The 57,671-nt window shown below is 42.7% G+C and carries 33 protein-coding genes, 1 other RNA gene and 4 pseudogenes (2 of these 38 running past the window's edge); 28 read left to right on the top strand and 10 right to left on the bottom strand.

The window, feature by feature from the left end; translation table 11 throughout:
* A protein-coding gene (locus tag P4S61_RS03210; RefSeq protein ID WP_337117757.1) for an aromatic amino acid transport family protein crosses the window boundary here: on the bottom strand, positions 1–322 show its start. Its footprint begins 878 nt before the window's first position; only the first 322 of its 1,200 coding nucleotides appear in the window; the start codon lies at positions 320–322; the stop codon falls past the left edge of the window.
* Between the two features lie 387 nt (positions 323–709).
* On the opposite strand from P4S61_RS03210, the gene P4S61_RS03205 reads away from it, so the two are divergent.
* Entirely contained in the window at positions 710–1,651 is a 942-nt protein-coding gene (locus tag P4S61_RS03205; protein WP_337117756.1) for a DMT family transporter, read from the top strand.
* On the opposite strand, the gene P4S61_RS03200 is transcribed toward P4S61_RS03205, so the two are convergent.
* Positions 1,652–2,530: a flagellar protein MotY gene (locus P4S61_RS03200; protein ID WP_145237165.1), complete on the bottom strand. Its 879-nt coding sequence runs from the start codon at positions 2,528–2,530 to the stop codon at positions 1,652–1,654.
* Positions 2,531–2,747: 217 nt separating this feature from the next.
* Here P4S61_RS03200 and rnt point away from each other — a divergent pair, with 217 nt between their 5' ends.
* The gene (gene rnt / locus P4S61_RS03195) at positions 2,748–3,443 is read left to right on the top strand and encodes a ribonuclease T (protein WP_337117754.1); all 696 of its coding nucleotides are present in this window, start codon (positions 2,748–2,750) and stop codon (positions 3,441–3,443) included.
* Here the strand turns inward: rnt and P4S61_RS03190 are convergent.
* Positions 3,427–5,051: pseudogene (locus P4S61_RS03190) on the bottom strand (DUF342 domain-containing protein). The gene rnt and the pseudogene P4S61_RS03190 sit on opposite strands and share 17 nt — an antisense overlap.
* A gap of 300 nt (positions 5,052–5,351) precedes the next feature.
* On the opposite strand from P4S61_RS03190, the gene ssrA reads away from it, so the two are divergent.
* Positions 5,352–5,707, top strand: a transfer-messenger RNA (tmRNA) gene (gene ssrA, locus P4S61_RS03185).
* Between the two features lie 228 nt (positions 5,708–5,935).
* Positions 5,936–6,688 carry a sulfite exporter TauE/SafE family protein gene (locus P4S61_RS03180; RefSeq protein ID WP_337117753.1) on the top strand — a complete coding sequence of 251 codons (753 nt, stop codon included), beginning with the start codon at positions 5,936–5,938 and terminating at the stop codon, positions 6,686–6,688.
* 127 nt (positions 6,689–6,815) lie between these two features.
* Here P4S61_RS03180 and P4S61_RS03175 read toward each other — a convergent pair whose 3' ends face one another.
* Both P4S61_RS03175 and P4S61_RS03170 read right to left on the bottom strand, forming a co-directional pair.
* A complete protein-coding gene (locus tag P4S61_RS03175) occupies positions 6,816–7,613 on the bottom strand; it encodes a hypothetical protein (protein WP_145242932.1) in 798 nt (265 codons plus the stop codon).
* An 18-nt stretch (positions 7,614–7,631) separates the two neighbouring features.
* The gene (locus P4S61_RS03170; RefSeq protein WP_337117752.1) at positions 7,632–8,144 is read right to left on the bottom strand and encodes a hypothetical protein; all 513 of its coding nucleotides are present in this window, start codon (positions 8,142–8,144) and stop codon (positions 7,632–7,634) included.
* A 136-nt stretch (positions 8,145–8,280) separates the two neighbouring features.
* Between P4S61_RS03170 and P4S61_RS03165 the strand changes: the two genes are divergently transcribed.
* From P4S61_RS03165 to P4S61_RS03115, 11 genes are all read left to right on the top strand, one after another.
* Positions 8,281–9,144, top strand: a complete 864-nt coding sequence (locus P4S61_RS03165) for a hypothetical protein (protein WP_337118932.1) — start codon at positions 8,281–8,283, stop codon at positions 9,142–9,144.
* A complete protein-coding gene (locus P4S61_RS03160) occupies positions 9,033–9,335 on the top strand; it encodes a phytanoyl-CoA dioxygenase family protein (RefSeq protein ID WP_337118876.1) in 303 nt (100 codons plus the stop codon). Before P4S61_RS03165 ends, P4S61_RS03160 begins: the two co-directional genes overlap by 112 nt.
* A 654-nt stretch (positions 9,336–9,989) precedes the next feature.
* Positions 9,990–10,559: an aspartyl/asparaginyl beta-hydroxylase domain-containing protein gene (locus P4S61_RS03155; RefSeq protein WP_337117751.1), complete on the top strand. Its 570-nt coding sequence runs from the start codon at positions 9,990–9,992 to the stop codon at positions 10,557–10,559.
* Positions 10,560–10,566: 7 nt separating this feature from the next.
* Positions 10,567–11,076 carry a GNAT family N-acetyltransferase gene (locus P4S61_RS03150; RefSeq protein WP_182758902.1) on the top strand — a complete coding sequence of 170 codons (510 nt, stop codon included), beginning with the start codon at positions 10,567–10,569 and terminating at the stop codon, positions 11,074–11,076.
* Between the two features lie 29 nt (positions 11,077–11,105).
* Positions 11,106–11,387 carry a DUF6916 family protein gene (locus tag P4S61_RS03145; protein ID WP_054205190.1) on the top strand — a complete coding sequence of 94 codons (282 nt, stop codon included), beginning with the start codon at positions 11,106–11,108 and terminating at the stop codon, positions 11,385–11,387.
* 58 nt (positions 11,388–11,445) lie between these two features.
* Positions 11,446–11,991, top strand: a complete 546-nt coding sequence (locus tag P4S61_RS03140; protein ID WP_145242941.1) for a phage tail protein — start codon at positions 11,446–11,448, stop codon at positions 11,989–11,991.
* Positions 11,992–12,005: 14 nt separating this feature from the next.
* The gene (locus P4S61_RS03135; protein ID WP_054205192.1) at positions 12,006–12,536 is read left to right on the top strand and encodes a phage tail protein; all 531 of its coding nucleotides are present in this window, start codon (positions 12,006–12,008) and stop codon (positions 12,534–12,536) included.
* Between the two features lie 12 nt (positions 12,537–12,548).
* Entirely contained in the window at positions 12,549–13,085 is a 537-nt protein-coding gene (locus tag P4S61_RS03130; protein WP_054205193.1) for a phage tail protein, read from the top strand.
* A gap of 121 nt (positions 13,086–13,206) precedes the next feature.
* A complete protein-coding gene (locus tag P4S61_RS03125) occupies positions 13,207–14,454 on the top strand; it encodes a S8 family peptidase (RefSeq protein ID WP_182758901.1) in 1,248 nt (415 codons plus the stop codon).
* Positions 14,444–15,592: a TIGR03032 family protein gene (locus P4S61_RS03120; protein WP_337117750.1), complete on the top strand. Its 1,149-nt coding sequence runs from the start codon at positions 14,444–14,446 to the stop codon at positions 15,590–15,592. Before P4S61_RS03125 ends, P4S61_RS03120 begins: the two co-directional genes overlap by 11 nt.
* A 5-nt stretch (positions 15,593–15,597) precedes the next feature.
* Complete coding sequence (locus P4S61_RS03115) at positions 15,598–35,016, top strand: tandem-95 repeat protein (protein WP_337117749.1); 19,419 nt, start codon at positions 15,598–15,600, stop codon at positions 35,014–35,016.
* A gap of 50 nt (positions 35,017–35,066) precedes the next feature.
* Here P4S61_RS03115 and P4S61_RS03110 read toward each other — a convergent pair whose 3' ends face one another.
* From P4S61_RS03110 to mnmC, 4 genes are all read right to left on the bottom strand, one after another.
* Positions 35,067–36,551 carry a methyl-accepting chemotaxis protein gene (locus tag P4S61_RS03110; RefSeq protein WP_145241515.1) on the bottom strand — a complete coding sequence of 495 codons (1,485 nt, stop codon included), beginning with the start codon at positions 36,549–36,551 and terminating at the stop codon, positions 35,067–35,069.
* Positions 36,548–37,399, bottom strand: a complete 852-nt coding sequence (locus P4S61_RS03105; RefSeq protein ID WP_145241513.1) for a transporter substrate-binding domain-containing protein — start codon at positions 37,397–37,399, stop codon at positions 36,548–36,550. Before P4S61_RS03105 ends, P4S61_RS03110 begins: the two co-directional genes overlap by 4 nt.
* A 109-nt stretch (positions 37,400–37,508) precedes the next feature.
* A complete protein-coding gene (locus P4S61_RS03100; protein ID WP_145241510.1) occupies positions 37,509–37,838 on the bottom strand; it encodes a hypothetical protein in 330 nt (109 codons plus the stop codon).
* Positions 37,839–38,133: 295 nt separating this feature from the next.
* Positions 38,134–40,158, bottom strand: coding sequence for a bifunctional tRNA (5-methylaminomethyl-2-thiouridine)(34)-methyltransferase MnmD/FAD-dependent 5-carboxymethylaminomethyl-2-thiouridine(34) oxidoreductase MnmC (gene mnmC / locus P4S61_RS03095; RefSeq protein ID WP_182759183.1), 2,025 nt, complete (start codon positions 40,156–40,158; stop codon positions 38,134–38,136).
* A gap of 177 nt (positions 40,159–40,335) precedes the next feature.
* On the opposite strand from mnmC, the gene fabB reads away from it, so the two are divergent.
* From fabB to purF, 11 genes and pseudogenes are all read left to right on the top strand, one after another.
* The gene (gene fabB, locus P4S61_RS03090; protein ID WP_145241506.1) at positions 40,336–41,547 is read left to right on the top strand and encodes a beta-ketoacyl-ACP synthase I; all 1,212 of its coding nucleotides are present in this window, start codon (positions 40,336–40,338) and stop codon (positions 41,545–41,547) included.
* Positions 41,548–41,656: 109 nt separating this feature from the next.
* Positions 41,657–42,775, top strand: coding sequence for a 4-phosphoerythronate dehydrogenase (locus P4S61_RS03085; RefSeq protein WP_145241504.1), 1,119 nt, complete (start codon positions 41,657–41,659; stop codon positions 42,773–42,775).
* A gap of 51 nt (positions 42,776–42,826) precedes the next feature.
* Positions 42,827–43,842, top strand: a pseudogene (locus tag P4S61_RS03080) (aspartate-semialdehyde dehydrogenase).
* A gap of 319 nt (positions 43,843–44,161) precedes the next feature.
* Positions 44,162–44,587, top strand: coding sequence for a FimV/HubP family polar landmark protein (locus tag P4S61_RS03075; RefSeq protein ID WP_337117748.1), 426 nt, complete (start codon positions 44,162–44,164; stop codon positions 44,585–44,587).
* Positions 44,524–48,987 (top strand): FimV/HubP family polar landmark protein, encoded by a 4,464-nt coding sequence (locus P4S61_RS03070; protein WP_337117747.1) that lies wholly within the window; start codon positions 44,524–44,526, stop codon positions 48,985–48,987. The genes P4S61_RS03075 and P4S61_RS03070 overlap by 64 nt, the downstream gene beginning before the upstream one ends.
* Positions 48,988–49,165: 178 nt before the next feature.
* Positions 49,166–49,960: a tRNA pseudouridine(38-40) synthase TruA gene (gene truA / locus P4S61_RS03065; RefSeq protein ID WP_149980769.1), complete on the top strand. Its 795-nt coding sequence runs from the start codon at positions 49,166–49,168 to the stop codon at positions 49,958–49,960.
* A gap of 160 nt (positions 49,961–50,120) precedes the next feature.
* Entirely contained in the window at positions 50,121–50,996 is an 876-nt protein-coding gene (gene accD, locus P4S61_RS03060; RefSeq protein WP_145241496.1) for an acetyl-CoA carboxylase, carboxyltransferase subunit beta, read from the top strand.
* A gap of 25 nt (positions 50,997–51,021) precedes the next feature.
* Positions 51,022–52,287, top strand: a complete 1,266-nt coding sequence (gene folC / locus P4S61_RS03055) for a bifunctional tetrahydrofolate synthase/dihydrofolate synthase (RefSeq protein ID WP_145241494.1) — start codon at positions 51,022–51,024, stop codon at positions 52,285–52,287.
* Positions 52,288–52,298: 11 nt separating this feature from the next.
* Positions 52,299–52,936, top strand: a pseudogene (locus tag P4S61_RS03050) (SPOR domain-containing protein).
* A 61-nt stretch (positions 52,937–52,997) separates the two neighbouring features.
* Positions 52,998–53,492 (top strand): CvpA family protein, encoded by a 495-nt coding sequence (locus P4S61_RS03045; protein ID WP_054206292.1) that lies wholly within the window; start codon positions 52,998–53,000, stop codon positions 53,490–53,492.
* Between the two features lie 18 nt (positions 53,493–53,510).
* On the top strand, positions 53,511–55,037 hold the full coding sequence (gene purF, locus P4S61_RS03040; RefSeq protein ID WP_145241490.1) for an amidophosphoribosyltransferase: 1,527 nt from the start codon (positions 53,511–53,513) through the stop codon (positions 55,035–55,037).
* A gap of 114 nt (positions 55,038–55,151) precedes the next feature.
* On the opposite strand, the gene P4S61_RS03035 is transcribed toward purF, so the two are convergent.
* Entirely contained in the window at positions 55,152–55,751 is a 600-nt protein-coding gene (locus P4S61_RS03035; protein ID WP_145241488.1) for a Yip1 family protein, read from the bottom strand.
* A 251-nt stretch (positions 55,752–56,002) separates the two neighbouring features.
* Here P4S61_RS03035 and miaE point away from each other — a divergent pair, with 251 nt between their 5' ends.
* Both miaE and P4S61_RS03020 read left to right on the top strand, forming a co-directional pair.
* Complete coding sequence (miaE, locus tag P4S61_RS03030) at positions 56,003–56,773, top strand: tRNA isopentenyl-2-thiomethyl-A-37 hydroxylase MiaE (protein ID WP_182732574.1); 771 nt, start codon at positions 56,003–56,005, stop codon at positions 56,771–56,773.
* 199 nt (positions 56,774–56,972) lie between these two features.
* Positions 56,973–57,671: pseudogene (locus tag P4S61_RS03020) on the top strand (EAL domain-containing protein); it runs 1,525 nt beyond the window's last position.

Here is a 57,671-nt window from a genome sequence, read left to right as displayed (position 1 = left end):
GTAGTTGCGCACCACCACCTGCAATGTAAGCTGAGCAAAGCGCATAGAATAAAAACATCACCGAAAAATTAGCCAGATATTGGCCGCGTTTACCTAACCATGATTTTGCTAACGTATTTAGCGTGGCATCGCGATCAGCATGTTGATGTAATTCGAGCATTAATAATGCGGTATAAGTCATTAACGCCCATATTGAAATAATTAATGCTAATGCGGTTGTAAAGCCAAGTCCCGCAGAAGCGATTGGTAGCGCCAACATCCCTGCGCCGATAGTGGTACCTGCAACAATTAACATGCTGCCTATTGTTTTATTTTTAAGCACTTTTTGCCCCTAAAACATCGTGAGAGGCAGGCAAGATATAACTAGTTGGCACAAACTTAAATAGTTTTGTTACAAATCAAAGAAATTAAATGTAACTTATGATTTACAAGCCATCATTGTGAAGTCAGTTTTTGGTATAAAAACCACTCTAGCAGTTGACTTATTAACCAGTTCTGCTATTTCTATAAATTCAATTTATTATTAAGAATACTATTTACATGCAACAAGTTAACCGAGCCCTAACCATGCGCCCATGGCTGAATCTATCAGTTGTGCGCCCATTGCTGCGCTGCGGTTAAGTTGTTTTTTACTAACCGCGATTTCAAAGCGGTTAGTGCTGTATCTCCTTCCTCTTTGTTATCGCCACTTTGCTAAAAGGATCCGCTTGTGAGCGTTAAAGCATCATATTTTTTAATGGTCTTAATTTGGTCAACAACGCCTTTGGGAATTGTTTGGAGCAGTGAGTCTGTTACACCAACGCTCGCGGTATTGTTACGGATGTCGATAGGATTAGTGCTGGCTGCATTAGTTGTGGCGATTGCTAATATTCGTGTCCCTTGGCACCGTCGTGCGTGTTTTTTGTATGGTTATTCGAGTATCGGCATATATGGTGGCATGCTGTTGAGTTATATGGCAGCTAAAACAGTTCCATCAGGGCTGATATCATTAATGTTTGGTCTGGCACCAATTTTATCTGGTTTATTAGCACAGCGATTACTCAACGAGCCAAAATTCAGCGTTGTTAAACTAATTGCGTTAGCATTTGCGCTATTGGGGTTATTTTTGGTAAGTGAAAAACACATGCAAGGCTCATTGATGCAAATGCAGGGTTTAGCTTACGTATTTATGGCTGTGTGCTTTTTTAGTTTAAGTGGGGTGATGATCAAGCGAATAAAAATTGCTATTCATCCAATGGCGACCACATTTGGTGCATTAGTATTTGTTACGCCCTTATTTTTTATTACTTGGTGGTTGTTCGATGGTGAGCTCAATACGAGTACGTGGACAGTAAAATCACTGTGGTCAATTGTGTATTTGGGCGTGTTTGGCTCATTGGTTGGTTCGCTTGCTTATTTTCATGTGTTACAAAAATTACCAGCTAGTACCGTGGCGCTAACCACCTTGATCACACCAAGCTTTGCGATTGGCTTAGGGGGCTGGTTAAATAATGAAGCAATTGATCAACAATTACTTATTGGCGCTGTCATTATATTACTGAGCTTAGCGGTGTTTCAGTTTGGTGATGGTTGGTTGAAAAAAGAGCCACGTTTAAAAAGCTTAACCCTTAACAACAGTCGTCATGTAGCTAAAAGGCATTACTTCTTTTAGCTACATTTTCTCAATTTGTATCACTAAGCGGCGGTTTTTATCGCGGCCCAAAATATTATCGTTAGTCGCTACGTGACGTTTTTCACCAAAGCCTTGCGTTTCAACTTTAGTTTCATCAATTCCTAGGCTCACCATATATTCTTTGATCGCTTGAGCTCGTTTTTTAGACAGCTCTAAGTTGTTCCAACGACCACCGTAGCTATCTGTGTATGAGTCAATCGAAATAGCCGCAATCGTCGTATCGTACTTTAAATACTCAGCAATTTTATCTAAACGTTGTTTTGATGATTTAGTAAGTTTACTGGTATTTGGTTGATAATTCATAATCGTGAAGGAAATATCTTCAAAGCTGTATGGCAGTAATTCATCGCGGCATTGTAAAAATGCCCAATAGGCTTGTTTAAAATTAATGTTCGATAAGCCAACGGCAATTTTATCGGCACTATTTTGCCAGTCTTGGTAATAAAAAGTAGGTTGGTAGCCTTTTTCAAGCTCGGTCAACATTTCCCATGCCGTTTTGTTACCCAGTTCGCCGTCAAATTTTCGTAGTAATTTCATGTCAGCAATATCACGTGCTGGTAAACCTGCTCGCCAGATTGGCGGGACTGCTTTTAAACCAGCAATACTGTAATTGTCAGGACGGACAACCATATCCAAGTTAAATAGCAGGTCTTTATTTTTGCTCGCGGTAGCGCTGAAAATAGCTTCGCCATAATATGGAACTTCATGATTTAATTGGCATTGTAAGCGAGTTGTTTTAACAACTTCCCATTGTGAGTTATCTGCCGTGGCTGTGTACTGGCGCATTGCAGCGCTGGCCGTATCTGAAAGGCATGCAGTTGCAATGCTTAGACTGATAAACAGCATTGAAAGCTTCATTACGGGATCTCCAACAATTTATTACGCCAATATCTTGGCAAAAGCTGCATTTACAGAGGCTAACAGTCATCAAGGTGTCGTTAGCTAGCTCTAGTTCTAGTTAAGTAAAGCAAGTTATATGCCTAAATGTAAGTGTTAATTTAATCTGTAAAGCGCTAGCCTAGCCACTATGATTTTTGACATAATAGCCAGCTTACTCTGGCAAACCAAGAATACTATGGCAAATACTGAACAAACTCTTTTCGCAAAACGCTTTCGTGGCTTTTTCCTGGTGGTTATTGATGTTGAAACTGCAGGCTTTAATAAAGTAACCGATGCACTGTTAGAAATTGCGGTGTCAGTATTAAAAATGGATGATGAAGGCCTACTCAGTATTGATCATACTGTGCATTTTCATGTTGAGCCATTTGAAGGCGCAAACATTGAACAAGCCGCTATTGATTTTAATGGTATTGATCCTTTCTCGCCATTACGTGGCGCAGTATCTGAAGAGGAAGCGATCAAAGAAATTTGTAAAGTGGTACGTAAAGCTCAAAAAGCTGCGGGTTGTCAACGTTCAGTCATAGTGGCTCATAATGCGGCGTTCGACCATGGTTTTTTAAATGCAGCAATAGAACGTAATAATATTAAGCGTACGCCATTTCATCCGTTTGTTAGTTTTGACACAACCTCATTAGCGGGTTTGGCACTTGGTCAAACGGTACTTGCTAAAGCATGTCGTGCAGCTGGCATTGAATTTGACAACAAACAGGCTCATTCAGCATTATATGACACCGAACGTACGGCAGAGCTATATTGTTTGATAGTTAATCGTTGGCAACAGCTGGGTGGCTGGCCTTTAGTTGCAGAAGTGCCGGAAGATGCAGAGCAAGCTGGTGACAACGAAGACTCAGCCGTTAAAACGACTGAGTAATTTTACCTTCGCTCATTTTAACTAAGTGGGGCGGATAAATACGCGAAAAGTGTTTTGAATCTTTTGCGATTTTTAGCTCCACACCGGATGCATTAACTCATTAATTTTTAAACGGCTAGTAGCTAAAAGCTGTGCTATTTTTTGTTTTACTAGGTGTTTTTTACGTTTGGTGTTGGCAATACGAATATTAATTTGTTGCTCGCTAGCACTAATTTTGTCTAAAAATAATTGTCGTTTTGCTGGTGCTGGAATTTTAACTGCTTTTTTACGTGCTTGCTTTAATGCTGCGGATTTAGTGGCTAACAGTTTTTCAAAATCGGCAATTTGCAATTGTTTTTGTCTCAAGTCATGCCAATACTGCGCGATGAAAACTCGGGTTTTTGTGCCCGATGGGGCACCTAGCTCTCCGGTTTCAATTCGCATGGCATCTAAAATATTGCCGCCAATAATTTTACCGCGCGGATTATTTGCTTTACCAACGCGGATCAACCGCCGAGCACTCAAGTCACAATGTAATGCTTGTCGTTCAATAAAGAGATCTTGTTCGCTATGAATGTGGCAATACTGGGCATAGCCAATTGAAATAGTCCGAGCGGCTTTAATTTTGCAAGTAAACGCTTCGTCATTTTCACGCTTACGACCAATTGCACCGAGCATAATTGTGACCGCACTGGCACTTTCGATCTGGCCTGATTCAACAAATCCCAATACCGTGATATCACCACTGGCACGCACGTGCATACCATCTTTTATATCGCCACTGATAATTACGCTGCCGTCAAAATCAACATGACCAGTGCCAATATCAACATTATCAAAACACAACACGTCATCAACGCGCATGCCACGAGGGAGGGCGACAGGCACACCTTTACAATCTGCAATCAGTACATTGGGATTAGTTGGATCGAGTTTAGTGCCTTCAAATGGTTGTAATGGTAGATCTTTACCTGGTATGGCGGGCAGCACATCACCAAATACCGTATAACCATCTTCCCCAGGAGTTGCAGCAACACGCTGCATTAGAGGAGTGCCCGGTTTTACAGTGATGATCGCGCCTAAATTGCGCATATCGACCTTACCACCTTCTTTTGCTTGTGGACTCAATACACGATCTTGTGCTGTAGCGCACAAACGTACAAATTTAGCGTCGCTGCCTTCTTTTGGTCTACGACCATGAGCAACAATCGCTCTATAGGAAACACCTGCAGGCTTGTCAAATTGCTGACCTAAAAAATTGTCCAGTGCACGAGTGCTAATGCCATGTAATACGCCAGCATCAACGAGTGCTTCGCGTGCCTTGTCAATCGACATTAAGGCCCCACCTTTAGCAGTGGTTAATGTGGTTTCAGCGACCATATTTTTTTCATCAACCTGAATGAATATCGACGCATCGAGTGCACGAGCAACAATTAAAGAATCATCCTGATAGTTTTTGCTCGGTGAGAATAACTTACCAATATTTGCACTGACTATATCGAAATCAGCGAACGGGGACTGTTCGATTAACTCAATAAGTTGCGCGCTAGTCACTGGGAAACCACTATTTTTAGGGTGCTCAAGCAGTGACACAAAACCCGTTACAGGGTTATGTATAAACAACGACATTTATCGATTTCCTATGTAATATGCCTGTTTTTATTATTTTTATTTAGATGCTTTAATTTACATGCTGCTCGACTAAACCGTTTTTGGGTATTTTCAAACTAACACGCTGCTGAGCATAACCCCTAAGCAATGTTAAGTAAATGTTATTTTATTGTTTGGTGCAATGAAGAGGATTAACATATATTTGCATATTTAATCAGCAACGCCATAGCAATATAAAATAAAGCATAAAAGGGCCTTGAGTATCAGCGCGTTACTCGGTTATACTGGCTGCACGCTCTGAATGAGTTTACTAATTCAGGGGCTGATTAGGATTCGACGGAATTCAAGAAGCCCAAGGTGCATGTCGAGGTGCGGTTTGCCTCGTTAAAAAGCCGCAATTTAAAGTAATCGCAAACGACGATAACTACTCTCTAGCAGCTTAGGCTGGCTAGCGCTCCTTCCATGTATTCTTGTGGACTGGATTTTGGAGTGTCACCCTAACACCTGATCGCGACGGAAACCCTGGCCGGGTTGAAGCGCTAAAACTAAGCGGCCTCGCCTTTACTTACCGTGTTTGTCCGGGACTTAAAGGTTAATTAAATGACAATACTAAACATGTAGTACCGACGGTCGAGGCTTTTCGGACGGGGGTTCAAATCCCCCCAGCTCCACCAATATCGGTTTTTAAATTCGTTGATTTAAAAACCCTAAAAAACCCACCAATTTGAGCAATCAGGTTGGTGGGTTTTTTTATGTTTAAGGCGAAGTGTTTTATTGTTTTAATAGCTCATCGCTTATTTTATTGAAATAAGCGCTTCATTTTACTGGTGCTTTAGGTACTCGCATCTTATTTTTACTCATGCTAACGTCGTTATTCTGTTTTACCTGCCAAGTGGTCTTAGATGGAATTTTTAGCTGGCGATTTATTAACGCCGCTCAGCGTAGCTGGGCTTATTATTTTGTCGGCTGTTACGTCGATGATTTCTGCGGCTTTTGGCGCGGGTGGTGGCTTGATGCTGTTGGTGGTAATGGCGTCGTTATTGCCTATGAGTATTGTAATTCCGGTGCATGGATTGGTGCAGCTGGGTTCAAATGCCAACAGGTTTATGCTGACCTTTAAACACCTTGATAAAAGTATGTTTGTGTTTTTTTCGCTTGGTGGGATTATTGGTGCGTTTGCTGCGTCGGCTATTGTGACACGTATTCCACTTGAGTTGATGAAAATTGTTGTGGCAGGATTTGTACTTTATTTATTGTGGGGCGTGACGCCGAAGTTACGTGAAACTTCTGCTTTATGGCGCAGTGCTGCTGGTGCTGTGACAACCTTTTTATCGATGTTTGTTGGGGCGAGTGGCCCGTTAGTGGGCAGTTGTTTGTATGTTAATAATTACGAGAAGTTAAAATATACTGCTACTTTCTCCGCTTGTATGAGTGTGCAGCATACCTTTAAAGCTATTTTGTATGGCTTTGTGGGCTTTTCGTTTTGGCAGTGGTTGCCTTTAGTTGCGGCAATGATCATCAGTGGTGGGCTTGGCACTTGGCTTGGTTTGCAGTTATTACAGCGTATTTCTGCCGATAAGTTTAAACGTATTTTTCGGGCTATTTTAACCTTACTTGCGCTGCAATTGGCATGGCAGGGCTTGCAAGCGTTCTAGCTAATAATTTGTTAAAGCGCTATAAACCTAGGTGTCATAGCGCTTTATAAATTCTAAGGAGTACAGGGACAAGGGCAGGCTTTTCTATTACACATCATTACAATGAGTGTTGCACTGATATTCTAAATCACACTGACTTTGGTAACGATGAATAGGCAATCACAGCGGCATCCCTGTGTGCTAGATCGGGGTGCTGTAACTTTTTACTGTATTCATCACAAAAGATGATTGCATCTCCTTTTGTTATCAATAAAGGGTCGTGAGTGAAGTTTAATAACAGCGATTGCCAGCGCTGTATTATTTCTTTTGGTGGGCTTGGCAGAACTTTTAATATTGCTTTTGATTGGGTAAATTGGCTGTTTATTGCGATGTTTAGCATGTCGTCGTTTGCAGCTCCTAGCCAGCTAGTACCGTTATCGCCAACACATAAAAGTGGCATATAAGGCGCAAGAGCTGGGCATACATCATTTCTATACACCTCAACTTTCCAATAGTTACGGGCTATTTTTACAAACTGAGTAAAATCTTTAATTGGGGTAAAGTTTGATGTCGCTAAAGGCAAAATCTCTACTCTGGGTTTATTGGCATTCACGGTGTCGTTAGAAACATCAATATACCAAGGGCCAATAATAAATGCGTTTTGAAAATACTCATCCCGCAGTGAACCCCATGCTTTTTGTAAAGGATTGCCCTGTGCAATAAGACCTTTTAATAAGCTAAGCCCTGGTTTGTTTGTGTGCGGCAGTTGTGCTTGTAGTAATGTAAATACCTCGTCTCTTATTTCTCTACAGCGGCCAATTGGATAAGGTTTTTCAGCAAAGTACGGCATAGTAGGTGCAAGTGTTAAATCGGCTATTAATCTTAGTTGAGCTAAGTCAGCACATAGTAAAGTAAGCTGCTCTGAGGAAAAGTTATTATCAAGCACGTATATTCCTTATCGTATTTATTGTAATTTTTTTAGTTGAGCTTGTGTGTAGGCGTCATCTCTAAGCCACCTTAACATGTTTGGATAACCGTTGGGGTGATCAGGTTGTTCGCACATAAACCATGAATACAACAGCGGATAGCCAAAGCCAGTATTATTGCTAAAAGCGGTTATTAAGCTAGCTGAACTGCCTTTATAACCGTGTTGATGAAATAAAACATCGGGTGCAATATTTAAGTAACAGGCTGCGGCCCATGACCATGCAATCGCGGTCATTTCTTCTGCGGCTTGGTGATCATGGTTTTTCATATCGCCGGTTAAACAGGTTCTGTTTGTCTCTGAGGTTACTGCAATATGCCCTGCTTCATGAAGGATGTCACCAGGGTAGAGGCATTTTTCTAAATCAAGTAGTAAAGTTCCCTGGGCTACTTTAATTCCCAGCAAAAAAGTCTTTTCGTTTAACGTTTGATACCTGTGCTTTATTCCAATATGAGTAACAAAGGCGAGAATTTTTTCAATCTCAGTGTTCATACCACTCCCTGTATTTAGCAATTACAATTGTTGCTTACAGTAATATAGCACTCTATTCTAACTAAGTTTAGTTAGCGTTAATAAATCATTTAAGGTGTTTTGCTTGTCTAAAATCAGGCAAGAAAAAGGAGTTATTATGCAAAATGAATTGATAGCAAAAGTGCCATCTCTGCACACAACAGCGCAGAGCATACTACCTTGTTATAAAGAAACTGGGCGCTTAGGTCTATTTCAATTAAAACGAATGTGGCACAAAGCGCAATTACAAAAACAAGGCTGTGCGGATAAAAAAATAATAGAAGGCGAATGGTCGCTTGATGTCATGATCATGGATACTTTAGGCTTAGGGCTCACACCGACGATAGAATTCATTTTTTCATCGGATAGTTTTTTAACGTTCGAAAACTGGGTAGAACAGCGTTATGGCATAGCTATTTCAAATACAGTTAAAAGTAAGTTAAATGAAAAGGTAGCAGCATTTTTTCAGCAAAAAGACCCAAAACAACAAAAAATATTACTAAATCAGCCTCGTCATTATGTTTTAACGTCACAGCAGTGGCAAAGCTGGGATGATAATGGTTACGTTATTATTCCTGAGTTGGTGGAAAAAACGCTATGTGAAAACGTTTGTAATATGATTTATGAACGTTTGAATATGGATAAACACAATCCTGCTTCATGGTACCGAAATCATGATCTTAAACAAGGAGTTATGGTACAAATTTTTAATGATATAACAATGCAAGCTATTCGGAAGCAGCCTCAGGTGCGGGATGTTTTTGAGCAACTGTGGGGTAAAAGTAATTTAACTGTAAGTACTGATAGGGTTGGTTTTAACCCGCCAGAGACATTGAGTTGGCAGTTTCCGGGCCAAATCTGCACTGGGATATTAATTTTAATAAACCGCTCACCTTTGCAACGCAAGGGTTACTGTACCTTACTGACGTTACCGCTGATCAAGGTGCGTTTAGTTGTGTTCCTGGTTTTCATAAAAAAATAGACGGCTGGCTTGCTAGCTTACCTAAAAACACCAATCCACATCATTTTAATTGCCAACAATGGCACAGTACGCCTTTGCCTGCAAAAGCGGGCAGTTTAATTGTTTGGCAACATACACTGCCGCATGGTAGTTGTCCAAATAGGACGAATAGTCCTCGAATTGTGCAATATATAAATATGAGCTCATTATAAAGCTAAGCAAATCAAGCCTGCAGTTATTTATAAGAATAAAAATGATGCCATGTAATAACGTGTAATGTTTTTTATAACACTCCTGTGCCATGCTCAAGATAATTTAAATTAAGCTGCATTTACTAAGCCTTTTATTTTTTTATGGTTTTTTATGATGTTTGATATAAGTCAAATAAATTAAAGCTATATAAAATAAATGAAAATTAAAGTTGTACCCTATAGCTTTTAAACTAAGCTCTTAACTGAATGTAGCATTAATTCCCTAATAGAATTTAGCACGATAATTGGATATCAAAGGAATATTTCAGTATGGAAGCACAAAGTTCACAGCTTACAAAGCGTTTACGGCGCGCAAAACCAATAATTTGTTATTTAAAGTCTTTACTTAAAATGCAATTAGAGTCATGTGCTAAAGCCGTTATAGTGAGTGAAAGTAGCTCAACATACCGCAACAATATACATACAGAAATCGATTTCACCCCCATCCTGTATACACTTTGTTTTAAGATTAAATACTTGCTCATTCATTCTCTTCGTTTGAGAACAAATAATGAATGATGACATACTTATTCCTGAAGTTGTTAATGCTGGTGAGAATATAGTCTCTCCAGTCATTTCGTTTGCCAAGCTTGAAATTTTTTATAATGTAAAAAGATGTCTGCCGATTTGCTTGTAGCAAAAAAATTAGAATGGGTTAGACATGTTAATACCCAGTGTTATCAGGGCGATTGGGATGTATTGCCTTTAAGAGTGCCTGTTGAACATGCTGATAAGCATGTGATTCTGCAATCTTTCGCAATTGAGTCTAGCTCAAGTTTTATTGATGGCGATCACCTTCAATATTTACCTTCTATTAGTGAGTTATTGTCACAATTTAAATGTAATATTTTATCTGCACGGCTTATGCGCCTTTCCCCCAACTCTTTGATTAAACCCCACCGAGACCTTGGATTGAGTATTGAGCTATCAGCCCAGGCACGTATTCATATTTCTTTAGAGACATCTGAACATGTTGAATTTTTAGTGGATGATTTAAAAGTTCCAATAAGTCAGAGCAGCTGTTGGTATATAAATGCCGATGCGGAACATTCTGTAATAAATACTGGTGATACACCAAGAATCAACCTTGTCATAGACTGTAATGTTAATGAGTGGTTGTTGGATTTAATTATGAACTCTAAAGAAAAAACATATTGTAGTAAAAAAAGTAAGCTAAGGAGCTAAAGAGGTAATGAAACTTAATATTCCTAAGGGCTTAAATATAAGACCGTCAAATGCAAACGATAAGCCTTTTTTAGAAAAGCTGCATAGTTTAATGCGACAAGACTTACAGTTAATTGATGGCGAAAAAGATTTTGTAGAGTCAATTGTGGAAATGCAGTTTAAAGCTCAAACCCAAGAGTATGGAGATAAGTTCCCCAATGCAATGTACTTTATTATTGAAAAACATCATGAAGCAATCGGTAAGGCAACCATTGATTTTGGCCCAAATGAAATTCGTATCGTCGATATTGGCTTTTTACCAAGTGCGAGAGGGCATGGTTTTGGCTCAGCGATAATCCAATCGTTTCAAAGTGCTGCATTACAATCTGGTGCACCTTTAACACTGACCGTTGAGCAATATAATTTTGCTGCTAAGCAGTTGTATGCGCGTTTAGGGTTTCAAGTTGAATCAATTAGCCCGCCATATGAATTTATGGCGTGGTACCCACACCCAGTGAAATTAATGAGTGGTGTGTGACTAAGCGAAGTTAAACACAGGAGTTGAATATGGAAAAGTTTACGTTTGAAAATGTTGAAAGAGCACAAGGGTCAATTGTTAAGGTTGCTGGTCAAGATGGTGAAGTAGAGTTAAAGGTATCATCAGTTGATAGAACAAAACTGAATGGGGAACAATGGGATGCATTTCGTGTTTTGCTTAAAGGCTCTGCAAATGAACCTTTAGAACAAGGCACATATAGACTCACACACGATGCATTTAATGATGCAGAGCTGTTTCTATCACCAAATAGCGAAACTGAGTATGAGATATACATCACGACACAAAAATAGTACTTCGTGTTTAATAGACTAAATTATTCGTTTAATAAAAGTGAGTAGGGAGATTTATATGGCTGATCCGTTTATATCTGAAATACGACCATTTGCGTTTGATTTTGCCCCAAAAAATTGGGCATTCTGTAATGGTGGAGTGATCGCAATTACACAGAATGGGGCACTGTATGCTCTATTAGGGACTCAGTTTGGTGGTAACGGAACAAGTGATTTTAAGTTACCGGACTTACGGGGGCGCACGCCTATCGGTAGTGGGTTTTTGAGCACTGAAAACCGTCCCTTTTATGCTGGAGATAGTTCAGGGGAGGAAACGGTTAGGTTAACGTTAGATGAAATGCCAGCGCATACGCATGCAGTAAAAGCTACGGCTAGCATAGCCGCTAATAGCCCCGCGTTTACAGATCGTATATTTTCTGAATCAAAGGATAATAAGGGTACCTCAGCTGAACCTTTCGTATACGGTTCATCGTTAGATTTGACAGAACTTGCTCAGGATGTTGTTAGTAGTAGCGGGAGTGGGTCGCCACATACTAATCTTCAACCTTTACTCGTACTTAATTTTTGTATTGCACTGGAAGGTACCTTTCCAGCTAGAAATTAAAAAAGGAAACTAGCATGTCTGAGTCATTTGTCGGTGAAATAAAAATGATTGCTACTACATTCTCACCTAGGCAGTGGGCATTTTGTAGCGGGTCTACTTTTTCAATAAGTCAAAACCAAGTGTTATTTGCATTGATTGGCGCACAATATGGCGGTGATGGGCGCTCGTCATTTATGCTGCCTGATTTAAGAGGGCGTGTACCCGTACATTTTGGGCAAGGCCCAGGATTACAACCTTACCCTATAGCGCGTCAGGCTGGCGTAGAAAAAGTGACGCTTCTACCACAGCAGATGCCAGCACACACCCATAGCTTGCAGGCAAATAATAATCGTGCAACTACATCTACAGCCATTGGTAATGTTTTGGCGAGAAGCCCTGCAACTGAGTCAACTTATATATCAGGCGCTGTCACGGGAGAAAGTCAGCAACTAAATGACGCTGCAGTTGAAACTGTGGGTGCTAATGAGCCGCATACTAATATGATGCCTTATTTGGCTATACATTTTATTATTTGCCTCAACGGCCTCTTCCCATCAAGAAATTAAAGGAGAAATATTATGGCTGAACCATTTATGGCTGAAATTAGAATATTTGGTCTTACGTATAGTCCTAGAGCTTGGGCTAAATGCGCAGGGCAAATACTCAGTATTTCACAATCTACAGCGCTATTTAGTTTGCTGGGAACTAATTTCGGTGGTGATGGACGAACAACATTTGGAGTCCCTGATTTACAAGGCAGAGCACCAATGCATGCGGGATCAGGGATAGGACTAACGACTCGGCCATTTTCTACCTTTGGTGGTGTTAGCCAAGTAGCGTTGGCCCCCATACAGCTACCTAAGCATGACCATGTTATTTCAGGTGTATTTCAAGCTGGTAATACTGACCAACCAAGTGATAATCAACTTGCAATAGACGTTGCCTCCTCAGGTGGTGCACTGCGATATACTGCGCCACTGGATAGTAATACAAGTGCTATGAGTAGCAGCAGTTTAGCATCGTCAGGTAAGAGTCAGCGGCATGAAAATATGCAACCTAGCTTAGCGTTAAACTTTTGCATTGCACTAGATGGAATTTATCCACCAAGAAATTAATGTGTGAGAATACAGATTTTAGTTTGAAATCTGTATTCTACATATGATGAAAAACCATTATGTTTGTGCAGGAAGTAAGTTATATGTTGTTTGAAAGAGCTCTGTTGGTTGTTATTTACTTATGTTGAAATACCTTAATTGGCATATTGTTTTCAGCTGTTTAATTATAGTTGTGTGCTTATTTGCAAGAGATGTATCTGCTCAGGCGAGTTTAGACAAGCTGCAATTTAAAAGCTCTAAAGGTAGTGTTGTATTTGCCAAGCATGACAGTAATTTTTTGATTGATGATGCAGGGAATATGTACGCTTTTAACAAAAAAATAATAATACTCTCTTTGCTATCAGTCGATGAGATCTCACAGCTACATGATGAAATAAAACAAGTTCAAGTAATCGCTAATATAGGAAGTGAATTGGTTTACTGGGTAACACCTAGACCCGAATATTTTTTTGATGTTTATTTAGCGTTAAGCAAACATCAAGATGTGCTAGAGATCGAACCAGATATTGCACCTGTCACAAAGTTAGTTACGTCAGGAACAAGCAGGCAGACTAGCAGCGTGCTTGTGTCACAAAATGCTCCTTTATGCGATAAACCAGAGAATACTGTGCGGGTTGCAATTATTGATGACGGCTTTGATTTTACTCACCCAGAGTTTGATGATTTAACAGTATTGTTTGAATATGATCCTGATGAAAAAACACTGGCAACCAGTGCTAAAAACCCAACTGATTACCATGGTACACGTGTTGTTGGAGTTATTGCTGCAAAGCAAGATAATATAGGGGTTGAGGGTTTCGCACCGACTAGTGAAATAATAGCTATCAGGCAAGTTTCAACATGGTCATCTTCTATAATATTGGCATTTCAGGTCGCTAAGTTGATGAAAGCGGATGTTATCAACTGTAGTTGGGTTTTACCGTTATTATCGGGTATTACGTCACTGGTAATTGAGAATGTTGCATCTGCATCAAATGCACCTATTATCGTTGTTTCAGCAGGAAATTCGGGTAAGAAAGCTTGTGAAGTCAATCATCTATCGGCATTAAGTTCAGTGGTTGTTATAGGGGCAATAAATAAAAATGGGAATGTTGCTGAGTTTTCTAATTATGGGCAATGTGTTGATTATTACGCCCCTTCTTCAATTGCATCAACGTCACTTAATGGGTATGTAAATTTTGGTGGCACCTCATCATCAGCCGCTATTGTTTCAGGCGTTGTGGCACAGCTAAAAGCATGCGGAGTTGAATACCCGTTAACAAAATTAACGATGGTTGAAAATATTTTGCCTGCACATGTAGTTAATAAAAATAATATAAAGAGTGTAACTTTGATTAGATCAAAAGGTAGTGAAATTAATGAGCACTGAAATGGAACCGTTAGATTTTAGTAGCACCTACAGTGACAACTTCCCAAAAATATTGGCTCAGTTGGGCGTATCGTTGATTGCGACAAGTTATCAATCACAACGTGTTATTTTAGTGCGTTCCAATAATGGCAAGCTAGAAACAAAATTAAAGGCATTTCCAAGACCAATGGGACTTTATGCCGACGAAAATAGGGTCACGCTTGGAACACTAAATCAAGTAATCGACTTTCAAAAAACACCAAGTGGTTATGCTGATGTTATTAATGGGAACCTTGATCGTTATGAAGAGTTGCCAAAAAAATTACAAGATAATGAACTCAGAGATAGCCCCAAATTTCGTGAAGAGTGGGATGAACAAGTCAAAAGTGTAAAGGCAGCCGACAGTTTGTTTATAGAAAGAGCGACTTTATCAACAGGTATGATCAACATCCATGATATTTGTTGGGGTAATGATGGTTTGTGGGTAGTTAACTCGATGTTCTCTTGTTTAAGTAAGTTAAGTCCTGACCATAGTTTTGTCGCTGCTTGGGTGCCGTCGTTTATTTCAGAACTGAAGCCGGAAAATAGATGCCATTTAAATGGCATGGCGTTGTTAGATGGAATACCTCGTTATGTTACAGCTTTTAGTGAATCAGATACAGCACAAGGTTGGCGTGAAGAGCTAGGGAATAAAGGGGTGCTTATTGATGTCGTTGAGAATAAGGTCATCAAATCAGGTATTTCAATGCCACATTCTCCAAGATGCCATGCAGGCAAGGTTTATTATTGTGCATCTGGAGATGGCGATATTCATGTATACGATCCAAAGTCAGGTACTAATAGAATTTTATGTGAGTTGCAAGGTTTTACAAGGGGAATGACGTTCTTTGGTGACTTGATGCTTGTCGGTACGAGTACATTACGTAAATCAGAAGAGCATATTCGCTTTAAAGCAAACCCAAGATTATTGAATGGGCAAAGTGAATGCGCAATATGGTTAGTGAATGTAAGTACCGGTGAGGTGATTGGTAATTTAACTTTTTCGGGTGATGTAAAACAGATTTACGATATTGCTGTTGTACCGAACAGCAGGAAACCAGAGCTATTTCAAAGCTCAGACGCGTTGTCTAGCCATATTTTTGAATTTTGTCGAGGATGAGTATCATGGAACGTTTAAGCTTAAATAAAACTTTTTTAGGCGTTGCGATTTCTGCAGTAATAGCTAGCGGGGCTTACGCAGAAACAGTAAATGAAGCTGTAGATTTAAAACAATTTTCAAAAAAGTTAGCGTTAGAAACTGAAGATGAAATAGTTGATACAGAGTCAAAAAGCCCCTTTTCGACATTTAGTCGAGGGCAAAAAGCCCAATCACACTTAGTAAACCCAGATATAAATAATACATTAAGCTTTTTAAAAGAGCAGGGATTACTTGAAACGAATGAACAAAAAGTGAGTATTGTTACGGGCGACAATACACAGGTAAAAAGTGATCTATTAATAAGAAAGGTATTTGCAAGTGGAAATTGCTTATTGGCAGATGGGAGATGTATCGATACATCTGTCTGTAGCATTATCCCTGGTGCTATATCTGGCGCTTGTGGCACGTCTCCAGAAATAGATGTTGAAGAAAGTGGATCGACAACTGTAAGCGAAGACTTTGGCAGTGTTGCAGCGGATGGTGTAGCAACTATAACAAAAACCTTTACGGTAAAAAATGAGGGCACAGGTAACTTAACAACTTCAGCTGTTTCTATAACAAGTGGTAGTAGCGACTTTTCAATTACAGGCGGCACATGTGCTACGAATGGGCAAACATTAACCTCAGGTATGCAATGTACGATACTTGTTACTGTACAAACGTCAACAGTTGGGGCGTTAGTAGGAAACCTAAGGATCAGTAGCAATGATGCGAATGAGAGTATGTATAATGTGTCTTTGAGTGCCACAGGTACTTCTACAAACTCCGCCCTGGTTGTTGATTTAAATGGCGTGCTGGCAGGAACAGATAGTTCAGTTTCGTTTTCTGAAGGCAGCGGTGCTGTGAATATCGCGCCCAGCGCTAGTGCAACTGATAGTGATGCGGATACAATAACAACAATAACCGTTGCATTAACCAACGATCAAAATGGCGCCTCAGAAGGCCTGAACGTAACAGCTGCGGCGCAAAACGCACTCACGGGTGGGTCTGCGGCGGATATTATACTTCAAGACACAATTTCTATCACAGGGGCAACCGTAACGGCCGCTGAAGTGGCTACCTTTTTGCAGAATATCACTTACGATAATACTTCAAATACGCCCGATGAAACCGCTAGAACGGTGACAGTGGTAATTAATGATGGCACTGTAAATAGTGTAAGTCGTACAGCGACAATTTCGGTTGCTAATATTACTTCAGCGAGTTCTGCCGCTGCTGGATTTAGTACCTTAAACGGTATAAATTTAAGCCCAGCAATTATATTTAGTGACGATAATGAAACATTAAATATTAACAATGCAGCGCATATTACAGGGTCAACGGCTGATGGCGGCGGCGGTACCGATACAATCAGTGTTGTTACCGGGAGCGACTTAACTGGGTTCACAAGCTTAACGGGTTTTGAAACCTTAACGCCCTATAACAATGGTTCATTGACATTAAGTGAAACGCAGCATGACAGTTTCACTACTATAAATGGTACAGGTACAAATCAATTTACTATCGCTAGTGCCGATGGCGATCAAACGCTAACGGGTGATGCGGATATTGAAACTTATGTGCTTGGCGCTGCAATGATCTTTACGCTTGGTAGCGCAGCGCAAAATGTAACTGGCAGCAGCGCAGATGATACCGTTAATATTAATGCCTTCACGGTAACAGGTACATTGAACGGCGCTGCGGGTACCGATATATTGCAGGCTGGCACTGGTGCTGATCTTAGTGGTGCAACAATATCTGCCTTTGAATCATTAACACTTGCCAGTGGTGCGAGTGTATTGATGACTGAGGCACAGCACGATAGTTTTACAACGTTTACAGCACCAGGCACAGAAACGATAACTATTAGCTCAGCAACGGATGGACTAACAGGCAACAGTGCGATTGAAACGTATGTTTTATCTGCACCAAATGCATTCACCCTTGGCGCTGCAGGGCAAAATTTTACTGGTAGCACCGGCGACGATACTCTCAATATTGGCTCAGTTAGCGCAACCGGTATTTTAGCGGGCAACACCGGCACTGATACGTTATCTATTGGTAGTGGTGGCAGTATTTCTGGCGCCACAATTAGCGGCTTTGAAAACTTGACGGTAGCAAGTGGCGGTTCAGCAAGTATTGCTGCATCACAGCTAGCATTGTTCTCAGGCACTGTATCAGGCAGTGGTAATGAGACGCTAGATATTTTAGGTGATGGTAATTTCGCTACAGTATCAGCAATTGAAAGCTACACATTAAATGACGATAGCACGAACGCGCGTACAGTATCTATTAGTGCCGCGGGGCACTCAGTAACAGCTAGCTCCGTAACTGATGCCATTACGTTTGATATTGGCACACTAGCTTATACGGGAACAATTACCGGCGAAAATAGTGTTGCTGATACATTGTCTATGAGTAGCGGCGCAAACATTAGTAATGCCACGATTAGTAATGTGACTAATTTAACACTCGCTTCGGGCGCGTCAGTGTCGATGACGGCCAGCCAGCATGGCAGTTTTACGGGCACCATAACAGCGCCAGGTTCAGAAACGATTACTATCACCGGTGATGGTGATTTCACAACTTTAACTGGCATTGAAAGCTACGATGTAGCTGATGACAGTACAAATACCAGAACGATCACCGTATCAACAGGGACCACTAATATTACGGCTGGTTCGTCAACCGACGCCATAATTTTTGCAATTGGTAATAGTGCATACACGGGCACGTTAATTGGCGAAAATAGTGTTGCCGACCAAGTACAAGTAACTGATGGTGCAGACATTAGCGGCGGTGGATTTTTAAATATAGGCACTCTTTCGTTAGCTAGTGGCGCAACAGTGGCTATTGATGCCGCTAATATTGGTAATTTTAGCACTGCTATAACGGGTAGTGCGGGTACTGAAACACTGAAACTTATGGATGGTGGGGCGTTTGATTTTACCAGTACCTCAGTGTCTGCTGTTGAAGGCGTGGCAATAGGAACTGACAATAATGCCACAGTAACCTTAACTGACAACTTTAATGCCAATGGTCAAGCAGTATCAGTGTCAAATGCGAGTGGCGGTGAAATTACAGCAGCCCTATCAATAAATGCTTCAGCCTTTGCCAGTGACATATTGACAATTACAGCCAGCGATTTTAATGGTGATGATACTATTGTTGGCGGTAGCGGCGCAGATACCATCCGCCCTGGCGGTGGTACTGATTCGATGACGGGCAATGCAGGTAACGATAATTTTGTCGGCAGTGCATCACAATTATCAGGGGATACCATCACCGATCTAGCCGTAGGTGATACCTTAACGATTACTGGCGTGACAGGGCTTTCAAGTGCAAATGTGCGATTTAATGGCACGAGTACATTAGAAGTTGATACAGATGCCACCGATTTTAATATTTCTGAGCTTACGCTCTCATTAAGTAATTCACCAGGCTCAAGTTTAGCTTTTAGCGTTGCTGAAAGTGGTAGCGATACCATAATAACTTTTGTTGAGCCAAATAGCGCCCCCGTATTTAGTAGTTTGAATGGCGGTGCAACCTTCATTGAAAATGGCTCTGCAATTGTTATCGACTCTGATGTGACTATCGCTGATACTGAGCTCGATGCCCTTAATGGCGCAATTGGTAATTATAATAATGCCAGTTTAACTATTAGTCGAAACGGTGGGGCAAGTACTGAAGATGTTTTTGCGAACAATAACTTATTGGGCGCGCTAATTGAGGGCAATACGTTTACTTATAATTCGACCACAGTCGGAACGGTAACGACTAACTCCTCAGGTACCTTGGTACTGACCTTTAATGCTAATGCTACATCTGCAATTGTTGACTCAGTTTTACAAAGCATTACCTATCAAAATAGTTCCGAATCTCCATCATCATCAGTGACTTTGGATTATGTCTTTAATGATGGGATAGCAAACAGCGCGGGTACAAATCAAGCGATAGTGAATATTACTGGGCAAAATGATGCCCCAACGGATATTTCACTTTCATCGGCAAGTATAAATCAATCATCAACTGGACCTGGTGCTAATATAGGGGCGCTCACTACCTCAGATGTAGATACCACCGACAGTCATAGTTATACGTTTGTAAGCTCAGGCGCAAGTGTAAACGGTACATGTAGCGCTGACACAAACAATAGCAGTTTTCAGATCAGTGGCACCTTAATTCAGACGCAAGCTGCACTTAGTGCAGGAAGTTACATTGTGTGCGTACAAAGTAACGATGCAACAACAACTTTTCAAAAAACGTTTACTATAACGGTAAATGATAATGTTGCGCCAAGTGCGCCATCTACCCCTGATTTAAATGCGGCTGCTGATTCAGGGTTATCTACTACGGATAATATTACCAACGATACCACGCCAACATTTAGTGGCACTGCTGAGAGTGGTTCAACAGTTAGTCTTTACAGCGACCAAGTTGGTGCTGGAGCAACTGTAATCGGGTCTGGCATAGCGACCGATGGCAATTGGCAAATTACCACTAGCACTTTAACTGCCGGTTTAGACCATGCTATTTCAGCAAAAGCAACAGACTCAGCAAGTAATGTAAGTAGTAGCTCAAGCGCACTTACAGTGACAATTGACACAACCGCGCCGAGCGCACCGAGCGCAGCCGATCTAACTGCAGCCAGTGATAGTGGCTCTTCGAGTACAGATAATATAACCAATAATACAACACCTACTTTTACAGGTACAGGCACCACAGGCGACACTATTACTCTTATTTCAAGTGTTGATGGCTCAATAGGCAGTACTGTTGTTAGTGGTGGGGTGTGGAGTATCACCGTAGGCTCAGCAATGACGAGTGGCTCGCATACTATTGTGGCACGCGCGACGGACTCTGCTGGTAATATTACCAATGGAACGAGTACTACAATAACCATTGATACTAACGTGAGTGCACCGAGTATTACCACCCCGATTGAAGTAGATGGTCGGATCAATGCTGTGGAAGATGCGCATGTGCTTATACAAGGTAGCGGCGCTGACTCTGGCGCTACGGTTAATGTGACCATTAGCGATGGTTCGAATAACTTATCACGGACTGTGACGGCCGATGGCTCTGGGGCATGGACTATCAGTGGTAGTGAGTTTGATGTCAGCAGCTTTAATGATGGCACGCTCACCGTCAGCGCCACACAAAGTGATTCGGCGGGTAATACTTCAAGCGCAGCCAGCACCGCGGTGATTTTAGATAACGCAGCACCAAGCGCCTTGACGATCGCCACCCCGATTGAGGTTGATGGCCGGATCAATGCCGTAGAAGATGACAGTGTATTGATCACCGGCTCTGGGGCGGAAGCCAATGCCAGCGTCAGTGTGACTATCAGCGATGGTTCGAATAACCAATCGCGTACTGTGACGGCTGATGGCTCTGGGGCATGGACTATCAGTGGTAGTGAGTTTGATGTCAGCAGCTTTAACGATGGCACGCTCACCGTCAGCGCCACACAATCGGATACAGCGGGCAATACTTCAAGTGCAGCCAGCACCTCAGTGATTTTAGATAACGCAGCACCGAATGCCTTAACGATTGCCACCCCGATTGAGGTTGATGGCCGGATCAATGCTGTAGAAGATGGCAGTGTATTGATCACCGGCTCTGGCGCAGAAGCCAATGCCAGTGTCAGTGTAACTATCAGCGATGGCGCGAATAACTTATCACGTACCGTGACGGCCGATGGCTCTGGGGCATGGACTATCAGTGGTAGTGAGTTTGATGTCAGCAGCTTTAACGATGGCACGCTCACCGTCAGCGCCACACAAAGTGATGCGGCGGGTAATACTTCAAGCGCAGCCAGCACCGCGGTGATTTTAGATAACGCAGCACCAAGTGCCTTGACGATCGCCACCCCGATTGAGGTTGATGGTCGGATCAATGCCGTAGAAGATGACAGTGTATTGATCACCGGCTCTGGGGCAGAAGCCAATGCCAGCGTCAGTGTGACTATCAGCGATGGTTCGAATAACCAATCGCGTACTGTGACGGCTGATGGCGCAGGTACATGGACTATCAGTGGTAGTGAGTTTGATGTCAGCAGCTTTAACGATGGCACGCTCACCGTCAGCGCCACACAATCGGATACAGCGGGCAATACTTCAAGTGCAGCCAGCACCTCAGTGATTTTAGATAACGCAGCACCGAATGCCTTGACCATAACGACCCCGATTGAGGTTGATGGCCGGATCAATGCCGTAGAAGATGACAGTGTATTGATCACCGGCTCTGGGGCGGAAGCCAATGCCAGTGTCAGTGTGACTATCAGCGATGGTTCGAATAACCAATCGCGTACTGTGACGGCTGATGGCTCTGGGGCATGGACTATCAGTGGTAGTGAGTTTGATGTCAGCAGCTTTAATAACGGCACACTCACCGTCAGCGCCACACAAAGTGATGCGGCGGGTAACACCTCCAGTGCAGCCAGCACCTCAGTGATTTTAGATAACGCAGCACCGAATGCCTTGACGATAAGCACCCCGATTGAGGTTGATGGCCGGATCAATGCCGTAGAGGATGGCAGTGTATTGATCACCGGCTCTGGCGCAGAAGCTAATGCCAGCGTCAGTGTGACCATCAGCGATGGCGCGAATAACTTATCACGGACTGTGACGGCCGATGGCTCTGGGGCATGGACTATCAGTGGTAGTGAGTTTGATGTCAGCAGCTTTAATAATGGCACGCTCACCGTCAGCGCCACACAATCTGATGCGGCGGGTAACACCTCCAGTGCAACCAGCACCTCAGTGATTTTAGATAACGCAGCACCGAATGCCTTGACGATTGCCACCCCGATTGAGGTTGATGGCCGGATCAATGCTGTAGAAGATGGCAGTGTATTGATCACCGGCTCTGGCGCAGAAGCCAATGCCAGTGTCAGTGTGACTATCAGCGATGGTTCGAATAACCAATCGCGGACCGTGACGGCTGATGGCGCAGGTACATGGACTATCAGTGGTAGTGAGTTTGATGTCAGCAGCTTTAATAATGGCACGCTCACCGTCAGCGCCACACAATCTGATGCGGCGGGTAACACCTCCAGTGCAACCAGCACCTCAGTGATTTTAGATAACGCAGCACCGAATGCCTTGACCATAACGACCCCGATTGAGGTTGATGGCCGGATCAATGCTGTAGAAGATGGCAGTATATTGATCACCGGCTCCGGGGCAGAAGCCAATGCCAGTGTCAGTGTGACCATCAGCGATGGCGCGAATAACTTATCACGGACTGTGACGGCCGATGGCTCTGGGGCATGGACTATCAGTGGTAGCGAGTTTGATGTCAGCAGCTTTAATAATGGCACGCTCACCGTCAGCGCCACACAAAGTGATGCGGCGGGTAACACCTCCAGTGCAGCCAGCACCTCAGTGATTTTAGATAACGCAGCACCGAATGCCTTGACGATAAGCACCCCGATTGAGGTTGATGGCCGGATCAATGCTGTAGAAGATGGCAGTGTATTGATCACCGGCTCTGGCGCAGAAGCCAATGCCAGTGTCAGTGTGACTATCAGCGATGGCGCGAATAACCAATCGCGCACCGTGACGGCCGATGGCGCAGGTACATGGACTATCAGTGGTAGTGAGTTTGATGTCAGCAGCTTTAATAATGGCACACTCACCGTCAGCGCCACACAAAGTGATGCGGCGGGTAACACCTCCAGTGCAACCAGCACCTCAGTGATTTTAGATAACGCAGCACCGAATGCCTTGACGATTGCCACCCCGATTGAGGTTGATGGCCGGATCAATGCTGTAGAAGATGGCAGTGTATTGATCACCGGCTCCGGGGCAGAAGCCAATGCCAGTGTCAGTGTAACTATCAGCGATGGTTCGAATAACCAATCGCGGACTGTGACGGCCGATGGCTCTGGGGCATGGACTATCAGTGGTAGCGAGTTTGATGTCAGCAGCTTTAATAATGGCACGCTCACCGTCAGCGCCACACAAAGTGATGCGGCGGGTAACACCTCCAGTGCAGCCAGCACCTCAGTGATTTTAGATAACGCAGCACCGAATGCCTTGACCATAACGACCCCGATTGAGGTTGATGGCCGGATCAATGCTGTAGAAGATGGCAGTGTATTGATCACCGGCTCTGGCGCAGAAGCCAATGCCAGTGTCAGTGTGACTATCAGCGATGGCGCGAATAACTTATCACGGACTGTGACGGCTGATGGCGCAGGTACATGGACTATCAGTGGTAGTGAGTTTGATGTCAGCAGCTTTAATAATGGCACGCTCACCGTCAGCGCGACACAATCTGATGCGGCGGGTAACACCTCCAGCGCAGCCAGCACCTCAGTGATTTTAGATAACGCAGCACCGAATTCACCGACAATAGCCACTCCGATAGAGGGCGATGGTAAAGTTAACGCAGCGGAAGACAGTGACGTAGTGATCACCGGCTCCAGGGCGGAAGCTAATGCCAGCGTCAGTGTGACCATCAGCGATGGCGCGAATAACTTATCACGTACCGTAACGGCTGATGGCTCTGGGGCATGGACTATCAGTGGTAGTGAGTTTGATGTCAGCAGCTTTAATAATGGCACGCTCACCGTCAGCGCCACACAAAGTGATGCGGCGGGTAACACCTCGACTACGGCAACCGCATTAATTACGTTGGATAATCAAGCGCCAAATGCATTGACGATTACTACGCCAATTGAAGGCGACGGCAAAGTTAATGCTGTTGAAGATAACGATGTACTAGTGCAAGGATCTGGCGCAGAGTCAGGTGCAACAGTTACAGTAAATGTTGATGGTATATCTAAAACCACCACTGCAGATTCAAGTGGTAATTGGACATTATCGGGCAACGAGCTGGATATCAGTGCGCTGAATAATGGTACGCTGACGGTCTCGGCAACTCAGGCCGATAGCGCAGGTAATGTCTCAATAGCTGCAACTACAACAATAACGTTGGATAACCAAGCACCAAACGCACCAACCTTTATTACGCCTATTGAGGAGGATGGTAAAGTTAACGCTGCGGAGGATAATGATGTATTAGTCCAAGGCGGGGGAGCAGAGTCAGGCGCAACAGTCACTGTGAGTATCGGTGGGGTGACTAAAACGACTACCGCAGACTCAAGTGGTAATTGGACATTATCAGGTAATGAGCTGGATATCAGCGCTCTAAATAATGGCATATTGACAGTTTCGGCAACACAAACCGACGATGCGGGCAATATCTCAACGGCTGCATCAACTTCAATTACATTAGATAACATCGCACCAAATGCGGTGGCTATTACAACGCCGATTGCAGTAGATGGTATTGTAAATGCGGCTGAAGACAATGCTGTGTTGATCACAGGGTCAGGAGCAGAAGCTGGCGCAACAGTGACAGTGGGTATTAGCGGCATAAATGCAACTGTGATAGCTGATAGCAGCGGTAACTGGACACTTAATGGCAGTGAATTAGACATTAGCGCGTTAAATAATGGCACATTAACAGTATCTGCAACGCAAACCGATAGCGCAGGAAATATTTCATCTGCAGCTACAACCACTATAACCTTAGATAATGTTGCGCCAAATGCATTGGCTATCACAACGCCGATCGCTGTTGATGGCATTGTGAATGCTGCTGAAGATAATGCGTTATTAATTGTAGGATCTGGGGCAGAATCAGGCGCTGCAGTTAAGGTTGATGTTGGCGGTGTAAATGCCACCGTGACTGCTGATAGCAGCGGTAATTGGACTCTCAGTGGTAATGAGTTAGATATCAGTGCATTAAATAATGGCACATTAACGGTATCAGCAACGCAAACTGACAGCGCGGGTAATATTTCTCCAGCGGCAACGACGACGATAACCTTGGATAACAGTGCACCGCCAGTTGTTACTATTAATACGCCAATCGAAGTCGATGGCATAGTTAACGCTAGTGAAGATGATAGTGTATTGATAACCGGCTCTGGGGCAGAATCAGGCGCTGCAGTTAATGTTGATATTGGTGGTGTAAATGCCACGGTTACAGCTGGTAGTGGTGGAAATTGGACGCTTAGCGGCAATGAGTTAGATATAAGTGCACTTAATAACGGCACTTTAACAGTATCGGTAACGCAAACTGACAGTGCAGGGAATACTTCACCTGCGGCGACCAGCTCAATTACTTTAGATAATACCACCCCAACTGGGCATGCAGTTAGCGTTGATCAAAGCTTAATTAATGCGGATAACGAATCTGCAATGAGTGTTAGTTTTACTGGGCTTGAAGGAAGTGGTTCGCTTAGTTACCAGGTAAGTGATGGCAGTAATGCTGTTACTGGTAACGCAACGATTAGTGCTGTTACGCAGCAAATTACAGGTATCGATGTTACAACATTGGCTGAGGGAGTGTTAACGTTCTCAGCAATAGTTACAGACACCGCAGGCAATGCCAGCGCAGCAGTAACTGCCACAGTAACTAAAAAATATAATGTCGTACCGGTGTTAAGTGGTTCACCAAGTACAACTACAGCTGAAGATGCAGCGTATAGTTTTATACCCATCCTTACAGACAGCGATACGCAAGATACCCATACTTTTAGCATCATTAATAAGCCAAGTTGGGCAAGCTTTGACACCAGCACGGGCGAATTAGCGGGCACGCCACAGAACCAGGATGTAGGCAGCTACGCGGCTATTACTATCAGTGTTAACGATGGCACAGATAGCGCCAGTTTAACGCCATTTACATTAGAGGTAACCAACACCAATGATGCGCCGGTAGGGCAAAACTTCGCGTTTAACCTCGATGAAGCCGCGACTTTAACCGTGGCACTTGCAAACGGGTTATTAAGTAACGCCAGCGATGATGATGCAGGCGACACACTCAGCGCAGAGCTTGTCAGTCAACCACAATTTGGTAGTGTCAGCTTAAACAGCGATGGTAGCTTTAGTTATCAACATGACGGCAGTGAAAACCACGGCGACAGCTTCACCTTCCAAGTTCGTGATAGCGCAGGTGCGTTATCGGCGGTACAGACAGTAACACTTACGGTAACGCCGGTTGCTGATGCACCGGTTGCCATGGATGACAGTGCCACCACTGCAGAAGACACGCCAGTGAACTTTAGCTTGGTAGCGAATGACAGTGATGCAGAAAATGACCTAGTGGTCGCTTCAGCGGCCATCGTATTACCCGCGAGTAAAGGCACAGTAAGTATCACCAACGGCATTGCCACGTATACACCGAACAGCAATGTAACGGGGACAGATACCTTTACTTATACGGTAAAAGATGCGGCATTGAATACCTCAACAGCGGCGACAGTGACAGTCACCATTACCCCAGTGAACGACTTCCCTGAGGTACAAGCTATCAGCTTAAGTGTGGATGAAGACACCGCATCAGCAGTGACCAATGTGCGTTCACTGGCCAGTGATGTGGAAGACACCATCCCAACGGGCACGATTAACTTAGTCAGAGCGCCAAGCTCAGGGCTGGTGGTGTTTGACCAAGCCGCGGGCACCTTTGTGTATACCCCAGATGCGAACGTTACAGGGCAAGACAGTTTCACCTACACCATTACCGACAGCGAAGGCGGTGTGTCACTGCCAGGAACCGTTACGGTAAATATAGGTGCGGTGAATGACCGCCCCGTTGTTGCTAATGATGCAGTGACGACTGATGAAGATACCGCAACAACGTTAGCTATTTTAGCAAACGACTCAGACGTAGAAGACAGTGGCTTTAATGCTGCCAACGTAAGCCTTGAAAACCAAGGCACGGGGGCGGGCATGTACGACTTTGCGACAGTCAGCGTTAACCTAGATGGTAGTTTAGCTATCGTGCCAAGCCAAGATGTGAATGGGGTATTTAGTTTCACCTACACATTAACAGACAGCGAAGGCTTAAGCTCAACCCCAGCGACCGTCACACTGACCATTAATGCCGTGAACGACGCACCAGTGGCGCTAGATAACACCGCCCAACTGCAAGAAGAAGGTTCATTTGAAGTCAACGTATTGGGTAACGACAGTGATGTTGATATCGGCGACAGCTTAGATGTGAGCAGTGTGACGGTTGTCAGTGCACCAAGCAACGGGCAAACTCAAGTAACCGCAACGGGGGCAATCATTTACACCGCCAATGCAGATTACTATGGTGACGACAGCTTTACTTACACAGTTAAAGATAGCAATGGCGCGATATCTAACCTTGCTACTGTCACCATGACCGTGAACCCAGTCAATGATGCGCCGGTGGCACAAACGCAAACCCTTAGCCTTGATGAAGATGCAAGCTTATTGATCACATTGCTTGCGACAGACATCGAAAATGACAGCTTAACTTATCGCATTGATACTGATGTCGCACACGGAACGCTAGTTCAACAAAGCAGTGATAGTTGGTTGTATTCAGCTGCGGCAGATTATAACGGCAGTGATAGTTTCACGTTTGTAGCCAATGATGGTGCGTTAGATTCAGCTCCTGTTAGTGTTAACTTAACCGTTAATGCTGTAAATGATGCCCCTGTTGCCAGCGCTGCAGCGGTGTCAGTAAATGAAGATACGCCACTGACTATCAACCTTACCGCCAGCGATATCGAAGGCGATACCTTAACGTATCAAATAAGCAGTCAGCCACAAAATGGCCGTGTTACATTGACTGGCTCGCAAGCAATATACCAAGGTGAGAGTGACTTCTTTGGCACCGATAGCTTCAGCTTTGTTGCTAACGATGGTAGCGTGGATTCAGCACCAGCGGTGATCACAGTGACCGTGAGCAGTGTTAATGATGTGCCAGTGATCAGCGGTTCACCGACTGTGTCAGTGAGTGAGAAAATCGCTTATAGTTTTGCGCCAACGGCAACTGACACCGAGGGCGATAACTTAACCTTTAGCATCAGTAATAAACCAAGTTGGTTGAGTTTTGATAGCAGTACCGGGTTGCTCAGTGGTACCGCTGGTAACGGCGATGTGGGTGTGTACAGTAATATTGTGATCAGTGTCAGCGATGGCATGGGTACGGCGAGCTTACCGGCATTTAACTTAACGGTGATCAACGTCAATGACGCACCAACAATTGGTGGTGTTCCTGCATTAAATGTTGATCAAGATACGTCTTATAGCTTTACCCCAACAGCCAGCGATATTGATGGCGACAGCTTAACCTTTAGTATTAGCAACAAGCCGAGCTGGGCAAACTTTGATAGCAGCACTGGGCAGTTGTCAGGTACGCCAAGTAATGATGATGTCGGCGTAAATAACAACATTATTATTTCAGTATCAGACGGCGCGATTACTACAGCACTGAGTAGCTTTAATCTCACCGTTAAGAACGTTAACGATGCACCGACAATCAGTGGTACACCGAACACCACGGTAAGCGAAGACAGTCAGTATCAGTTTACGCCATCAGTGCGTGATATTGATGGTGATAGCCTCAGTTTCAGCATCATTAATAAGCCAAGTTGGGCAAGCTTTGACACCAGCACGGGCGAATTAGCGGGCACGCCACAGAACGAGGATGTGGGCAGCTACGCGGCTATTACTATCAGTGTTAACGATGGCACAGATAGCGCCAGTTTAACGCCATTTACATTAGAGGTAACCAACACCAATGATGCGCCGGTAGGGCAAAACTTCGCGTTTAACCTCGATGAAGCCGCGACTTTAACCGTGGCACTTGCAAACGGGTTATTAAGTAACGCCAGCGATGATGATGCAGGCGACACACTCAGCGCAGAGCTTGTCAGTCAACCACAATTTGGTAGTGTCAGCTTAAACAGCGATGGTAGCTTTAGTTATCAACATGACGGCAGTGAAAACCACGGCGACAGCTTCACCTTCCAAGTTCGTGATAGCGCAGGTGCGTTATCGGCGGTACAGACAGTAACACTTACGGTAACGCCGGTTGCTGATGCACCGGTTGCCATGGATGACAGTGCCACCACTGCAGAAGACACGCCAGTGAACTTTAGCTTGGTAGCGAATGACAGTGATGCAGAAAATGACCTAGTGGTCGCTTCAGCGGCCATCGTATTACCCGCGAGTAAAGGCACAGTAAGTATCACCAACGGCATTGCCACGTATACACCGAACAGCAATGTAACGGGGACAGATACCTTTACTTATACGGTAAAAGATGCGGCATTGAATACCTCAACAGCGGCGACAGTGACAGTCACCATTACCCCAGTGAACGACCTCCCTGAGGTACAAGCTATCAGCTTAAGTGTGGATGAAGACACCGCATCAGCAGTGACCAATGTGCGTTCACTGGCCAGTGATGTGGAAGACACCATCCCAACGGGCACGATTAACTTAGTCAGAGCGCCAAGCTCAGGGCTGGTGGTGTTTGACCAAGCCGCGGGCACCTTTGTGTATACCCCAGATGCGAACGTTACAGGGCAAGACAGTTTCACCTACACCATTACCGACAGCGAAGGCGGTGTGTCACTGCCAGGAACCGTTACGGTAAATATAGGTGCGGTGAATGACCGCCCCGTTGTTGCTAATGATGCAGTGACGACTGATGAAGATACCGCAACAACGTTAGCTATTTTAGCAAACGACTCAGACGTAGAAGACAGTGGCTTTAATGCTGCCAACGTAAGCCTTGAAAACCAAGGCACGGGGGCGGGCATGTACGACTTTGCGACAGTCAGCGTTAACCTAGATGGTAGTTTAGCTATCGTGCCAAGCCAAGATGTGAATGGGGTATTTAGTTTCACCTACACATTAACAGACAGCGAAGGCTTAAGCTCAACCCCAGCGACCGTCACACTGACCATTAATGCCGTGAACGACGCACCAGTGGCGCTAGATAACACCGCCCAACTGCAAGAAGAAGGTTCATTTGAAGTCAACGTATTGGGTAACGACAGTGATGTTGATATCGGCGACAGCTTAGATGTGAGCAGTGTGACGGTTGTCAGTGCACCAAGCAACGGGCAAACTCAAGTAACCGCAACGGGGGCAATCATTTATACCGCCAATGCAGATTACTTTGGCGATGACAGCTTTACTTACACAGTTAAAGACAGCAATGGCGCGATATCTAACCTTGCTACTGTCACCATGACCGTGAACCCAGTCAATGATGCACCTTTAGGTATTCCGCAAAGTTTAATACTTGCTGAAGATAATAGCGTCTTGATCACCTTAGTTGGCTTAGATATTGAGAACGATGATCTAAGCTATCGTCTTGATGAAGGCGCATTACATGGCTCGCTTGTGCAGCAAAGTAATGATAGTTGGTTATATACGCCAAACGCTAATTATAACGGCAGTGATGGCTTTAGTTTTGTTGTTAATGATGGACAGTTAGATTCAACAACAACCCTGGTATCGTTAGTTATCACCGCAGTTAATGACGCGCCAATTGTGGGTCTACAAACTGGCGTTACTGATGAAGACATGCCAGTCGTTATGAACTTACTCGGTAGTGATGTTGATGGTGATAGATTAACTTATACAATCGTTAGTCAACCAACTAATGGCACTGCGACTATCTCAGGTGAGCAAGTTACTTATCAAGGCAGTGCAAATTACTTTGGTGACGATCAGTTTAGCTATATAGCGAATGATGGATTACTTGATTCAGCACCAAGCACAGTGTCAGTAACGATTAATAGTATTAACGATTTGCCAGTGATTACTGGAGTACCAAGCTTAGCTGTTAATGAAAATGACTTATATAGCTTTGTACCACTAGCGACAGATAATGATGGCGATAACCTCAGCTTCAGTATTGAAAATAAACCAAGTTGGTTGAACTTTGATACCACCACAGGGGAGCTATCAGGCAGACCAAGCAATGCTGATGTAGGAAGTTATGCAGGCATCACGGTGAGTGTAACGGATGGGGTTGCAAGCCAAAGTTTAACCCCATTTACACTGACAGTAGTGAATGTTAACGATGCACCAACAATCAGCGGTTCACCTGCAACATCAATCGCGCAAGATACAGGTTACTCATTTACGCCAATTGTGTCAGATATTGATAATACCAGTTTATCATTGACGATTGCGAACAAGCCGAGTTGGGCAACGTTTGATAGCACAAGTGGTACATTAAGTGGTATACCGACGCGAGATAATGTTGGTCTATATAGCAATATTTTGATCACCGTAAGCGATGGGCAGTTAAGCAGTACGCTTAACCCATTTAGTATTGATGTAACGTATGTAAATGCGCCGCCTGTTGCTAATGATATGGTAATGCGCGTTAAAGAAGATAATAATCTCAGTGTTAGTGCTCAAGTTAGTGACAGTGATAACGACAATTTAGTTATAGAAGTGGTCACTCAGCCACAGTTTGGTAGCTTAACGGTGCAAGGAACGGTATTTAGTTATCAGCCACAGGCTGATTATCATGGTAGCGACACCTTTAGCTATTTAGTGACTGATGGTAAAGCAAGTTCAGCTATAGCTACGGCGTTAATTACTGTTGAGTCAGTAAACGATCAACCGGTCGCTGTGGAAGATACCTTTGACTTAGCGCGAACTGAAAGCGGCCGTTATATACTTGATGTATTGGCGAATGACACTGATGTTGATGGTGATGTAATAACAATTATTGGTGCTAGGGCGTCAGTGGGTACAGTGAGTATTGTTGACCAGCAGCTTGTCTATCAATTTAGCGCAAGTACCCAAGGCACTATTAAAGTTGAGTATATTATTGCCGACCCAGCGCAAGCACAAAGCACAGGGTTTGCTTATATTAACTTTACTGATAGCCAAGCGGATGCACCAACCATTACACCTCCAGCTGCTGTGAATGTTGATGCAACAGGATTGTTTACTCGAGTTAAGTTGGGTACAGCTCTTGCGTTTGATAGCGAGCAAAACCCTCTACCTGTTACTACTATCAATCAAAGTATGTTGTTTACGCCAGGCGTACATCAAGTGTATTGGCAAGCGATAGACAGTAATGGTAAAACCACAACTGCTAGCCAGCAAGTAATGGTTCACCCGCAAATATCACTAGGTAAAAATAAAGTTGTTGCTGAGGATCAAAGTTATACCACTCGGGTTTACTTGAATGGACCAGCGGCAAGTTATCCTGTCACTGTACCTTACAGCGTATCTGGAACCGCAACATCAGATGATCATGATTTAATCAGCGGTGAAGTGGTTATTGAACAAGGCCTCGTTGGTGAGATCAACTTTAGAGTCTTTGCAGATAGTGAGATTGAAGCGGATGAAACAATTGTTATAACGCTTGACGATAGCCTTAATACTGGCGCGCAAGCCTCTAATATTATGACTATTTCAGAGAGTAATATAGCACCAAGCTTAGTTACGATAACGGAGCAAAATAATCAGCCTCGGCCATTTGTTTTAGCCAGTGACGATCTCGTAACAATTACAGCGTTGGCAACAGATAATAACCCTGGAGATAATATTTCATTTAGTTGGCAAGCAGCAGATGAACGGATTGTTGATCTAGGTAATGCGGCTGATACATTTGTGTTCTCTACAGCTGAACTCGATATTGGTATTTATGAAATAGCAGTAACCGCAACAGATGACGCTGTGGATAGCTTATCAACTACAGTGACCAGTTATGTTGAAGTGGTAGCTCAGTTACCTGAGTTAACAACTGCCGATACTGATAATGACTTAATACCAGACAATATCGAAGGTCTACAAGATAATGACCGTGATGGTATTCCTGATTATTTGGATAATATTAATGAATGTAATGTATTACCTGAGCAAGTAAATGAGTCAGCGCAGTTTCTTGTCGAGGGGGATGCGGGAGCATGTTTAAGAAAAGCATTCTCAAGCATACAAAATAGCAGTGGCGCAGCACAATTGTTTGAAAATGAATTGCCTGCAGATGTTGGGATGGATAACTCTGGTGGTTACTTTAGCTTTATAGTAACCGCCATGGAGCAAAAAGGTGAAAACTACCACATAGTGCTTCCGCAAAGAATGCCAATACCAGCGGGGGCGATTTATAGAAAGCTTATCAATAATGAGTGGATTGACTTTAATACCAGCAACGGCGATAAGGTCTATTCTACTCAAGGTGAGCAAGGGTATTGCCCTTCACCAAATAGTCAGCTGTGGCAAGAAGGGCTTAAAGAAGGTGACTGGTGTGTACAATTACGCATAACTGATGGTGGTATCAATGATGCTGATGGCATAGCGAATGGTCAAATTGTTGATCCAGGCGGCGTTAGCGTTATGAGTAGTAATAACAGCGCGCCTGTTACACAATCAGATCAAGTAACTATTGCACTAGGTAATAGTATTGTTATTGATGTGCTTAGTAATGATAGCGATGCAGATAATGATGTACTGACGCTCACCAGTGCAAGTGTTGATTTTGGTGAGGTAGCAATCGTTAATAATCAACTTAGTTATCAACCATTACTTGATTTTATTGGTACTGCAACGATCAACTACAGTGTGTCTGATGGTAAAGGTGGAACAGCCTTTGGTACAGCGACTGTTAGTGTGGTAGTAAACAGTGCCCCAACAACTATTGGTGATACTGCAAGCACCAATGACCGCACGCAAATAGTTATTGATGTGCTCTCCAATGATAGCGATGCGGATGGCGACGCACTTAGTTTAATAAGCGCGCAAGCTACGCAAGGCACAGTCACTATAAATAACGATGGCACATTGAATTACCAGCCCAAAGCAGGTTTTGAAGGTGTTGATTTTATTGAGTATACAGTTTCTGACAGTAAAGGTGCTGAAGCAAAAGGAGAAGTAAAAGTGACCGTAAAAGCTTATACAACCACCACGGTTAAAAATAGCTCATCAGGTAGTTTAGGCAGCACCATGGTGTTGTTAATGATTGGGTTAGTCTTTATACGTCGCCAATCAAAACTGACGCCATGGGCTTTACTCGCTACGGCTGTGGTAGTCAGTCAGCCTGTACTAGCTGGTGAGTGGTCTATGGATGGCACGATTGGTTATGCGGCCGTTGCAGGCTCCACCACAACTGATCAATCAGTCGAATTAGCGAATACTGAATACGATGATACCGATATTAGTTGGTCAATAGGTGGGATTTATTCGTTAGCGACTAATTGGCAATTTGGCGTACGCTATATCAACTTAGGTGAAGGTAGTATGACCTTTGTTGGAGATACGCTTGATCCAAGTAATGCGCAATTGAATGTATCACAAACCGTGCCGGTATTGTCACAAGGACCTGCGATACAAACAGCTTATGTATTCCCGCTGTTGGGCCAAGTTAAGAGTAAGGTTTTTGTAGGGGCTTTCCATTATCATTATTCAATCGATAGCCGCTCATCTACGGGGCAAAAAATTACATATAGTGACACCAATACACGCCCTTATTTTGGCGGGCAATTAGCTTATCCAGTGCTTGAAAATACAGATGTTTCAATTAACTATAGCCATTATAAGCTAAGAGAAAATGATGTAAATGAATGGGCGCTAGGGTTCCAATATCAATTTTAGGAGTCATTAAAGCGTAAATAAAACGGCTAGCCTTCTAGCCGTTTTTGCATTTAATACTTAAACAACCCAAGTTTAGCCACAATGCCTTTTTCAAGATCATTGAGCTGCTTAACTGTCTTATCAAGATGATCCGCTTCTTGGGCAAGCGACTTTGCGCCATGATTGATTTTTTCCATAGTGGCTAATACTCCTTGCGTAACCGAGGTTTGTTCTTCTGAACTGGCTGCAATGCGTTCATTCATTAAGTTCATCTCATCAACTTGTTGAGCGATATTATGAAAAACGCGTTGGCTTTGCTCGTTCGCGCTAGTAACGTCGGTACTCACTTGTTTGCTTTTTTGTGTGGCGGCTACACATTCACTGGCGTTGGTTTGTAGTGCAGTAATGATATTTTCGATTTCTGATGTGGAATGGTAGGTTTTACTCGCAAGTGCGCGAACTTCATCAGCAACTACGGCAAAGCCTCGGCCAGACTCTCCAGCACGTGCAGCTTCAATTGCTGCATTAAGCGCCAATAAGTTGGTTTGTTCGGCGATACTTTTAATCACATCAAGAACTTGGCTTATCTCACTACTGCGACTATCAAGTTGCTCTACCACCGTTGATGTGTGATCTAATTGATTTTCAAGGTCGTTTATCAAACTACTGTTATGACTCATCGATAGCTCGCCGTCTTGGCAAAGTCCTTGTACTTGCATTGTTTTATCCGCTGTTTGCGTCGCTCCAAGGGCAATTTCTTTAGTCGCTTGGGTTAATTGACTCAGAGAGGAGGTTGCCGCATCGGTTAATTGATATTCTTGCTCGGCTTCATATTTTGAACGCACTGTTGCTTCGTTTACTGTTGCGGCAATCACTTCAAGCTCGGTAGCTGTTTGCCCCAGGCTTGAGATTATTTGCTGCACTTCATTAATAAAGCGGTTAAAGCCCGCAACTAAATGGCCAATTTCATCCGTAGATTGATAGTTTATTCGCTGAGTTAAATCGCCAGAGCCACGGGCAAGTTCATCCACCAATTGATTGACACTGACAATCGGTTTGATGATCAGTATGCGGCATACGCTAAGAATAATAATGCCTAACAAGGCAAATGAAATGGCAAGGGTGATAACCATGGTACTTAATGCTTTGTTGATGCCATGGTTTAATTCATCTTGGCTAAAGCTGATATGGATAGTACCAATTGGTTGTTCTGAGAATGTTAGATCAATTTGCTGCTTGAGCAATTGCTTTGTTGTATTGCTGGGTTTATCAAGTCGACCAAGTTCGATACCACGATGATCAATAACATGCAGTTGTTGAATATCTGGATTTTTAGCAAATGCCTGCAATATTTGCGCGATCAGGGGTTTATCATATGAGAATACTGGCTCGGCTAAAATAACCGTTAATTGTTGCTTTATCGCATCAACATTTTTATGCCATTGTTTGGTTTCATCATTTTTTAGTAATACGTAGTTTACCCCAATTACAAAGCTAAAAGTGACTAGTAAACAAATACTAAGCGCTGTGATTATTTTTCTTTGTAATGATTTCATTGCGTGTTGCTCTCGTTAAGTGGATCAAACCACAGTGCGTGTTGTAATAGTGGAGTGCGTGATGACAGGCTAGGGTTCTGTAATGGGATCACCTTTCGTGTTGCTAAGTTAGCTTTAGCTAGTACCATTTTTACTTGGCTGTCGTTAAAGAACATGGTGGTAAAAGTGCCATCGGCAATCATATCTTGTAGCGCAGAATTAAGCTGGCTGGCGAGAGTGTGGTTATCCTTAGCGACAAAGAAATATAACGGCGCGGTATATTTTAGTAAAATGTAAGGATCAACGGTCAGGTTTAACTCACTGTTATTAGCTATTTCATCCCATGGTTCGTTTACGCCACGGGGAAAGTAATCAAAGCGATTACCTTCTAACATCGGAAATAAATTAGGGTATTTTAAGGTAGTGATCACCTTTAAGCCATTCGCTTTGAGTATAGCGGTATCGGGCCACGTTTTGCCTTGTCCGGCGCTAAATTGATAGAGGTCTTTAATAGAGTTTACATGTTTAAATATATGCTGATTTTGTTGAGTGACCATCGCCAAGCGCATACCCAACAAACCACGAAATAAAGGGATATAAATTGCTTGATAGTCTTGCTCAAGCTGCTCAGAAGTCATGCTCCACATCACATCTAACTGACCATTTTTTACATCATTTAAAATACGTGCATTTGAAATGTCTTTATCACTTTCGTAAGGATGTATATATGCAAGGTTTTGCCTCGCTAATGCGGTTAGTAATAGTTTGTGTGGTAAGGAGGTATCACCTGAGTAGCTTTGTAATTTGATTGCTGCGGCGTTGCAATAGTTACTGCCGCAGAGAATCAATATATAAAGTAAATAGCGCATTAAAGACCGTGTTGTTATTATTGTGTTAATAATAAACTACGGTGCTTTTGCTATAAGCTCAACAGTTTGTTTTATGCATACGTATTCAGATCAGTTCGCCGTCAAGCGATTATGGTTGCGTGATCATAATCGCTATTTCGGTTCGGTAGTCACGAGCATATAAGCTGATCCGCACGGTTTTCTTGTCGATGGTATAAAACAACGTTCGGCGTTTATTATCACCGATAATAAGCTCAGACTTACCTAAAGCTTGTTGATAAAAAGCACTCACTTTTGTAATCGACTGAGCAACATAGCCAGTTTGTATCAGTGGGTAGTCATCGGCAATTTGTAATGAGTACTTAAAATCAGCTGGTAGCGGAACGCTGTCTAAATTTGCAGCGCAAGTCACTGAGGTTAGGCTTATTGCTAACATCAGTGGTGTTATTATTTTTATCACATAAGGGTCTGTTGACCTTTGCGGATTAATATTTGTTTAAACTAGGGGCAATTTAATCGCGGCGCGAGGTTTGTAACCTAGTGGGCTAAGTAAAAGCCGAGCAACAAAGAGTTAATTGCCCCTAGGCAGAACCCTTCGGGCAGCGCCTGTTTGGCATTAATGCTGCGTTATCGCCTATTTATGGGGAATAACCACACCACATAGGCTCTGCCTTGCCTAAATACCAAACAGACTGCTGCAAATTTAACCTTGAAAGATCAACAGACCCTGGTTCCTACACGCTATTTTTGCTAAGTTAAATTTTATTTCGAATTAAATCTCTTACAATAAAGCGGGCTGGGTGAATCGCTTGGCTTACTCGTTCACTCAAAGGCTGTGGTTCATTGTTAAGTGCAGCAACTAATTGTTCTGCACACAGGGGCGCACTGCATAAGCCACGAGCCCCAAAGCCTGTGAGTATGTGTAGTCCTTGTTGTGGTTTTTGTAAGGATTGATATTGATAGCGTTTCCCTGCGCGTAAATTGGCAAACGCGTGAATATAATCACTTTGCTGCGGCCATTCTCCGGCCATAGGGAGGTGATCAATAAAACTACAACGTACAGCGGCTTTAGCTGCCGTGATCTCACCTAGACTACTGGCAAAGTCGGTTTGTCCATAAAAGTGAAGCAGTTGCTCGCGATTTGTTTGATTGTCTTGGTCTTTGACTGCGCGGCTTTTTGAGTTCTTCTCGAATGTTGCGCCCATACAGTGATGGTCTAAATAAGCAGGAGTAAAGTAGCCTTTATGACATAGCACGGTTTTTAGTTTACGTGATGCAGGACTTGCTTGTACATGGGATACTTGACCACGCACGCCAACAATTGGCAGAGCCTGAGTTTGTACAAAACGGTCGCTGTGCTCACCAGCACATACAATAACGTCACTAAATGGGCCAAACTGTTGCCCTTGGCTCAATAACAGCCAGCCTTGCGGGGTTTTCTCAAGCTGTTCGATATCACAATTAAAATGGCTTTTAATTGGTTTGAGTTTATGGGCTTGTTGGAACAGAGCGCTCACTAATTGTGGTGGGTTAACCCATCCACCTAACGGGAAATATACGCCAGAGTAGCCTGTACTTACACCGGCAATTTCATCACCTTGCTCAGGCGTTACGCCGTGCATGAGTTCATCTGGCCACAGCTGTTTATGTTCAATATTTTGATGGCGCTCAACTAAGGGTTGTTTGATCGCGTGTTGTAATACGCCGCACCATTGATGATCATAGTGAAAGCCATTCTCAGTGAGTTGCTGATAAAGTCGTTTCGCATATAAAAAACTGTGCGCAAAAAGCTCACTGTGCGGGGAGTTTTTTGCTTGTAAGTGCGGATAAATCGCACCTTGTACATTATGAGATGCGCCCATCGCGAGTTGGGGATCTTGGCAAAAAAGTTGGCTGTTAACCCCACGTTTCGCCAAGCTATATAAAATAGCGCTGCTGGCTATCCCTCCGCCAATGACAGCAACGTTTTTAAGTGAACTTTGCTGATGAGCCAGATAAGGTGGCGCCGATTGTGCTTGGTTAGCATGGGCTAAAGAACCAATCAGCATTTCATTTTTTTTGCCATGACCTTTGATTTTTTGTACCGCAAACCCTGCATCAGCAAGACCTCTACGTACAACACCTGCAACTGTAAAGGTTGCAAACGTGGCATTACTACGAGAAATATCCACCATTGAATTAAATAAGGCTGGCTGCCACATTTCTGGGTTTTTACTCGGTGCAAAGCCATCTAGATACCACGCATCGATAATACCTGTTTGCGGGTAGCTTATAGCTGCGAGTGATTCTTGCACATCGCCAAAATATAAATCGAGTATAATTTGACCATTGTCAAATTCAAGACGATGGCAACCAGCCAAATTAATCGGGTACTTAGCAAGTAACTGTTTACTCAATGGTGTTAAACTAGGCCATACTTGCAATGCCTTTTGCAGATCGTCTGTTTTAATCGGATACTTTTCAAAAGACATAAAATGTAAGCGCTGCACATTTTGTTGTGCTGGGTTGTGAACTTCTTGACTATGATGTTGCCTACTGGTTAGATTATTTTTAAATTGTTGCCATGTATTTAAAAAATTAAGCCCAGTACCAAAACCAGTTTCAGCGATAACGAAATGTGCACGGTCATGATTTTGTAATCGATGAGGCATATTATTTTGCTGGTAGAACACATAATCAGACTCAGCTTGGCCATCATCGTTCGAAAAGTAGACATCGTTAAAGTTGTCTGCAACGGGTGTACCTAAGTTATTAAAGTGAATTTCAGCGTTTTTAATCATGGCATGCAATTAATGAGTACTTTTTTTCATTATTTTACGTGTTTTCTTTGAAATAGTCTGGCGTTATTTATAAGCTAGAGGTTCAGAGTACAAGTGTACGCTAGAAAGCTGACCACTTCGTTGTAAGTTTCAGCGTAAAATAGAACACAATTTAGTATCAAGCTAAGGTAATTACCCATGAGAAGAGCCGTTATTACGGGCATCGGTGTTGTATCAAGCATCGGTAACAACAAAGAAGAAGTATTAGAATCGTTAAAAACAGGTAAGAGCGGAATCGCTTTTAACCCAGAATTTGCTGAATATAAGTTACGTAGTAACGTATCCGGCAAAATTGATATTGACGTTAAAGAGTTTGTTGATCGTAAAGCAATGCGCTTTATGGGCGATGCCGCTGCGTATTCGTATATTTCAATGGCACAAGCAATTGCAGATTCTGGTTTGTCTGATGATCAAGTATCAAATGAGCGCACGGGTATCATTGTGGGTTCCGGTGGTGGTTCATCTAAATGGCAGGTTGAAGCGGCTGACATTTTACGTGAAAAAGGCGTAAAACGTGTAGGTCCTTATATGGTTCCGCGCACCATGGCCAGTACAACATCGGCATGCTTAGCAACACCATTTAAAATTAAAGGTGTTAACTACTCAATCAGTTCAGCATGTGCAACCTCTGCACACTGTATTGGTAACGCAGTTGAGCAAATCCAATTAGGCAAACAAGACGTTGTTTTTGCCGGTGGCGGTGAAGAGCTTCACTGGACATTGGCAATGGAATTTGACGCAATGGGCGCACTTTCTACTAAATATAACGAAACGCCTGAAAAAGCCTCTCGTACTTATGATGCTAACCGCGATGGATTTGTGATCTCTGGTGGTGGCGGTATTGTTGTTGTTGAAGAACTTGAACATGCGCTTGCACGTGGTGCACACATTTATGCTGAAGTTGTTGGCTATGGCGCAACATCTGATGGCTATGACATGGTTGCACCATCAGGTGAAGGTGCTGCACGTTGTATGCGTCAAGCAATGCAAGGCGTTGACAGCATTGATTATCTAAACACTCACGGTACATCTACACCAGTAGGTGATGTAAAAGAGTTAGGAGCAATTCAAGAAGTATTTGGTGGTAATTCACCGATGATCAGCGCGACTAAAGCAATGACAGGCCATGCACTGGGCGCCGCTGGTGTGCATGAAGCTATTTTCTCACTATTGATGTTAGAGCATAGCTTTGTTGCGCCTTCAATCAATATTGATGAGCTAGATGAACAAGCTGCAGGCTTAAACATTATCACTGAGCGTAAAGACGTTGAACTAAATACTGTTATGTCTAACAGTTTTGGTTTTGGTGGTACTAACGCCACGTTAGTGATGAGTAAATATAAAGGCTAATTAAAAAGCCACATTACAATTAAAGCCGAGCAACTTGCTCGGCTTTTTCGTTTTCAAAGTCGGCTATGTTCGATACAATAGCGGCTCTTAGTGCTTACTGGACTTGTTAATGAAAATTCTTGCAGACCAAAACATGCCACTTGTTGAGCAATATTTTGCTGATTTTGGTGAAGTAACGCGTTTTGATGGTCGTACATTACAAAGCGAACAGCTAATTGATGTTGATGTATTATTAACTCGCTCGGTAACCTCAGTAAATGAAGCACTGTTAATACATGCTAATAAATTACGCTACGTAGGTACGGCGACAATCGGCGTTGATCATATTGATACTGATTTACTCAAACAACGTGATATTGCATTTACGAGCGCACCTGGTTGTAATGCCGTTGCTGTGGCTGAATATGTGATCAGTAGCTTGTTTGCACTGTGCCAAGAAAATGCCTGCACCTTGGAACACAAAACCATTGGGATTGTCGGAGTGGGCAGTATTGGTAGCTGTTTGCGAGATAAATTAGCCGCGCTTAATGTCACTGTATTAGTATGCGATCCACCTAAGCATGAAGCGGGACAATTAGCCGAGCATACAGATATTGATGAGTTGTTGAGTAAAGCGGATATCGTCACTTTCCATGTGCCGTTAGTAACGACCGGTAAACATAGTACCTTGCATTTAATGAACAAAGCGCGTTTAGCAGCGCTTAAACCTGGCACTATTTTGATTAATGCCAGTCGCGGCGATGTGGTCGATAATCATGCTCTACTGGAAATTATGCGCGGTGGTGCCAAGCTCGATGTGGTATTAGATGTATGGGAAAACGAACCTTCTATATTAACTGAATTGCTTGAGTTTGTGCGTTATGCCAGTGTCCATATCGCAGGCCATACCTTAGAGGGTAAAGCACGTGGCACGCAAATGCTCTATGAAAAGTTGTGCGAGCTTAAAGGTTTGCAAACAGGCAAAGCATTAGCTGATTTTTTACCAGTGCCCGCGTTTACCCAAGTTACATTACAAGAAACCTTTAGCGAAGCTGATTTAGGTCAGTTGATCCATCTGGTTTACGATGTGCGTCGTGATGATGGTATTTTGCGATGCAACTTAGCAAGTGAAGGGTTTGATAGCTTACGTAAAAACTACCCCATTCGACGTGAATTTAGCACAGTCAAAGTGCTAGGTGCAGGCGCATATTCGCCTTTGCTGCAAGGGCTTGGTTTCGTAGTCGAATAACTTAAAATTTAAACAGCGGCCACAATGGCGGCTGTTAAACGAGGAATACACATGTCACAAAAATATAATGTTGCCGTACTTGGCGCTACAGGTCTTGTTGGTCGCCAAATTATTGAAACGTTAGAAGATCGTAAGTTTCCTGTTGATCAATTATTTTTATTGGCAAGTAGTCGCAGCGCTGGTGAAGATATTAAGTTTCGTGGTGAAACTATTGAAGTGCAGGACGTTGAAGGGTTTGACTTTAGCCAAGCGCATATTGGTTTATTTTCTGCCGGTGGCAGTGTGTCAGAAAAATACGCACCTATTGCCGCTGATGCAGGATGTGTAGTAATTGATAACACTTCGCACTTTAGAAATGATTTTGAAATACCACTGGTTGTGCCAGAAGTAAATGCAGCAAGCCTTGCTGATTTTAGAAATCGCAATATCATTGCTAATCCTAATTGCTCAACTATTCAAATGATGGTGGCATTAAAACCTATTTATGATGCATACGGCATCGATCGTATTAATGTATCTACTTATCAAGCAGTATCGGGTGCAGGCAAAAAAGCGGTTGATGAACTTGCAAAACAAACTGCTAATTTAATGAATGCACGCCCTGTAGATAGCGAAATATTTCCAAAGCAGATGGCGTTTAATGTTATCCCACAAATTGATGTTTTTGAAGATAACGGTTACACCCGTGAAGAAATGAAGATGGTTAACGAAACCCATAAAATTCTGGGTGATACCACAATTGCTGTTAATCCGACGTGTGTACGAGTTCCGGTATTTTTGGTCACTCAGAAGCGATTAACATTGAAACACGTATGCCGTACGACTTTGAACATGTAAAACAATTACTTAATGACGCGCCAGGGCTTGAACTTATAGAAGACGAAGGGGATTACCCAACCCAGGTTACAGATGCAAGTGGTAATGACATTGTGTATGTAGGGCGCTTACGTCAAGATATCTCACATCCGCATGGTTTAAATATGTGGGTTGTAAGTGATAATACCCGTAAAGGGGCCGCAACGAACAGCGTGCAAATAGCTGAAGAGTTGATAGCGAACTATCTTTAATTAAGAGCAAGAAAAGCGGCAGTTTGTCGCTTTTTTATTTTTTAACTGCCAAATAATTGCCGCATAGCTGCTAAAAGCGTATAAACTTAATCTTAACGATAAAAAACTCTTCCGGCTAATAAAGTTTAAGCTATTACGTTTCAAAGTGTTGCGATGGATATTAAGCCGCAACTGGTTTATAGTTTGCAACTGGAATAGAGCTTGCAGGAAAGACTTAATTAACTATTTATTTATGTACGTTATTTCTGCAAGAAATAATCAATGTTTAAGCGTCTAATTTAATGGCGCTGCGTTAACATTTAAACATTAAAGGATCAGCATGCGCGGTTTAGCTACACTCCTCTTATTAGCGTCTGCATTGGTGGTAACACCGATATACTCCCAAGACGGCAGCCAACTTAAAGGGCCTAAAGGCGTTGATTATGGCGTTCAAGGGCGTTCTATTGGGCCAATAAAGCCAACCGATACACTATGGCGTATTGCTGCAAAAGTGCGACCTGATAACTCGGTCAGTATTTATCAAGTTATGCAGGCTCTGTATGAAAAAAATCCGCAATCATTTTTAGATCAAAATCTCAATCATATGCGCGATGGTGCGTATTTAAAAATCCCAACCTTAGCTGATATCCGCGCAGTAAGCCCGGAGCTTGCCAAACAGCGTTCAGAGCAAGATGATGAGCTATGGGAAAAAAGAAAAATGGCACGCTTACGAACAGCGAAATTACTGCTTCACAAACCAAAGTAACTCAAGCACGCAAAGTGGATGTTGATGAAGCTAAGCAAGAATTAAAACAAGAAATCAACAGCATTAAAACCCAACAGGGCAGTCAGCTTGTTGAATTACAAAAGCAGTTCAAGTCGTCAGTTGATAATGTCGAAGAAATTTTAGTTGAAAACAATAAATTAAAGCAACAGTTAACTGGTGTGTCTAAAGAGCTTGAAAATATTCGTGAGCAACTTGGTAAAGACAGTGAAATTCAACGCCAACTTTCTGAATTGATTGCAAAACAGAACGAAATTATAGAGCAACAACAAGCAAAAAAGCTCGAAGAGACTAGTGAGTTTGACTTTGCTGGGCTATTAGCCAATCCACTAGTTCTCATTCTATTAATGACAATTCCAGCGTTATTGATCATCTTTGCAATCGTGATGTTTTTACGTAAACGTAACAACAAAGAAGATGAAAGCACTGATGATGACGAATTTTTACCACAAAGCCCCAGTTATACTGCCGAGGATGAGCTTGATTTAGGCTCATCCCTTGATCCCATTGTTCCAGATCCAGTTCAAGAAGACGATGATGTAAGTATTCAGCTTGATGATCTTGAGAACGATATTTTACCTGATGACGACGATATTATTTTTGATGACAATATTGATGATGCGTTTGAAGATGGTGACAGTTTATTAAATCAAGACGAGCTAGATGGTTTACTGAGCGACGACATTGTATTTGATGATGAAAGCGACGAGGCTAAAGAAGAAGATGATGAACTTGATATCTTCATGCAGCAAGATTTTGATCAGGCAGATGATGATAGCTTAGGCGACGACATTGATTTAGATATTAAAGCCGACAACAATGATGGCGATATTCTAAGTGCAGCAGATCTAGATGATTTATTTGCTAATGACAACGATGAACCGACTGCTGAATCAGATGACTCGCTTGACTCAGATGATGACTTAGCAGCACTCAGTGAAGAGTTAGCAGATGAAGATGATGACTTTGATATTGATGCATTGATTGATGAACAAAGCAGTAATCAACCGACAGATAAGAATGACGGCGATAACGACGAATTTGATTTAGACGATATTGACAGCCTTATTGATGAAGCTGGCGATAAAGCGACTGCAGAGCCGGATCTGGCTGAAGAAGACGAATTTGATCTAGACGATATTGACAGCCTTATTGATGAAGCTGGCGATAAAGCGACTGTAGAGCCGGAGTTGGCTGAAGAAGACGAATTTGATTTAGACGATATTGACAGTCTAATTGATGAAACTGGCGATAAAGCGACTGCAGAGCCGGAGTTGGCTGAAGAAGACGAATTTGATTTAGACGATATTGACAGCCTAATTGATGAGACTGGCGATAAAGCGACTGCAGAGCCGGAGTTGGCTGAAGAAGACGAATTTGATTTAGACGATATTGACAGTCTAATTGATGAAACTGGCGATAAAGCGACTGCAGAGCCGGAGTTGGCTGAAGAAGACGAATTTGATTTAGACGATATTGACAGCCTAATTGATGAGACTGGCGATAAAGCAACAGCAGAGCCGGAGCTGGCTGAAGAAGATGAATTTGATTTAGACGATATTGACAGCCTAATTGATGAGACTGGCGATAAAGCAACAGCAGAGCCGGAGCTGGCTGAAGAAGATGAATTTGATTTAGACGATATTGACAGCCTAATTGATGAGACTGGCGATAAAGCAACAGCAGAGCCGGAGCTGGCTGAAGAAGATGAATTTGATTTAGACGATATTGACAGCCTGCTTGATGAAGCTGGCGATAAAGCGACTGCAGAGCATGATCTGGCTGAAGAAGACGATGAATTTGATTTAGACGATGTTGACAGCCTAATCGATGAAGCTAGCGACCAAGTAGCTGCTGAACCGGAGCTGGCTGAAGAAGATGAATTTGATTTAGATGACATTGATAGTTTAATTGATGAAACTAGCGATCAAGAAGCGGCAGAGTCTGTAATTGCTGAAGAAGATGATGGATTTGATTTAGGTGATATTGATAGTTTATTAGAGGATGCTACTGAGGAAAAATCGGAACCAGAAGCGGGATCTGCACTTCTTGAAGAAGACGATGAATTTGACTTCGGTGATATTGAAAGTTTAACTGATCAAGCGCATACCACGCAGCTAGATGAAGCTCTTTCTGATTCGATGGAAGAGTTATCGAATGTAGAAGATGAACTAGACGTCGAAGACGTTGAATCTATTGTATCAAGTTTAGTTGACGAACCAGAAGTAACTATTGAACAAGAGCCAGAGCTTGAAGAAGAACCTGAGCTTGTAGAAGAGCCAGAACTTGAAGAAGAACCTGAGCTTGCAGCAGAGCCAGAGCTTGTTGCAGAGCCAGAGCTTGAAGAAGAACCTGAACTTGTAGAAGAACCAGAGCTTGAAGCAGAACCAGAGCTTGCAGCAGAGCCAGAGCTTGAAGAAGAACCTGAACTTGTAGAAGAACCAGAGCTTGAAGCAGAGCCAGAGCTTGCAGCAGAGCCAGAGCTTGCAGAAGAACCAGAGCTTGTTGAAGAGCTAGAGCTTGTTGAAGAGCCAGAGCTTGCAGCAGAGCCAGAGCTTGCAGCAGAGCCTGAGCTTTTAGATGAACTTGGATCAGAGCTTGAAGGTTTAGATGATGATTTATTTGCACAAACGAGTGAAGAATCAAGCGACGATTTACTTGATGAAGATGATTTACTTGAAGAATATAATGATCCTTCACTAAAAAGTGTTGATGATTTACTCAATGAACTGCAACAAGAAGACGATTACGTAGAGCCTCCACAATGGTCTGATGTTGATGAGCTCAACGATGATATCGAAGAAGTTGAAATAGATCTGGGAGATGATCCGCTTGCAGATGAAGAACTCGGTGATGAATTTGATTTAGCACTGGAAGACGAACCTCTTAGCAATGATACAGTAACACCAAGTTTAGAGCTTGATGATTATCCAGAGCTTGAACTCGATGATGAAGAGATTGATAGTGACGCAGAATTAGCCGATGAGACTGAGCTGGAAACGTCAGGATCAGATACTCCAGAGCTGAAGCTTAGTCAAGCTGAGCAAGATCTTGCTAATGCAATGGCGGGAGGCCACGATTTAGATAGTTTAGAGCAAGATTTTGATGATGAATTATTAATCGAAGATGAGCTGATTACTGAAGACGAGCCGGTTGCTGAAGACGAACCAGTTGTTGAAGACGAACTGGTTATTGAAGATGAGCTAGGTAGTGAAGACGAACTAGTTGCTGAAAACGAGCCAGTTGCTGAAGACGAGCTGGTTGTTGAAGACGAACTGGTTATTGAAGATGAGCCAGTTGTTGAAGACGAACTAGTTGCTGAAGAAGAGCTGGTTGCAGAAGACGAGCTGGTTGCAGAAGACGAACCAGTTGTTGAAGACGAGCTAGTTGCTGAAGATGAGCTGGTTGCAGAAGAAGAGCTAATTGCTGAAGACGAGCTAGTTGCTGAAAACGAGCCAGTTGTTGAAGATGAGCTGGTTATTGAAGATGAGCCAGTTGCTGAAGACGAGCTGGTTATAGACGAGCCAGTTGTTGAAGATGAGCTGGTTATAGACGAGCCAGTTGTTGAAGATGAGCTGGTTATTGAAGATGAGCCAGTTGCTGAAGACGAACTAGTTACTGAAGATGAAGCAGTTGTTGAAGATGAGCCAGTTGTTGAAGACGAGCCAGTTGCTGAAGAAGAGCTGGTTGCAGAAGACGAGCCGGTTGTTGAAGACGAGCCAGTTGTTGAAGACGGGCTCGTTGCTGAAGATGAACTTACAGATGCGTTAGAAGATGAATATCGTGGTGATTTCGCGACTGAACTTGAAGAACCACTGGAACAATCGTTGTCAGATGATCAGCTTGATGATGATTTTATGGCTGATCTCACCCAAACAGATTTTGATGCATTGCTTAGTGAGTTGGCTGAACCTGAGTCTTTAGAAATAGATGATAGCAGCGAGTTTGAAGTTGATTTCAATGCGTTACTCAGTGAAGATCTTGCTGCACTTGAAGAGCTTTCAGTACCTGATGATGTGCCGTCGGCTGAGCAATTAAGTGAAGACGTGAATGCATCAACAAATGAGGACATCGTTGCGGATGAATTTGTCGATATTGATGCTTTGATTGAACAAAGTGATGATACAAGCTTAGATTATGAACCTTATGATGATGTAAATATGGATGTCGGATTAAGTGAGTTTGATGCCTTACTTGCTGGAGATAACCCAACTGATGTGGATGCTGAAAGTGGCGGTTATTCTGCAAAACTTGATTTAGCACGTGCTTATATTGAAATAGGGGATATGGATGCAGCCCTTGACGCTATTGACGAAGTAATAGCAAATGGTCCCGAAGAAGTACAAGAAGAAGCACAAAGCTTAAAAGCAAAATTACTGTAAGTTGTTTCTGCATTTATAGTTAAAGCGGGGAGTAAATTTAGTTTACTCGCCGTTTTTTTAGCAATAGAAAAAAGGTCGCTTGGCTGCTGTGCGCTTAATTTGTATAGAGTCACTTTTATTGCAGCGTCAGATAGCATAAAATGCCCCGTTCATTAGCACAGTAGGTAAAGCAGTAATTATGCGAGTAGCACTTGGAGTTGAGTACAACGGCGCCCGTTATAGTGGTTGGCAACGTCAATCGCATGTAAATAGCGTACAACAAGAAGTAGAAACCGCGCTTTCGCGTATTTGTAATCATCCAGTTGAAATAGTCTGTGCTGGGCGCACTGATGCCGGCGTGCATGGCACTGGGCAAGTGGTGCATTTTGATACCGATGCTGAACGCGATATGGTTGCATTTACTATGGGTATGAATACCTTGCTACCGAAAGATATTGCTATTCGCTATGCAAAACCGGTGAGTGATGATTTTCATGCACGTTTTAGTGCTACTGCTCGTCGTTATCGTTATGTTATTTACAATAACGCCTTTCGAGGAGCAATATTAAATGAAGGCGTTACGCATTTTCATCACCCACTTGATGAAACTAAAATGCAAGAAGCATGTCAATATCTATTAGGTGAGCATGATTTTACGTCATTCAGAGCTTTGCATTGTCAAGCGAATACTGCTACACGTACGATTCATCACTTGTCGGTTGAGCGTCAAGGCAGTTATGTGATTATTGATATTAAGGCTAATGCATTTTTACACCACATGGTGCGTAACATTACCGGTTGCTTAACCGATATTGGTATTCATAAGCAGCAACCTGTGTGGCTAAAAGAGTTACTTGATTTAAAAGAGCGAGCCAAAGCCAGTGCGACGGCAAAGGCGGCAGGTTTATACTTAGTTGATGTTGACTATCCGGCGCGGTTTGAAATTCCGTCGACACCACTTGGCCCTTTATTCTTAACGGATGTGAAGGGTTGATTGGTGATAAATTAAACATAACCTTGCAGGCATTTCACTACTAAGACCAGTTTTTTATACCGCCTGTGTGGAATTCATGTTTTAATTGAAAAAATTTGTCTGTCAATAATGATTTGGCAGGAACGCAGCAAAGCACAGAATAGTATTAAGAGAGTTGCAAATGAGTTGGTTAGAAAAAATCCTACCTAAAACAACAAAGTCTTCGGCTCGTAAAGAGATCCCTGAAGGTGTTTGGGCAAAGTGTACAGATTGTGATTCGATTTTATATAAAGCTGAATTAGAAAAATCACTCAATGTATGTCCTAAATGCAATCACCACATGCGTGTGAGTGGCCGTAAACGCCTTGAGCACTTTTTGGATGATGGCGACCGCCAAGAACTTGGCACACAGCACGAACCAAAAGATATTTTAAAGTTTAAAGACTCGAAAAAATATTCAGATCGTATCGCCGCCGCACAAAAATCAAGTGGCGAAAAAGACGCATTAGTCGCGATGAAGGGACGCTTAAAAGGCATTCCAGTGGCCGCCGTCGCATTTGAATTCTCATTTATGGGTGGGTCAATGGCATCGGTTGTTGGCGCACGTTTTGTGGATGCTGTTGATCAGTGTTTAGAGCATAACATGCCGCTAATTTGCTTCTCCGCTTCAGGTGGCGCACGTATGCAAGAGGCACTAATGTCGCTTATGCAAATGGCTAAAACCAGTGCTGCACTTGCTAAGATGAGCGAACAAGGCTTACCGTTTATCTCAGTAATGACTGACCCAACTATGGGCGGTGTATCAGCATCATTAGCTATGCTAGGTGATATCAACGTGGCGGAGCCAAAAGCATTAATCGGCTTTGCGGGTCCTCGTGTAATTGAACAAACTGTGCGCGAAACCTTACCTGAAGGCTTCCAACGAAGTGAATTTCTACTCGAGCATGGTGCCATCGATATGATTATTGATCGCCGTGAAATGCGTGACACACTTGCCCGCATACTAGCTAAATTTATGAACTTGCCTTCTACGGAACAAGAGCATAGAGTAGCGTAAATTTCAGCTTTACTGATCACACGCTATGACAAAAAATCTTCCTAGCCAATCATCAAGCCTTGATGATTGGCTTTGTTATTTAGAAAGTGTTCACCCAGCAAATATTGCCATGGGTTTAGAACGCGTTGCCAAAGTTGCCAATACCATTGGTTTACTAGATAGCCCAAGTAAAATTATTCTAATAGCCGGCACCAATGGCAAAGGCACCACTGCCCGATGTTTAGAATCACTGCTGCTGGCCCAAGGTTATTCGGTTGGTACCTATGCATCTCCTCATTTAATTCATTATAACGAACGAGTGCGTATTAATGGCGCTGAGCTTGATGATCAATTTCATGTTGATGCGTTTGACTTGCTCGAGCAAGGCCGCGGTGACACGCCACTGACTTATTTTGAGTATGGCACCTTAGGCGCACTGGCTATTTTTAAACGCCATAGCGTTGATTATGTGCTGTTAGAAGTGGGTTTAGGTGGGCGTTTCGATGCTACCAATATTGTTACTCCATTTGCCAGTGTGATCACCACCATAGATCTAGATCATAAAGAGTACCTTGGTGATACGCGAGAGCTTGTGGGTTATGATAAAGCAGGGATCTTCCGTACTGGCACACCTGCCATTGTCGGCGATTTAAATATACCGCACACAGTCACCGACTACGGTCATGAAATTAACGCGGTGATGCATTTATCAGGGCGTGACTTTATATTTAAAGAGCATGCGCAAAGTTTTAGTTGGCAATATCAAGCCCATCACTTTGAGTTTGCTAAACCATCAATCCCATGCCAAAACGCGGCAACGGCACTAACCACATTAGCCGTGTTAGATTTATTACCTAGTGAGGCATTGATCCGTGATTGTTTAGCTAATTTAGTTGTTGAAGGGCGTTTTCAGCAACTAAGCAGCAAACCTATGGTCTATACTGATGTGGCACATAATGCTGAATCTGCACGCTATTTAGCTAAAAAGTTAGCTAACCTGCAAGATCAAGGCTTTAAAGTTCATGCGTTAGTCGCTATGCTGGCTGATAAAGACAAAGTCGCTGTATTAAATGAAGTTAGCCCGGTAGTTGATGCGTGGTGTTTAGCCGGACTTAATTGCTTTCGTGGCGATAAAGTAGAGAATTTAGCTAAATCCATGGATAATGTGCATACAAGCGCGCCAATTGAAAAATATCAAACAGTTGCAGACGCACTGGATGGTGTGTTGCCACAGCTTGATGAGAAGACGGTGTTAATCATATTTGGCTCCTTCTTAACTGTTGCAGCTGCTATCAATTATTGGAAAAAATAGAGAGGAATCAGGTGAACTCAGGCTTTATAAATCGTTTAGTCGGCACAACTATTGTGGTGATTGCAGCTATCGTGTTTATTCCTAATATTCTTGATGGCGAAAAAGTACATTACAAAGAAGGCTTTAAAGCCATTCCGGAACGTCCTGAGTTCACAACTATTGACTTGCAAGATTCAATAGATGATCAAGTGGCTAACGCACAACAGCCAAACGAAGAGCCTGAGGAAGATATATTGCCAGATGATGACCTACTCTCAAGTTCCTCTGATGCGGTTGAAGAGACGACGCCAGTAGCGAAAAAAATGGTTGAAGCATCGACTGAGCAAACTACTGTAGCAACGACTACAGCACAACCTGTTGAAAAAAGTCTGAGCCATCACGTAAGCCTGAAGAAAATTTATCGAAAATGGCATATGTAATTCAGTTGGGGAGCTTTTCGCATAGTGCGAATGTAAAATCGCTACAAGCTAAACTAAGTGACAAAGGGTTTAAAACCTTTACCCGTCCAGTTAAAACACCAAATGGTACTTTAACCAAAGTTTTTGTGGGTCCGTCGCTTGATAAAGCCCAGCTTGAGAGCAAACTCCCTGAATTAAAAGCACTTACTAAACTTAACGGAAAAGTTACCCAATTTGAAGTAGCAAAATGATCTGGCATTTAGTGCTGACCTCTTATAGAATGCGCCCCAAATTAACGACTAGTTGGTTCATATGATCTGGGTTGATTACGCCATCTTTGGCATTATTGCACTGTCTACTATTATCGGTTTAATTCGTGGCTTTATAAAAGAAGCAATGTCTTTGGCTGTGTGGGCTGGCGCATTTATCATATCTAGCTTGTTTTACCAATATTTAGCATCATTCCTAACAAGTATTTCTGAACCCCTTTTAAGAAATGCAGCGGCCATTGCCATATTATTCTTTGCGACGCTATTGTTAGGCGGATTGTTAAACTACCTTCTAGGTGAACTTGTACAACGTACTGGTTTGTCTGGCACAGACCGTGTCTTCGGCATTGTCTTTGGTGCACTTCGTGGCGTGTTGGTCGTGAGCGCGTTACTCTTCTTTCTTGATGCTTTTACTGGTGCACCCAATACGCACTGGTGGGGTAACTCTATTTTGATCCCAGAATTTGGCTTTGTTGTTGAGTGGTTTTTTTCATACCTCGAAAATAACTCTAGCTTTTTAAATTCGGTCAACCGTTAATCGGCGAGGAAAAATTTCATGTGTGGTATCGTTGGAATAGTCGGAACATCTCCTGTAAATCAGGCGATTTATGATGGCTTAACTGTTTTGCAACACCGTGGCCAAGATGCCGCGGGCATCATTACCATTGAAAACAACACCTTTAGTTTACGCAAAGCAAATGGCTTAGTGAAAGATGTATTTCACACCCGTCATATGAAGCGTTTACAAGGCACTATTGGTATCGGCCATGTACGCTATCCGACAGCAGGTTCTTCTAGCTCGTCTGAAGCGCAGCCGTTCTATGTTAACTCACCGTTCGGTATTGCTTTAGCACACAACGGTAACTTAACCAATGCAGAGCAGCTTAAAGAGCAATTGTTCTGTGAAGCACGTCGCCACGTTAACACAACCTCAGATTCTGAAATTTTACTTAACATCATGGCTCATGAATTAAGTAAACCAAATAAACTACATCTTGACCCTGAAGATATTTTTAACGGTATCACCGAAGTTATAAATAAAGTTCAAGGCGGTTATGCCACCATCGCTATGGTAATTGGCCATGGTATTATCGCGTTTCGTGACCCAAATGGTATTCGTCCATTAGTGTTTGGTAAACGTGAAACTGCAAATGGCACTGAGTATATGTTTGCCTCTGAAAGCGTTGCGTTAAAAACTGATGGTTTTGAATTTGTGCGTGATGTCGCTCCTGGTGAAGCGATATATGTTACTGAAGGCGGTGAGTTTTACTCACAAACATGCGCAGATAAAGTATCTTATTCGCCATGTATCTTTGAATTTGTTTACTTTGCACGTCCAGACTCAAATATCGATCGCATGTCTGTTTACGCTACACGTGTAAATATGGGCACTAAGCTTGGCGAAAAAATTGCTCGCGAATGGGCTGATAAAGATATTGATGTTGTTATTCCAATCCCAGAAACATCATGTGATGTGGCATTGGAAATCGCCCGCGTACTTAATCTGCCATATCGCCAAGGGTTTGTTAAAAACCGTTACATTGGCCGTACGTTTATCATGCCTGGTCAGGAAATGCGTAAAAAGTCAGTACGTCAAAAGCTCAATGCAATTGACCGTGAGTTTAAAGGTAAAAACGTATTACTAGTTGATGACTCGATTGTACGTGGCACTACTTCAGCACAAATTGTTGAAATGGCGCGTGAGTCTGGTGCTAAAAACGTTTACTTTGCTTCTGCTGCACCTGAAATTCGCTTTCCGAACGTGTATGGTATTGATATGCCATCTGCGGCTGAGTTGATTGCCCATGGACGTGAAGTTGAAGATATCAATGCAAGCATTGGCTCTGATGGTTTGATTTTCCAATCGTTACCTGATTTGATTGCTGCCGTAGCGCAGGAAAACCCAGAAATTACACGATTTGAAACATCAGTATTTGATGGCCAATATATTACCGGTGGTATCGATCAGAATTATTTGAATCGTATTGAACAGCTGCGTAATGATTCGGCAAAAAGTAGTCGTGAAAGTGCCATGTCTTCTGGTTTAGAGTTACATAATCAAGAAGAAAACGGCTCAGATTAATCTCTGCCTAGCGAAATAAAAAAGGAGCTAAATTTAGCTCCTTTTTTGCGAAGGAAAGAAAATAATAACACTACTTTATACTACATTTTACAGCTTCTAACGTTGAACTAGGTATCATGTAAAGGTTGGACTTACGATACCGTTGGTCCACAATATGGCGGTGACAGCTAAAATAATCACCAGTAAAATTAGTCCGCAAGTTACCACAGAGCTTGCGTAAATAAAGCCACGCTCTTGCGGTATATGCATCAAAATGGGCACACCGGTATACAGTAAGTAGACCGAATAGCCTAAAGCGACCAAACCCACACATACAACAAACCATAGCTCTGGCCAAAATGCCGCTAGTGCAGACATAAATACTGGTGTTGAAGTATACGCTGCAAGTTCTAAGGTTTGGGTAAAGGTTGGTTCTGCACCAAAAGTAACAGCCATCCAATGTGCTAAATAAGCCAGCGCAAACACACCCACAATTAAAGCGCCATACATAGCTGCAGCAATCAGTATTGCACTATCGTGGGTTAGAAATACCGGATTACCAGCCCCGATACTCCAGCCTAAATAAACCGATGAGTAATAACCCATTGCAGATGGAAACAACGCTATCAGTAATATATGTGATAGGCTATATGTTAAGCTCTCGTGGCGGTTATCTATTGTTTGCCACTCTTCGAGTGGATGGGCATATATGCCCCAAAGATGGTTTAGTATCATAATTGTGTGCCCCATGAAAAGGAATTAGTTCGCTGTTTTATTTTTATACAGCTTGTATTAAGTTATGGTTCAGTAATGGGGTCTTGTCAAGAAACACCAATGAGAGACGAAAGCAAAAAAATCAGCGGGGATATATTTAACTAGAGTTCGGGTTATTTAATTAATCAAACCCCCAGCTTTGTTTTATTATCAGTCATTTTTCATGATAAAATCATTTTCTTAATGATAGATACTAATGAGCAACTCCCTTCGTGCCACATAGCAAACTTTTAGAACCGATTAAGCAATTTTTACGTTGTGAAACCCCTTTAGGGTGGATTGATGAAGCCACTAAAAAAGAAAACCTAGCGGTTATTTTAATTGATCATCTCATCTGTGAGCTTAAAGCCGCGCAATCTGCGATGTTTTTAATTCGTAAATATGCTGTGGATAAACAAAGCAGCGATGCCTTGCTTGAGTGGCTAAAGCCGTTTGAAACGCTGATATACAAACGTGAAGGGAATTGGCGCGATCTTGCGGCTAAAAACAAACTGACTAAAGCAGTGATCCCAAAATCTGATTCAGCTTATGGGCAAGATTTGGTTGATAAAATGGTGATGTTGATCAAAGAAGAGCTGCACCACTTTTATCAAGTATTAGAGATCATGGATGAGTACGGTATTGAGTATCAAAGTATTACGCCGTGTCGTTATGCTAAGGGTATGCTAAGACATGTAAAAACTTTTGAGCCAGATGCACTGGTCGATAAGCTCATAGTCGGTGCTTACATCGAAGCTCGTTCGTGCGAGCGTTTTGCCGCGCTTGCACCCCATGTAGATAAGCGTTTAGGTGATTTTTATATTTCGTTATTGCGCTCTGAGGCACGCCATTACCAAGACTATTTAACTCTTGCCCAAGAAATTGCTGGTTTTGATATTACCGAGCGGGTTAAAGAGTTTGGTGAAATTGAAGCGCAGTTAATTACATCTTGTGATGACGATTTTAAGTTTCACAGTGGTACGCCGGTAAATAAAAGCGCTTAACGAACACCAACATGTGCAACAGCTTTTCAAATCATGCTGTAGCACATACTTTATTATCAAAAGTGTTTTTAAATTAGACACATCAAAAACTCTCACCTAATATTTAGAGCAAGTTAAATTTTTATTTATCAGTTATTTTATTGCTTTGCAATGCATTGTAAATGAAAGGCCATTGCTATTATTATTTTGGTGGGTATATATGGATGAGAATGAGGGATTATTTGTATTTTCTGCTGAGGAAGAGTTAGTAAATACCGACCTTAAAGTATGGAAAATTTTAACTGTTGAGGATGATCTCGATTATCAACACGCATTAATTAATAGCTTAAAAGAATTAAAGGCCAAAGAAGGCTACAAATATGAGTTATTAGCGGCCAACTCAGTACCAGAAGCTGCGCTTGCTTTAAGTATGCACCCAGATATAGCACTTGTTTTTATCGATGTGGTTATGGAAGAAGATGATTCCGGACTGCGTTTGGTTAATACCATCAGAGAAGTGATTGGCAACGCTGAAATGCGTATCGTGTTACTAACAGGGCAGCCCGGTTTCGCCCCTGAAACCGATGTGATGAAAATGCTCGATATTGATGAGTACTGGAATAAGTCTGACATTTCTGCACAAAAGCTTGAATCAATCGTTAATAGTAATATGCGAACTTGGCAATATATTTCGCAAATAAAAGCCGCTAAACAAGGTTTGCAACTTGTGCTAGATGCATCAAGGAGCATTAATAGCAAACATGATATGGGCTCATACTCTGCTGCAGTGCTGCAAGAGCTAAGTAATATTTTAAAAATATCAGAGGAGGCGGCATCCTTTGCTCAAGTAATCTAGACAAAGATGCTGGTGCTGTAATTCTGACTACTAACGGCTGCTTTAATGGTATGAAAGGGCAAA

It is taken from the genome of Pseudoalteromonas sp. B160 (assembly GCF_037162485.1).
Classification (GTDB): Bacteria; Pseudomonadota; Gammaproteobacteria; order Enterobacterales; family Alteromonadaceae; genus Pseudoalteromonas; species Pseudoalteromonas rhizosphaerae.
Note: the sequence above shows the minus strand (reverse complement) of the source record. Positions and strands in the feature narration are given on the sequence as shown.

Bases quoted from the DNA above. Each gene is read 5' to 3' on its own strand.
- P4S61_RS03075 (WP_337117748.1), top strand. From the start codon at position 44,162: ATGCGCGGTTTAGCTACACTCCTCTTATTAGCGTCTGCATTGGTGGTA.
- purF (WP_145241490.1), top strand. From the start codon at position 53,511: ATGTGTGGTATCGTTGGAATAGTCGGAACATCTCCTGTAAATCAGGCG.
- truA (WP_149980769.1), top strand. From the start codon at position 49,166: ATGCGAGTAGCACTTGGAGTTGAGTACAACGGCGCCCGTTATAGTGGT.
- mnmC (WP_182759183.1), bottom strand. From the start codon at position 40,158: ATGATTAAAAACGCTGAAATTCACTTTAATAACTTAGGTACACCCGTT.
- P4S61_RS03135 (WP_054205192.1), top strand. From the start codon at position 12,006: ATGTCTGAGTCATTTGTCGGTGAAATAAAAATGATTGCTACTACATTC.
- P4S61_RS03130 (WP_054205193.1), top strand. From the start codon at position 12,549: ATGGCTGAACCATTTATGGCTGAAATTAGAATATTTGGTCTTACGTAT.
- P4S61_RS03150 (WP_182758902.1), top strand. From the start codon at position 10,567: ATGAAACTTAATATTCCTAAGGGCTTAAATATAAGACCGTCAAATGCA.
- P4S61_RS03165 (WP_337118932.1), top strand. From the start codon at position 8,281: ATGCAAAATGAATTGATAGCAAAAGTGCCATCTCTGCACACAACAGCG.
- P4S61_RS03180 (WP_337117753.1), top strand. From the start codon at position 5,936: ATGGAATTTTTAGCTGGCGATTTATTAACGCCGCTCAGCGTAGCTGGG.
- P4S61_RS03110 (WP_145241515.1), bottom strand. From the start codon at position 36,551: ATGAAATCATTACAAAGAAAAATAATCACAGCGCTTAGTATTTGTTTA.
- P4S61_RS03035 (WP_145241488.1), bottom strand. From the start codon at position 55,751: ATGATACTAAACCATCTTTGGGGCATATATGCCCATCCACTCGAAGAG.
- fabB (WP_145241506.1), top strand. From the start codon at position 40,336: ATGAGAAGAGCCGTTATTACGGGCATCGGTGTTGTATCAAGCATCGGT.
- P4S61_RS03070 (WP_337117747.1), top strand. From the start codon at position 44,524: ATGGGAAAAAAGAAAAATGGCACGCTTACGAACAGCGAAATTACTGCT.
- P4S61_RS03045 (WP_054206292.1), top strand. From the start codon at position 52,998: ATGATCTGGGTTGATTACGCCATCTTTGGCATTATTGCACTGTCTACT.
- P4S61_RS03200 (WP_145237165.1), bottom strand. From the start codon at position 2,530: ATGAAGCTTTCAATGCTGTTTATCAGTCTAAGCATTGCAACTGCATGC.
- P4S61_RS03085 (WP_145241504.1), top strand. From the start codon at position 41,657: ATGAAAATTCTTGCAGACCAAAACATGCCACTTGTTGAGCAATATTTT.
- P4S61_RS03120 (WP_337117750.1), top strand. From the start codon at position 14,444: ATGAGCACTGAAATGGAACCGTTAGATTTTAGTAGCACCTACAGTGAC.
- accD (WP_145241496.1), top strand. From the start codon at position 50,121: ATGAGTTGGTTAGAAAAAATCCTACCTAAAACAACAAAGTCTTCGGCT.
- P4S61_RS03155 (WP_337117751.1), top strand. From the start codon at position 9,990: ATGTCTGCCGATTTGCTTGTAGCAAAAAAATTAGAATGGGTTAGACAT.
- P4S61_RS03125 (WP_182758901.1), top strand. From the start codon at position 13,207: ATGTTGAAATACCTTAATTGGCATATTGTTTTCAGCTGTTTAATTATA.
- P4S61_RS03145 (WP_054205190.1), top strand. From the start codon at position 11,106: ATGGAAAAGTTTACGTTTGAAAATGTTGAAAGAGCACAAGGGTCAATT.
- P4S61_RS03170 (WP_337117752.1), bottom strand. From the start codon at position 8,144: ATGAACACTGAGATTGAAAAAATTCTCGCCTTTGTTACTCATATTGGA.
- folC (WP_145241494.1), top strand. From the start codon at position 51,022: ATGACAAAAAATCTTCCTAGCCAATCATCAAGCCTTGATGATTGGCTT.
- P4S61_RS03115 (WP_337117749.1), top strand. From the start codon at position 15,598: ATGGAACGTTTAAGCTTAAATAAAACTTTTTTAGGCGTTGCGATTTCT.
- rnt (WP_337117754.1), top strand. From the start codon at position 2,748: ATGGCAAATACTGAACAAACTCTTTTCGCAAAACGCTTTCGTGGCTTT.
- P4S61_RS03105 (WP_145241513.1), bottom strand. From the start codon at position 37,399: ATGCGCTATTTACTTTATATATTGATTCTCTGCGGCAGTAACTATTGC.
- P4S61_RS03140 (WP_145242941.1), top strand. From the start codon at position 11,446: ATGGCTGATCCGTTTATATCTGAAATACGACCATTTGCGTTTGATTTT.